A 57,671-nucleotide genomic window follows, 5' to 3' on the forward strand; every position below is an offset into this window, starting at 1 on the left:
CACCGAGCAGATCCGCCTCCCGGCGAAGATCGAAGGCCTGTACCGCATCGAGGTCATCACCAACAGCAACCTGGGCAAGGACAGCGCCGCACAGGTTTATGAGTACGGCAGCGCGCGCGACAACAATCTGACCATCGCTTCCACGGCGTCGCAGGTGGTGTTGCAGGCACGTCCGGATCTGCAGGTGGATACGGTCGCGATTCCCGAGACGGTGACCGCCGGTACGAAGGTCGGCATCCAGTACACCATCGTCAACCAGGGACCGTTGCCCGCCAGCGGCCACTGGCGTGACAAGGTCTATCTCTCGCTGGACGGCACGCTCAGCGGTGACGACGTGCTGGTCGGCGTGTTCGACAACGGCAGCGCACTGGCGCCGACCGAGCGCTACACGAATGCGTCGGGTTCCATCGATATCCCGATCACCTATCGTGGCGACGTCTATCTCATCGTGGTCGCCGACGGCGACTTCAACGTCGATGAATACCCCAACGAAGCCAACAACCAGAAGGCGGTGAAGTTCCACGTCGACCCGGTCCCGTTCGCCGATCTGGTCACCAGCAACGTCGTCGCACCCGACCAGGCCGTGCACGGAGCGACCATCCAGGTCGACTACAAGGTGACCAACAGCGGCAGCGCGACCACGCGAGGCGTGGATGCGGCGACCAACAGCTGGACCGACACCGTCTGGCTGGCCAAGGACCCGCGCCGACCGGGCGCGAACCGCGGCGACATCCTCCTCGGTCAGGTCACCCACACCGGCAACCTCGCCGTCGGTGCGGATTACCTCGGCAGCCTGCGCGTCACCATCCCGGACAGCACGCTCAGCGGCCAGTACTACATCACCGTGTGGAGCGACGCGTACGACAGCATCCTCGAGGACACGCTGGCGTCGAACATCAACCTCGATGACCCGACCCAGCTCGATAACAACAACTACAAGGCGCGCGCGATCTCCGTGCTCGGCATCACGCCGCCCGACCTCACGGTCACCCAGGTCACCACGCCCGCGAACGTGGATGCGGGCGGCAACCTGAGCTTCAGCTACACGGTGCAGAACACGGGCGATGTCTTCACTGGTGGCTGGACCGACTACGTGTACGTAGCCGACAACGCGGACCTGTCCAAGGCCACGAAGATCTGGCAGATCGGCACCTATGCGCAGAGCCGCACGCTCAACAACGGCGAGAAGTACACGATCAACCAGACCGTGCAGCTGGCGCCGTCGATCACCGGTCTGTACGTCATCGTCCAGACCGATGCGCTCAATGGCGTACGCGAGACCAGCGAGACGAATAACCTCAAGGCCGTCGCCAGCAACGTGGTGGCGCATCCGGCCGACCTGCAGGTGACCTCGGTGGTCATCCCGACGCAGAACTACTCCGGCGAGCCGACGCCGATCACCTGGACGGTGACGAACAAGGGTGAGGCCGTGTGGCCCGGCACCATGGCGTGGGTGGACTCGGTGTACATCAGCACCGATCCCACGTTCATTCCGTCGCGTGCCACCGCGCTGGGGGCATTCACGCACTACAACACGGCGGGACTGGCGGCGGGCGCGAGCTACACCGTCACGGCGAACATCACGCTGCCGGCGGGTACGGACGGGCGTTACTACATCTACGTCATCACCGACACGGGCACGTCCGCCGACCGCCTGGCCACGCCGACGCCGGTCAACAAGGCCCTCGACGAAGTCACCAACGGCGGTACCAACCAGTACGCGCTCGATGTCTATACGCGCTCTGTCTACGAAGGCGCCAACGGCCAGAACAACATCGGCAACGCGGGTATCGACATCACCTACCGTGAAGCCGACCTGCAGATCGACACCATCTCGATCTCGAACCCGACACCGCAATCGGGCGACCTGGTTACCGTGACCTGGACCGTGACCAACCGGGGCGACCGCGACACGCGCGTCTCGTCGTGGCCCGACGGTGTCTACCTTTCCGTCGACGACACGCTGGACGCCAGCGATACGCCACTGCCCGAGGGCGACCGTTACACCAACCCAGCCCGCGTGGCGGGCATTTCCCTGGTCGACGCCAATGGCCAGCCGCGCTATCTGAAGCCCGGCGAGTCCTACACGGCCAGCGTCACGTTCCACCTGCCGCAGTCCATCAGCGGCAACTTCCACGTCATCGTCAAGGCCGATACGTCGACCACGAAGGACTGGGATTACTCCAGCCCCAGCACCATCCGCGATGGCCTCGACGTCCTCCGTGGCAGCGGCCCGGGCAGAGTTCTCGAGTTCCGTGACGAAGGCAACAACGTCGCCTCGCTGGCCCTGCCGATCACCCTGGCGACGCCGCCCGACCTCACCGTCTCGGTGGTCACGGCGCCCGAGCACGTGGTGGCGGGACAACCGTTCGTCGTCGACTACACCGTGCTCAACGCCGGTGGCGCTACGCCGAGCGATCAGGGCAGCTGGAACGATCTGGTCTACCTGTCGCGCGACCGCTTCCTCGACGTCAGCCAGGATCGCTACCTCGGCTACCTCGGGCACAGCGGCGGTCTCGCCGCCGGTGGCAGCTACGACGGTCGTTTCACCATCACGGCACCGTCCGATCTGGACGGCCCGTGGTATGTCTTCGTCGTCACCGATCCCGCCCGTGCCTTCGGCTCCGGTCCCAGCGGCGCGGTGCTCGAGTTCGGCAAGGATCAGAACAACGCTACCGCGGCAACGCAACCGGTGCTGATCGAGATCCCGCCGCCGGCCGACCTCAAGGTCGACAGCGTGACCGTGCCGGCGACCGCCCAGGTCGGCCAGCCGGTGACCGTGACGTACACGATCACGAACGACTCCGATAACGCGGCGCACGGTACGTGGACCGATGCGATCTATCTGTCGATCGACAACACCTGGGGCCTGACCGACATCCTGCTCGGCAAGGTGGTCCATAGCGGCGACCTCGCCGGGCACGCCAGCTACACCGGCACCCTGACCGCGAACCTGCCGCCGCTGAAGGACGGCAGCTGGCGGATCATCGTGCGGCCGGACCTGTACAACGAGGTGTACGAAGGCGCGATCAGCTATGGCGCGAATGGACTGGTGATGGCTCCGGGTGAGGCGAACAACCTCACCGCTTCGGCCGCCACCATTCAGACGGCCGTGCCTTCCCTGCAGGTCGCCAGCCCGAAGGCGATTACGCTCGACGACGGCGTGTCACAGCTGTTCAAGGTCAGCGTGGCCTCGGGGCAGACGCTGCGCGTGCTGCTCGATTCGCTGGCCGCCACGGGCGACAACGAGCTCTACATCCGTTACGGCGATATCCCGACCACCTATGCCTATGACGCGTCGTACTCCAACGCGTCCGCAGCCGATCAGCAGGCGGTGATCGCCAGCACGCTGGCCGGTGACTATTACATCCTTGTGCGCAGTCGCGGCGGTCATGCCGTGGCGGCCACGCTGCGCGCCGATCTGCTGCCGCTGTCGATCACGGCGGTAACGCCCGACCATGGCGGTGTCAGCGACGACGACCATCGCTGGGTCACGCTGGACATCTACGGCTCCAGCTTCCAGGCCGGCGCCATCGTCAAGCTCACCCGCCCGGGCGTGTACGAAGCCGAGCCGGATCGCTGGCAGGTGCTCGATGCCACGCATATCCGCGCCATCTTCGATACGCGTGCCTTCCCGTACGGCCTGTACGACGTCACGGTGATCAACCCGAACGGCCAGAGCGTGACCGAGGCCGATCGCTACCTCGTCGAGCGCGGCATCGAAGACGACGTGACCATCGGCGTCGGCGGCCCGCGCAATCTCGAGCCGGGTGACAGTGCGACGTACACGGTCTCGCTGCAGAGCCTGACCAACGTCGACACGCCGTACGTGCGCTTCGACGTGGGCGCCGTGGAGATGGGCTACAACAAGTACCTGATCGACGGGCTCAACCTGCCCTTCCTGGTGTTCGGCTCCAACGTGGCGGGGTCGCCGTACGGCAGCGTCGCCAACTCGGCCGCCAACACGCAGGCCTATGGCCAGACACCGTCGTCCTCGTCGCGCACGGATATTCCGTGGGCGTCGCTCGACGGCACGCTGAACACCGCGGGCTACAACCTGGCACCGGGCTATGCGTTCGATGTGACCGCTGGCGGTTTCGTCGGCATGACCCTCCGCCTGCAGACCTACCCGGGCCTTACCGCGTGGATCAACCGTGACTTCTCCGGCCTGCGCGACGCGCTGTACGCGTTGCATCCGGACTGGAAGGCCGCCGGCCTGCTCGACGAGGGCATCAACGGCCTCGACAAGATCCCGGGCGGCGAAGGCCTTGCGGCACGCTTCCGCTCCACGGAGCCGGAAGACATCCTGACCAAGCTCGAGCTGATGTCGGAATCGTTCGAGTTCAACATCGTGGCTTCGGCTACGGCGCTGACGCGTGCGGAGTTCGTCGCGGAACAGACCGCGTATGCGCTCAAGCTGCGTACGGCGATCCTCGCCGATACCAGCGCACCGACCAACCTCGCCGTACTGGCCGCCGACCCGTCGACCTGGGTCAACGGCTGGCTGGCTGCGCTGGAAACCGGGGGCCTGCTGCGCCCGGCCGATCAGGCCGCGCCGATCACCAGCAATCCGCAGGTGGTCAGCCTCAATGCCACGCTGGCGGCCGGTATCCTGCTGTCGAAGGCGGGTGACACCTATCGCACCCAGGCCGACCTGCTTGGCTTCTTCGCCAAGGTGCAGCAGTGGTACGGCGATACGGCCGCTTACGCGGGCGATCCCAAGGCAACCACGGGTCCGATCGACCACTTCGAGCACCGCGAAGACGACGAAGGCAACGAAGTCGACATCCCGGTGCCGTCGCTGGCGAACGCCGCCGACTACGACCTGCATACGGGCCGTACCCTGCAGTTCGAGAACTTCACCGTGTTCGTCGGCGGCCAGTCCGAGCTGGAGTACCTGCGCGCGCAGGGCTACCTGGACGAGAAGTTCAATCCGCTGCCGGGCAAGCCGCTCAACCTCGCCCAGTACCTCACGCTGATGGCGGCGCGCAGCGGTGCGGACGACAGCGCCATCACCGTGCAGGGGCCGCAAGGTGTCTCCACGGCGGCGGACGGCAGCGCGTACGTGCCTGCGTCCACGGCGCTGCCCTACGCCTTCAACTTCAGCAACACGACGAGTCAGGGCGTCGGCCAGATCCGCATCGTCTCGCAGCTCGATCCGAACCTGGACGCGCGGTCGCTGCGTCTGGGCGATCTCAAGCTGGGCGACATCAACATCCATGTGCCGACCGATCGTGCCAACTTCCAGGCCGATTTCGACTTCACGGCGACGAAGGGATATATGCTGCGCGTGAGCGCGGGCATCGATATCGAATCGCGTATCGCCACCTGGCTGATCCAGGCGATCGATCCGTCCACCGGCGAGGTCATGAAAGACCTCACGCGTGCCCTGCTCGTTCCGACGGCAGGTGCCCTGCTCAACGGCTTCGTCAGCTACACCGTGGCCGCATCGGCCACCGCAGTGACGGGAGCGAAGGTCGGTGCCGCGGCGCGGATCTTCTTCGACGATACGCCGCCGGTCGACAGCGGCACGCTCAACGTCACCCTCGACGCCGGCGTACCGAAAACCACGGTCACCGTCACCAGCCTCGGCGCCAACGGCGCCGGCGCACCGCAGTACAACGTCAAGTGGACGGCACAGGACGATGCCAGTGGCATCCGCTTCGTCACCGTCTATGTCGCCACCGACGGCGGTGACTTCCGCATCTGGCAGCGTCAGGTCGGACCGGATCGCACCGAGGCCGTGTTCACCGGTGAACAGAGCCACACGTACGAGTTCCTCGCCGTGGCGACCGACAACGCCGGCAACCGCGAAGCGGCGAGCGTGACCAACGCCGTGCTGCCGGACGACGGCGGCAGACAGAGCGTGCTGGATGGTCTGGGCGTCACACCCGGACTGGAACAGACACCCAGTACCCCGGCGGCGGCCCCCGATCGCGACTATCCCGAAAACACCCTCTTCCAGCAGGCTTCGCAGCTTCTGCCGGGTGTTGTCGCGACGTCGAACGCGGGTGACTACAGCAACGTGCTCTCGCCGTTTACGGCACGCGGTTTCGCGGACGGCTTCGCCGCCGGTTCCGCGGATATCGGCGCCATGGCGATGGTCGAACTCGCGGACCACAGCGTGTTGTTCAGCGCCGGTGCGCAGCGCAACGAAGTGTTCAAGGTCGGCAAGGACGGCGGTCACTCGGTCACGCCGTTGTTCGTCCTCGACAGCCCGGTCCTCGACATGGCCGTCGATGCGTACGGGCAGCTATGGGTGATGACGGGCAACGAGCTGATCCAGGTCGATGCCGGCAGCGGCGCGATCCTGCGTCGCATGCAGCGCCCGAGTGGCCAGCCGCTGACGCATGCGCTCGCCATTGCATCCAACGGCGACATCTACGTGTCGTCGGGCGGTGGCATCGAGGTGTTCCACCCGAATGAGACGAATGCCGCCGCGGTCTGGCAGCACTTCAGCAATACGCGCGTTGGCGACCTGGCGTTCGGCCCGGACGGCCGTCTGTGGGGTGTGCGCTGGAGCGGCAGCTCCATCACATCCGCCGATCCGAATGGCAGCACGGAGATCGTCAGCTTCCCGATGAGCGGGAAGACCGTCGGTCGCGCGGAGCTCGAGTACCGTCTCACCGGGGTGGTCAGTTCCATCGCGTTCGGCAAGGCGGGTACGCCGCTGGCCGGGCTGTTGTTTGCGTCCGGTTCGCTGGCGCAGCACGTCACCGTTGCAGGTGTGACCGATACCACGCATGGCTCGACCACGTGGATGATCGAGCTGGAGTCGCGTCGGGTGTTGCAGCTTGCCGGTGGCGGTACGCAGGCTGAGGCGATCATTGCGACGAGCGATGGACGGATTCTCGTTGCGCAGACGAGCCATGTGGATGAGATTGCGCCGGCGCATGCGCCGAAGGTGGTTGCGACGAGCGTGCCGGATGGGGCGTTGGTGCCGTTGCCGCTGAGTGAGATTGCGGTGGTGTTTGATCAGGATATGTGGGTTGGTTCGGGTGGTGGCAGTGTGCTGGATGTCACCCGCTACGCGTTCGTCGCTCCTGAAAATGGTGGCAACCGCTTGTATCCCACGGCTATTCGTTGGGATGCTTCGACACACACGGCCTACCTGAGCGTCTCCGGTCTTGCCGCGGGCAGCTATACCATGACCGTGGACGCGGGCCTGCGCTCCTCCACCGGGCTCGTCATGGGCCAGCAGGCGGTGACGCATTTCGTTGCGCTGCTCGACATGAGTGCCAGCATCTCCATCGCTTTCAGCAACACGCGTGCCGACCGGGCCACCGGAGCGATCAGCTATGACGTCACGCTGACCAACGTCGGCAGCCAGGATATCCATGGGCCGTTGATGCTACTCGTCGACCCGGGTCAATGGTTCCCGGGACTGGTGGCCGACGGGTCGCATGCCGATGGCAGCCTCTGGACCATCAACCTGAGCGATGCACTTGTCGGGCTCGGAGGCAAATTGCCTCCAGGCGGAAAGATCGTCGACCAGACCGTGACGATTCTCCCCGCATCGCAAGCTCAAGCGGGTGGCACGCTCGCCGATATCGTGAAGGTTCAGCTCGGTCATGGCGTGTATGCCGTTCCCGAGGTAAACGAGCCGCCCGTCATCAGGCCCGCCAGTGACGTGGCCGCGACGCCGTTTACGTTCGATGCGGTGGCGGTCAAGGGCAGTGAGTGGACAGCCACCGTCAACGGCCTGGATCGTGACGGCAACCTGGTGTACTGGCAGCTGGTCTCCGGCCCGGCTGGCCTCTCACTCACACCACCCGATGAAACATCGCTCGATGTCGACGGTTACTATCACTCCGTCGCAACGCTACGTTGGACGCCAGATGCCGACGCGATGGCCGACACCGAGGTTGTGCTTCGACTGGTCGACGCCCGTGGCGGGAGCTATCTGCAGACCTTCCACATCCAGGTCGACAAGGGCAATCATCCGCCGGTCATCGACGTTATCGATGCGGTCGCTCTGGCAGAGGGGCAGTCTCTCGCCCTCCCGTTGCACGCTGCCGACCCGGACGGTGACACCCTTACCGTCACGATGTCCAATCTCCCGCCGGGTGCTACTTTTGACGCCCGTACCGGTCGTCTGAACTGGACGCCGTCTTACGACCAGGCCGGCATCTACCGGAATGTTACGATTTCCGTGACGGATGGCAGGTCGACGACAACGCGCAGCTTCGATATCACGGTGCGGCAGGCTTATGCCGCTCCCGTCCTGGCGCCTGTTCCCGCTCAGATTCTGCGGGAAGGCGATGCTTACGGAGTACAGCTGTCGGGGTCCGTCCCGGGCGGTCTGATCCGAGCTGACGGAAGCACGGTTTCGCTGCGCTACACTTCCACTTCGCTTCCTGCCGGTATGACGCTCAACGCCGATACCGGTTGGCTGGCTTGGCAGCCCGGCTTCAACCAGCACGGTTCGTTCCACGTGACTGTGGTCCTGATGGCCACGACGACATCGCCCACTGGAACCGCGGTCAACACGCGCGCACAAGCGACGATCGATTTTACCGTACTGAACGCCAATGGCGCGCCGGCCTTCGATGCCAACCTTGGCGACAGCTGGAACCTGCTCGAAGGCCAGGCGTTGGAGATCAGTGTTTTTGCGTTCGATCCCGACAACCCGACGTTCACGCCCAAGGTACGCCCTACGGTTGACAGCGCAGCCGTCTCTCCAGATGGAAGTACTACCGCTCCCAGTGTGAGCTATGAGGTGCATGGCTTGCCTGCGGGTGCCATTTTCGACCCAGACACCCTCAGGATTCGTTGGACGCCCGGTTACGACCAGGCCGGCACTTACTACGTCACGGTTATCGCTACGGATGATGGCGATGGCACAGGAGCGCCTGCTCGCAGCTCGGTGACGATTCCAATCATCGTTGCCGACAGCAACCGTGCGCCGGTTATCGCGCCGATCGCCAATGCGACGGTCGACGCGGGCGCGGTGATCGAAATTCCCGTCGATGTCTCGGACGTCGACGGCAGCTCCCTGGCGATTTCCCTCGGTGGTCTACCTCAGTTCGCCGTTTGGATCCAAGACCCCGCCAGCGCGCCGGGCCATATCACCGGGAAGATCCGTTTCAGCCCCCAGGCAAATGACCGGGGCGACTACACCGTGACCATCACTGTCACTGACGATGGCAACGGCGATGCGAGCCGTATCCTCAGTCAAACGATCGGCTTCGTTCTCACGGCAAAATCGCTTACGGCCCCGCCGATAATCGACTTTCCGGCGCAGGTTGTCGCCGTAGCCGGAGCAGCGCTCAGTGTCCCTCTCCACATCAGCGACGCAGACCAGGACGACCTCTCGATCACCACGAGTGGCCTTCCGGATGGCGCGACGCTTGAACTGACAGGCTCGTACGGCGAAGCCGTTCTTCATTGGACCCCTACCGCCAACGATATCGGGGTTTACGACATCACAGTAATGGTCACCGACAGCGGTCTGCCACCTCGCGATCAGGGATACGTCGATCCCGAGTTCCCTGTACCGAACGTGGTGACGCGCAGCCTTCGTATAGTGGTTCGCGCCGCGAATGCCGCCCCGGAGCTCCTTGGGGTTCAGGTGAATGGAACAGCCCTTTCAGCCACGGACGCATCGAGCCCGATCAGCCTTACTACTAACGAGAGCGTGCCCTTGTCGGTCGATCTTTTTGTGAACGACGCTGACGCGGATGTGCTCACCTGGACGACCCAAGGCATGCCTACCGGCATGGTCCTTTCGATGGCCGACGGCCATGCTGTACTGCGCTGGACGCCAGAATATTTCGCGGCACAAGGCGGAGACAAAGGCATCTACCGCTTCACCATCACCGCCAGCGATGGCTCGGCGACCTTCAGTCGCACCTTTGTCCTAAAGGTTAACGACGTAAACCAAGCTCCCGTGATTCTGCCGATGCCGTTGCAATTGGTCGATGAAGGAAGCGTGCTGAGCTTCGATCTGCGCACGGCCGATGCCGATGGAAACCTCGTTCGCACCAGCCTCGTGTACGACGAGAGCACGCCGCCGGGTGTCAGCTTCGATGCGGCCACCGGTCATTTCGAATGGACGCCCGGCTATGGCGTCGTCGATAACGCAATCGAAAGAAGTCGGGACTTCGCGTTCAAGTTTGTAGTGACTGATGGCACCCTGAGCTCGACCCAGATGGTGCATGTACGCGTTTTCGACGTCGACCGCACGCCGACGATCACCGTTGCCAGCCATGCGGTTGTCGTTGGTCAGAGCATCAGCCTTCCGGTCACCAGGGGTGACACGGAAAACCAGATGGGCGTCCACGTCGACGATCCCGATGGAGCACCTCAGGTCCAGACTCTGACGGTCGCTTTCAGTGGGCTGCCTGAGGGTGCCGTTTATGACAGCGCCTCAGGTCACCTCAACTGGGTTCCAGGCCCTGGCCAGACCGGTGACTTTGTGGTCACCGCCACGGTCAGTGACGGAATGCGGAGTACCCAAAAGACGTTCACCTTGCGCGTCGTCGCCGATGCGGAGGCAAACGCTCCGGCGGTGCTGGTCGATGCAGTGCCATCCGCGCCCAGCCTCCCAGGACAGGTCGTCCTGGTCACCGTTCGTACGAGCGCTTTCTCATCGGTCACCTCCGTTGTCGTCGAAATTCGCGGAGCCGGCATCGGCAGCGATACCTGGCAAACCGTCGCGATGGACGCCAGCGGCCGTTTCCGGTTTCAGAGCACGGCTCCAGGCCTGGTCGACATTCGAGTGACCGCAACGGACGCCGACGGGTTCCGTACCCAGACCACGAAACAGCTTGGCGTCCGCGATCCATCCGACACGTCGGCACCGACACTCAGCTGGACGGGCACACTCGCCGGTGCGACACCCGTCGGCAAGCCGGTCGACATCATCGGTGTGACCTCGCTCGCAGCTGCCATCCAAGAAGCCCAGGCGATGGGTTCCCGTCTTGAGATCGCGCGCGAAGGCAGCGATGTCTGGCAGCTTTTGGGTGAGAAATCGTGGGCAGATGCCCGCATCGATCAGATCCTGGGCCTCGCGACAATCGACCCAGCCTCTTTCGAGAACGGCGTCTATCGACTGAGGCTGACAGCGTGGGATCTGCTCTCGCGCACAACCCAGATCGAAGCACGCATCGTCATCGATTCGAGCACAAAGAATCAGCCTCTCGCGGAAGCCTCTGACGGCGCGCTCTCCCTCGGTGGCCATTCGGTTGGTTTGGGTCGTGTGGTCGTCGGCGACGCCGGTGCGAACCTGGGTAACTGGGCACTCGACGGATTCGATACCCATCTGACGACCGATCAGCTCGCCAATACGTCCACTGGCGCGGTTGCAGGCTGGAGCGAGGGCGCCAGAGTCTGGCTCAGCCTGCCCAAAGACCCGTCTTCGCCCCTGGACAAAGTCAATCTTCGATTCGAGCTGTCGACTTCCGCAACGCGCCTGTCGAGTGACGTGTCGGCCCCCGTCGTTTATCGACCCGTATTCGGCGTCGACCAAGGTTGGACGCTGAGCGCACTGGGTACGACGGCCCTGCAACGAATGGGCGACCGGCTCTACGACGGTATCACCGGCTTGCCATATGTACCGGGTGGATTCCTCCTTACTTCGCCCGATGGAACGTCATATACGATCACGGCCGAAGGAAAGATTGTCCGGGCCACTTTCGCTGACGGCGCTGCCTGGGTTATCTCTGATGCGGGCATCGCGCTTGTCGGAGGGACAGCATCTGAGCGCATCGGTTTCGAGCGTGACGCCGCCGGTCGCATCACACGCATTACTGGACCGGCCGCAAACGGCGCGCCGCGTGCTATCGCGTATCGTTACGATACGGCGGGTCGCCTTATCCTGGCCCGCTGGCTCGACGGCGCCGATACAGGTACGCCTTATGGCTACGACGGCGCGTCGACGCCTTTCTCGGAAACGCTCACTGCCAGTCTCGGTACGGCCGCGTCCTGGATTGGGAACGACAGTGCGAACCGTTGGACCGGTGTTCTCTCGAGCGGCACCACCACGTTGGGATTCGAGGTCCGCGAATCGGAACTCGCTTCTACCGTCAAGGCCCCGGGCGCTCAGGGCAGTGTTATCTATGCGGTCAGCGCGCGAATGGCCGACGCAGCAGCGCAGCTGTCCGTCATAGGAGGCACAATCATCGGCAGCACGCTGCACGATGGCGTGCAGACCTGGCTCATCCGTGTGGACTCTGCTGGCCTCAAGCTCCTGCGCTTCTCCGGTACCGGAAGTGCGACGGTCGCGCTCAGCATCGCCGGAGATATCAACAACGACGGCAAGGTCGACGGGGTGGACAGTGCGGCCTGGGACATGGCCCCGACGGCAGGCGCCTCCGATCTGAACGGCGACGGGATAGTCGACGCCCTTGATCGCCAGGTCCTGTACGCCAACTACGGCTGGCGCGCGAACCTGCCTCCGGTCGCGGGAACGCCGGTCGACATGCTGACTCACACGGATCTGGCGACCACAACGCTCCTCGATGGCGTCGCGAGCGACCCGGACGGAGACGCCATTTTCTGGCGGATACTCGGGAGCACACACGGTACGGCCATGCTTACGCCGGACGGAAAAGGCATTATCTTCCGTCCCGACGCTGGCTATACCGGCCCTGCGGACATCGCGATGCAGGCCGACGACGGATTTGCCTCCAGCGCACCTATTCATGTCGTGGTCAACGTCAGCGGCGCGCAGCTGCTCCAGATCGATATCACGCGACTGGCCGCGATGGTTAACGGCGACAGCCGCGAACTCGTCATCACCGGTACATTCGCAGATCAGGCGGGCGTGCGCCTTGATGCCGACTATGTCGACATTCATTCGTCCAAAACGACGGTTGTGGATGTACTGCCCGACGGCACCCTCCATGCCGTCAGCACGGGTACGGCAACTATTGAGGTCAGCTCTCACGGCATACGTGCCGTCGACGCGATCGAGGTGGGTGTAACGCTTCCTGTCGTACCGGTCGATGCAAACGGCTTCGAGGTGGACGTCTATCCTCGTGCAATCGACCTGCCCGAGTACGTCGGTGAGCGGCAGCTCAAGGTCACCGCTGCCGACGGCACGGCGATTTCGTCGGCGACCAGCGGCGTGCGCTACTACATCAGTAACGATGCGATCGCCAGCATCACACCTGACGGACTCATTATTGCGAAAGCATCCGGGTACGCCACGGTTTCTGTGATTTACGGCGGTCGCCAGCACGACATCCTTCTCTACGTGCAAGCCCCGTCCACAGGCCCTGCTCTCGTCGATCCCGCAATGGGGGCTTCGGTCCAGGACGGAGCAGGCAATCTGGTGATGGTGCCACCTGGAGCGCTTGCGACGGTTTCTACAGTGTCCATATCGGCCGTCGACGCTGCCTCGCTTGGCATGCCCATGCCTGCACCGGACGTACTCGATGTGGTCGGGGCATTCCGCGTCGATGTGGGCGGCGATGCCAGCTCCTTGCCACTGCAGCTGGCCCTGCACGTGGCAGCATCAGACGGCGCGCTACCAGCGACGGGCACGCAGGTCTTCTTCTGGCGCAAGGGCACCGTGCTCGGAGCTGACGGTGTGATGCACGACACATGGTTCCTCGTAGACAACGGTGTCATCGGCACCGACGGGATGGCGCACACGTCGAGCCCGCCTTATGGCGGTTTCACCGCAGGCGGCGATATTCTCGTCACGACCAGCAGCAAGAATCTGCGCACAGGCGAGACCACCGCCACCGCTGCCGCGCTCGACTGGAACCTGATGTGGTCGCAGTCGGCCAACATTGCCATGGGCATGTCGCCAGGTATGGCCAACAGCGCTATTGACATTTTCAGCTTCGGCCCATTGTCGGTCGTCAGGTACACGCTGGCCGGGTCTTATCAAAAAGACGTGCCTGTCATCCGCGACGGTGCGGGAACCGTGACAGTCAACTTCCCTTTCGCGCTCCCTACATCGTGGGACCAGCCGCAGGTGAGCGGCTACGAATTCGATACATCGACACGGGATCTGACCATTTACGGTTCCGGCTTTGCTCCTCTAGCAGGACCGGCCAGCACCGTCGTGGTCAAGGTATGGGTCAGTCCTCGCAACAAGGCCCTCAGCGCACCCACGAGTGTGCCGGATCACGGACTCGTCTGGATGGCGATCGAGGCGACAATCGACGCACAGGGCAGACTGCATGTAACCCTGCCGGACGGAATTCTGCTGTCCCAGCACCAGCTTATGATCGAGCGGATCAACAAGACCGTCGATGACCAGGGCAATGTGGTTATACCGAAGACGGGAATCCTGAGCGATGCGGTCAATCCGTACGATCCGACTCAGGTCATCGATGCGACGATGGTCACCAATGCCACGACCATCAATTACTTCGCGAATGGTGATCAACTTGCGCTCGTGAAGCAGACAAAGGTCGACGAGCAAGGCCGTGCGTTGGCACTGCTCGGGAGCATGACGACGCAGATCGCCTACAACACCGACCAGTCGCTGGCCTTCGTCGCCGGCGGCAATGGCCGCATTTACGTGGTGGACACGACGTCCCTGACGATCGGATACACCCTCCAGGTCGAGAATACGAGTGACCCCATCAGCAGCGTCGTGGTTTCAGGAGGCTGGCTCTATGTGGCCGAGGGCAGCCGTTATGGCGGAACAGGACGCCTGATTCGCATCGATATCTCGGCCGCATCGTCTGGCTTCCTGCGGACTCAGCAGGTGCTGAACCTCCCTGGTGTCGTAACGACAGACGGTTTCCTGGGTATGGCTGTCAGCAGCGGTCGTTATCTTGCGATCACCGCCCCGATCACAACCATCGGCGTGACGAACAACACACGTGCAGGTTCGGGGAACGTCTACCTGCTTGACCTTTCGCTGATTGGTGCTGACGGCAAGCTCGCCGCCGGCGCCTTCAAGACACTGCCCCTGAGCGCCCTGCCATCGTCGTTCGCGCTGAAGGGTCCCCAGTACGTCACCGCAGGCGATAAGCCAGGCCAGTTCATCGTGTCCGACGCTCTCGATCACAGCAAGGGCATCGCGATCATCAGCTGGCCGGTCGACGCGACAGGTAAGCTCGGCGACACTCCGACGATAACGCAACCAAGCCTGACCCCAACCGCGGACTCCAGCTGGCTGACGTCGAAATATCAGCAGAACATTCAGCGCGCCGACGGTGTGGTTATCGTTGACTACCAGGGAGTTACCTACGCGCTCGTCGCCGATTACAATTTCATCTTCAACGACGCGCACTACGGAAACGACGACATTCTTGGAAAGCAGATCGGCGGAAAGATCGGCATCATCCAGGACCCATTCGGCGCGCAAGGCGGCCCGCTTTATCTCGGGGCGACAACGCCGTTCGTCGGCGGTGCTATCGATCACCTTGTGCTGGGCGACGATGGTCGCCTGTTCGCGGATGTCTTTGTCGATGAACTGAGCGATGAGCCGGGTATCTACTCCCGCGACTTCAAGGCGCTATTGGTCTGGAACGATATTGGGACGTTGATCGAGGCGGCTCGCACGGCCTATCAGGCAGGCACGCCGAGAACGCAGCCGATCGACCTGAACAACCCGTCGCTGCAGCCCACTCGCTATGACGGAGCCACAGCAGGCACCTACTTCGGATGGATCTATGGCATCGCGAGCGGGCCTTCTACCCAGAAGGAGATGGCAACCGTCGAAGTCGACAATCAACTCTACGGCGACATCGCAAAGGTCGACCTCAGGATGTTGCTTGCGTCGCAAGGCGTGGAGGTGACCGGCGATTTCGCGATGCAGCAGCAACAGGGACCGGTCGGGGGTGCGTACTCGGACGGTGCGATGAAATTTGGCTGGTTCAACGATGGTCATGTACTTTCGTACGAATACAAGGACGGCTGGGAAGTCGTACAGCGTGATTCCACAACGTTGTCGGTCGGCCCGACCTCATTCGGCGATTCAGGCATTTTCTACTTCGCTCCTGACTTCGACGTACAGTCTCTTCAGGACGGAAACCCGTTGGCAGCCGGCTCATCGGTCGGTTATGTCAATGTCAAAGTCCACAGCATCAACGGCGAGGTGGTGGACGAGTACCGCACATTCCGTGTAGTCATCAAATTCAGGTCGAACACCTTGAAGGACCCGACCGATCCGGGCTACTCAACGCTTACTTTGCAAGGCTCTGTGGGCGACAACGAGATCAATCGACCGCTCGATGTCGCAGGCGTGCAACAGCGGCTCAAGTTCCTCGGCTACACCTCGGTCAGCTCCAACGGCACGAGCGACGCTTTCAATAATGCAGAGGAGATTCGCGTCGACGGAAAGTGGAATGATCCTATTGCGACGGCTGGTGGTACGGTGGGCCGCACGGAAGGCGCGCTCGACCGGTTTCAGGTGATTACGGCATCGGCGGTAACGCCGACGCCCACATACGAAACACGTACCCTGCCCGAGGACGTACTGACAGCACCCCTGACGAAGGATCAGCTCCTCCCTGTGACAGAAGCGATCCTGGATCGCGTCGAAGCAATGCTGAAGGTCGGTAACCGAGCGGGTGCTTATATGGTGCTCTACCGGTCCGTAGGTGCCTCAATCCTTCTTATTCAGGCGCAGATCACCACCTACTCCGGGTTCTTTGGAGCAGGCGGACTGATCGGAAATTCGCTTGCAAAAGCCGATAACGGCGCCGGTGTGTACTCGGTGAATCTCGACCAGTTCTCGATGGACATCGATGCGGGCAACATCCGCGCAATCCGTGACAACCTTCGAAAGGGCGGCGACGGCCGCCTGAGTGACGGCGAGCTACTCGACGCGGATCGCGGCGTATGGGAGGCCAAGGGCCTTGCTCAGTACTTCCCCGGCAATGCGCTGTTCATTCCGGGCGCGAGCGGCATTCCGACGTTGCATTTTTGGGATATCCCGGGTGCGATCGATATCCTCACGGCCGTCATCTCGGGGGGCACGGCCAATTCCACCTGGGTCGGAATGAATCAGAGCTACATTTTGCTCGGGCATCGTCCCGCCGAATTCCGCAATGACTCCCGATATACGATCTATGAGCGTGTGGTTGCAGGAAATGGAACGAAGAATGCGAGCAGCCGCTTCATCACTGTCGTGGAAAATAGCTCAGGGAGGATCGTGCTGTTCTTCGACACTAACCCTGACCTCCCATTTCTGGTGCCGACGGTCGATGGCGTGGTAAGCAAACCTCACCAGCTGCCAGACGAGCTGACCGACGATGTGACCGAGAACAAGAGCTATCTCGCCCAGTCCACATCGGCCGATGGCAAGCCTGTGTTTGTCACTCGCACCTATATGGACGACATCAAGCTGCTGGTACTTACCGTCACTAAGATCAGCTTCGAATCAGACTACCCCGCTTGGGCAGCCAAGTGGAATGCGACCCACACACAGCCGGCGAACACTATCCTTTGGGCTCGCGCCAAGCTCGACGATTTCGTGGGGGCCGACGGCTCCTTCGCTGGTGGGCGGACGCCTGGGATCGAGCCGTTGTATACAACAAAGATTGAGGACACGCTCGATGTAGCCGATCCCGATGACCGTAACGGAACTGTTTCCGCTGCGCCGGGCGATAAGACGCTTGACTGGCTAAATAGCGCTACCGCGCCTCGCTGGTCGCGCCTCGTGAGCGACGACTATGTGAATGTCAGCTCCGCTGCAACGTCTAATGACCACGGCAGCAGCTGGGAAATAGACATCATCAAGAAGGCCGCAGAAGCCGCCGCCGGTTACTTGGCAGGCGTTAAAATGGACGTAGTCAAGATGACTTCGGACGGTTGGATTCCGATGAAGGTGGAGCAGGATGCCGCCACCCGTCCTGATGTCGTGCATGAATACACTGATGGACTTTCATTTGACGTGAAGTTCGATTCCGAACTGATGCTTTCCACGCTGCCGATTCGCGCCTTGCTTGATCTGAACACGATGGGTAACGATCTAGCTGCGATGAACGGCGACCTCACGGCGGAGTTGAACTATGTGATGGCGCAGAGCCACCTCGCCCTCACGGACGCGGAGAAGGCCGCGATCGTGCAGACGGCGCTTCTGCGCCAGGCTGCCGGAAAGTATTGGAACGGCGCGTATCTGGGCGGAGAGGAGTACCTCAAGCGAAACAGTATCGTCGTCGCCGTGCTGGGCATGATTCGCATCGACATTAAGGACGTCAGCGATACCGACGTGCATAGCGCTCGTTACGGCATTCACGACATCCAGGTGATGTCTGGCTATCAGGGCATGGTGCATGTCAAGCTGAAACCGCAGGTGCTGCCCGAGCACCAGGAGTCCAGCGGACGTTACGATGACCCCGCCCACGCTCCGGCGAGCGAAGCCGAGGCAACTCAGAAGGCTGTCGACGCAATTATCGCAAACGTACTCGTCGGATGGGGCCTCAGCACGTCCGACCTCACGGCCGCGGGTATATCTTTGCCCGGCTCTGCGTCGGTGGTTGCCCTGAGCAATTCACTTCTTGGTGTGACCGAAGGTTCGACGATCCGCATCGATGACGACGCCAACGGCGTTGGCTGGTATGTCGGGAACGATGTATCGGGTAACGATGACTACCTGCCCACGTCTGACCCAGGGGTTTGGGTAGCACGTGCAGGGACTGCAGCGGAAGCGCACATCGACCTACTTACGGTGGTCATGCACGAGTTCGGGCATGTGCTCGGCCTTGCGGATACAGGGGACTCGTCCGACGTCATGGCGCTTCGACTCGGTCCTGGTGTGCGCCGTCTTCCGTCGCCAGCGCTGATCGCCCAGGTCCGCGCACTTCTGGCCACGCGCGCTGCGACTCTTGTACACGCTGTCGCAACGGGAAGTGAGGGTGTATCTATCCCGGTGTCGCCCACGGCCACTCAAGGGACGGCAGCCCAGCCGAATATGTCTTCGGGCATCCTGCCATCCGTCACACCCGACCACGGGATCACTGATAACGCGTGGTCAACAACGGGGCTGGTGGTCCAATCGGGAGAAGGGGCAAGGCTGGTTGAAGTGAACGGAGTCCACACTCGACTGAGCCAATCCTTTGTCGTAGGGGCGAACGATCGATTCCTGCGTTTCACGGTGGATGGCATTTCGCTGCACGGCACCTCTGGCCTGCCCGAGGACGCGTTTGAAGTCGCGTTGCTGAATATGGCGACCGGTGCGTCATTGGGCGGAGCGATGGGCCTTTCGCATACCGACGCGTCACTCAACATGCAGGCAGACGGACGAAGCTACACGGCGAATGGCATCACGTGGATTGCGAATGCCGATGGAAGCCGTACGTATCTTCTCGATCTGGGCCACGTTGCTACCGGAACGGCTGTGACGCTGTCGTTCGACCTCCTTGGCTTCGGTACTGCGGATAGCTCGGTTAACATCCGTGACGTGCGTACGATTGGGCTGCCGAGAGCTATCGATGATGCTCAGTCCGGCGATCAGGGCGGGACCTTCGAAGGTAGCGTGACGGCAAACGATATGAACGCAACCGGTTTCGGTGCGGTTCTGATCGACAGTCCATCGCACGGCACGCTGACACTCGTGGCCGATGGTCATTTCATTTACGTGCCCGATGACCAGTGGTTCGGCACAGACGTCTTCAGCTACGTGTTGGACAACGGGAAGGGTCATTCCAACATGGCGACGGTGGTGCTCACCGTGAACAAGGCGAACCATGCACCCGTGGCGCACGATGCGACGGTGGACTCCCTTGAAGAAGAAATCGTCGAAGGAAACCTGCTCGGGTGGGCTTCGGACAGCGACGGCGACGCCCTGACGGTTCAGCTGGTTGAAGGCCCAACGCATGGCGTTCTCACGTTCAACACCGATGGCAGCTTCAGCTATCGTCCGGACGATCTCTACCGCGGCGAGGACAGCTTCAGCTACCGCGTGAGCGATGGTTCGCTGACTTCCGCCGTAGCCACGGTCACCATCGTGATGGCGCCCGTCAATCACTTACCTACGGCGGTGGACTTCGCGGGTACGGTGGCGGAGGACGGATCGTTGATCCTCGACCCGCTCGCCCACGCGACCGACGTCGATGGGGACACGCTTACGCCAGCGATCATGGATGGCCCGGCCCATGGTTCCCTGACCAGAGCAGAGGACGGCAAGTACGTCTATCGTCCAGATGCGCTCTACGCTGGTCTCGACACCTTCACGTTCACCGTGAACGATGGCCTGGGCGGTTCCAATGTCGCCACCGTCACCCTTACCGTGACACCAGTAAATCATGCTTCCGTCGCCATCAACGACACGGCAAGCACCGACCAGGACAAGGCCGTCGTCATCTCCGTGCTCGCCAATGACAGCGACATCGACAACACCACCGGCCTGAATGCCGATATGCCGAAGGCAGTCAATGCAGGCTTGACCGCGCGCATCGTCGGTCAGCCGGCCAACGGCACGGTGACGGTCAATGCCGATGGCACGATCACGTACGTACCCAGGAATGGCTTCTACGGCACCGACAGCTTTACCTACGTCGCGAATGACGGTGAACTCGACTCCGCCATCGCCTCGGTAACGATCACGGTCCGTCAGACCAACCACGTACCGGTCGCTGTCGATGACAGCTACGCCGCTGTTCAGGGCAAGGCGTTGGTGATCAATCCGCTGTCCAATGACAACGACGCCGACGGTGACGCGCTCACCACAGTGCTGGTTGCCGGTCCGCAGCACGGCAAGCTCACCCGCAATGCCGATGGCTCGCTGACCTACGTGGCCGACAGCGGCTTCACCGGCACGGATACCCTCACCTATCAGGCAAGCGACGGTAAGTCGCTGTCCAACATAGCCACGGTGCGCTTGACCGTATCCGCAGCCAACCAGGCTCCGGTGGCGGCCAACGACAGTGTCCGCATTCACAACAACCAGACCGCCATCATCGACGTTCTGGCGAACGATCGTGATGCGGATGGCGACGCGCTGAAGGCTATGGTGGTCAACGGCCCGAAGCACGGCACACTGACGAAGAATGCGGACGGCACCTTCAGCTATTGCGCTGACCTGTTCTTTACCGGTACCGACACGTTCACGTACGTCGCCAACGACGGCAAGGCCAATTCCAACACCGCAACGGTCACGATCACGGTACTTGGCCCCAACCTACCGCCTCTCGCCTTCGACGATGTCGTCGACGTCAGGGAGAACGGCTCCATCCGTATCGACCCGACCGCCAACGACTGGGACATCAACGGCGACGACCTCAAGGCTTTGCTGATCTGCGGCCCGAGCCATGGCACGCTGTCGCTCAATACGGACGGAACGTATACCTACACGCCGGACGCCAACTGGTATGGACTGGATGGCTTCACCTATCAGGCCTACGACGGTCAGTTCCGTTCCAATCCGGCCATGGTCTGGATCCGTGTGGCCAAGGTGAACCAGGCTCCGGTCGCCACGGCGGATGCCTTCACGGTCCGCGCCGGTCAGGCCACTCGGCTGGATGTGCTCGCCAACGACAACGATGCCGATGGCGACGACATCACCTCGAAGCTGACCGGTTCGCCGAAGAACGGTAGTCTCTCCCGCAACCGCGACGGCAGCTTCAGCTACACGGCAAAATCCGGTTTCGTGGGTACGGATAGCTTCACCTACGCCGCGACCGACGGCTCGCTGGATTCGAAGCCCGTCACGGTCACCATCACCGTTCTCGCCCCGAACCACGCACCGGTTGCCAAAGACGACAAAGCGACAACGACGGCGGGTACGGCCGTCCGCATCGATGTGCTCGCCAACGACACGGACAGCGATGGCGACCGGCTTGCCGCCCTGCTCGTCTGCGCACCGTGCCACGGCAAGCTGACGATCAATGCCGATGGCAGCTACACCTACACGCCGGACAAGGGCTGGTATGGGACCGACAGCTTCAGCTACCGGGCAACCGACGGCCAAGCCCAATCCGGCGTAGCCATGGTCAGCATCACAGTACAAAAGGCGAATCGCGCCCCAACCGCCCAAAACGCATCGTTCCAGGTGCAGAAGGACGGTAGCGTGCAAATCGACTTCGACTACCTTGTCAATGATCCGGACGGCGACGCGCTGACGCTAAGCCTGACCAATCCGTCCAAGGGCACACTGACCCGCAATCGCGATGGCAGCTACACCTATAAGCCGAAGTCAGGCTTCACGGGAACGGACGCCCTCACGTATTCGGTGAGCGACGGGAAGCTAAGTGCCAGCGCGACGATCACGCTTGTCGTGTCGAAGAATCCGCCATGCGGTAACGCCATGTCGATTATCTTTAATGCGTCGGAAGGCATCGGCCATGCAAGAGACGGCGGCTACATCGTCGTGAATTCTGACTCGAATGACCGGCCGGTGATCGATTGGTCGACGCACGCGGCTTTGAGTGGCAGCGCAGCTCCGACGGATTGGACCCACGCACTCTTAGGCGGACTCATGTCTGGTGTTGATCTTCTGGCGATCCAGACGGGGCTCGCGGTAAGGAGGGAGTAATCTGGGACGCCGTTGTTCTTCGGGACGGCGGCGCGGCGCAAGCTTAGCCCGGATACTGCCAGGTGAGCACATCTCGGGCACTCGAAAACGAACGATGAAGGGGCGCCTCCTGTGTCATTAAATGCAAAATTGCGCTGGAGCGTATTCACTCTGGTTATCATCACGGGCTTAGGGCTGTATGCAGCAGGGCCGTGGCCGAACACGAAGGACGTTCAACGCGCGCCCCTGCCGCAACAAATCTCGGTTGCTTCATGTCCGCGCGAACGCACCGAGCCTTGGAAAGTTCCTGCCCTCGAGCACATCGTGTCGATCGCCTACCAGGGTGGCTGGCTGGTCGCCATCGACAGTGAAGGTCGTACCTGGTCGTATCTCGCGCAGCCCTCCGAGGGCTGCGCGGGCGCACCGCAGCGTGTCTATATGGGACGTCACGCCGGCGACGAGGACCCATCGTCCACCCGGATGCACAAGATCGCCTCGTCGGCTTCAGAAGCCATCGGGCTATCTAATGACGGCCGCGTTGTCCGCTGGTACAACGACCGCGTCAACGATGCGTGCCCACATGGCAGTCGGCAGCCCGGAACCTGCCAGGATCGAATTGCTGACGTTCGACGGGACATGACGGATGTGTCGCGAAGTCACGAGCATCTGCTCGCCGTCGATCGAGAGGGCGCTGTCTGGAGCGAGGGAATGAACGATTGCGGCCAGTTGGGCCGCTTCGACGGCCAGGGGCAGTTCTCTCCCGAATCGCGGGGTTATGGCCGTGTGCCTGGCTTGCCGAAGATCACCGCTGTGGCGACCGGAAGTCGCTACAGTGCGGCGCTAGATGAAGAGGGACGCGTGTGGGGCTGGGGCAACCTCTCGACATCGTGGGCTCTTGCAGGCGGAATCTACCACGCCGAGCCGATGGCCCCGCTATGCCGACCCGCAGGAAGGAGTGCCATGGGCCTGGACGAAACCCCGCATGTGCTACCCATGCAGGTCACGGGGCTTCCGCCTGTTCGTTTGATCGATATGTTCCAGAATTTCGTGCTCGCGATCGATCGCGACGGCCACCCGTGGGCTTGGGGTTACGACGAATGTGGCGTCACCGGGCGTGATCCGAAGGCCCTCGCGGCGCAGGTGACGTTTCAGAGGCAGCCACAACGCATCGAGGGCATGCCGTCTCTGCTCGCAGTCAGCGCGGGCGTCCGACATGCGCTATTTCTCGACAAGAACGGCGTGGTCTGGGCGACGGGTAATGACGGCGCGGGGCAATTGGGAGCAATGGTTCCCCGACATACGGATCCACGACAGTGTGCGTCGAGCGAAGAACTCGGTGCCGACGAGAACTATTCAGAAGTGCCGGTGAAGGTACCCTCTCTGCCCCCTATCGTGGGTATCGCGGCGGGACGTGACCGCAGCGCCGCACTCGATCGCGACGGGCATGTATGGATCTGGGGGCGCAATCGATAGAACAGCCTGAGGTACAGGACCTGTTGTCACATTCGAGTCGTTCAGCTGCTCACATCTCTGGTGCCTGAGGAGCTCCCCTGAGACAAGAGAAATATGAAGCTCGGAAGCAGACAACTAGTATTTCGACAACGCCTTCTTATGCTCAGTTCTCTCCTAAGCAGTGCCGGATGGGCTACCGACCGGAGGTCAGAGGGGAGTGCGCACCCCGTGCTCGCAGATGCCGCACATACACACAGGTACGTCGGATCTCTGGGCAGACAGTGGCGTACACCACTCGAGGCAGAGGTTCCAGAAGAAAAGGGCCTCATCTGGGCGTCAGGCGACGCCAGCCTCTACACTCTGCCACATGGCTTCGTCATGGCCCTCACGGAATGGCTTCGCCAGCCAGTGTCGATCGCTGGCTTCAGCGCCATCCGCATGGTCGGTCCAGGCGCGAGGGGCGTCGACGTTGCTCCCGGAAGGCTTTTGCTATGAAACATCCTTTCTTCGTCGCTGGCCTTTCCCTCGCGCTCGCGATTTTCTTCATCCCGTTCCCGGCGGTAGCAGACGAACCGTGTTGCGATAACGCTCACGGCTACCACCGTTCCGGCCCCTTTACCTAGGCGTGCCCGTGGCCTTCGATGATGGCGAGAACACACCCGGACGCTACGGGGTTCTCGTGCCAATGGACGGTTCCGATGCGCTGTTCGCTGCTTGCTCGAGTCACGGTGGTGTATGGGTAGCTGGCAAAACGTCCTCAAACGCGGCGCGCTGCTCAAAGTACGCCTTGGATGCAGCTTTTTACGCGCCATAGCTTGCACTCTGGTCGGCCGTAAGTCTGCCTTCCCATTCCACCAGAAGATCAGGCGGGGCGCGACTGACCAGGGGAAAGCCGTGCGCCACGAATGAAAGCACTAGTGCAAGAGTGAAGGCGATGGCGCCCATCCTGATTCTCAAGCTATGCATCTCCTATGCGTTTAATCGATTTAGGTTCGGTGAAATGCGACATCGAATGATTAAAGGCGTGAGTAGCCCGGTGCAGAAAACGATCCATACGTCGCTCCGTCATACTTGAGCCGCTGACGATCGATCGTCGCCGCCTTACAGGATTTTCCCGGAACACCCGATTCAACACTGTCATGTGTGACCACGAGAAGATCCTTAAAGCCACGACCGCCGGTCGGCGCGATCGTGATCGCCGAGCGGACCGCACGCGTAGCGTCATCGCACCCAGGTGAACTACCGCCATCTGTTAAAAGCTCAACCTGGGTCGAAAAGATCCTGTCAATCGCCTCGCCGCGCCGAACGAACATCGTCAGGCGCGTCTCACTCCATTTCGAATGCGTGTTGTAGGGGTAGTGGACGTCGCGAACACCAAACGCACGAACGTCCGCGGCAAGTTGATAGCGCGCCGTATCAACTTCCGTCGCCCGCAAGGAGGAAGCATCCGAGACGAGATAGGCTGGATCTCGTCGCTTTGCCACAACTTTCCGGGCACGCACATCCCAGATAGCCACGTCCAGATTAAAATGCTCGTCGTCAGCAGGACTAACGATGGCGACAATAGAGGTGCCAGACGTGACCGGATCACGACGGCATGAGGACAAGGCCGGGTCGAAGGTAGGCAAGCGCAGCTCTCCGGCAACCGCTTCGATGATTTCGGCACCACAAACGCGCGCAGCGACATCGGGCACCCGTTCATTCGCGATGCTGCTGAACACCGTCATGACCGTGATAGCTAAAGCAGCCCGCCTGAAAAGCCGGCAAAAAACACGTATCGGCATTCGTTGCTCCTCCAGTATCCCGGACATAACCGTCAGCCCGCCTCATACCGGCGCCCAGGCGAACTAAAAACAAACAACAACGCCGCATTCCCTGCAGCAAACAGCCACGGAAAACCCGACCCATTCGGCAATCGATTATTCGGCGACAGCAAGGAAAGCGACCAAGGCAACCCCACCACCATCTGAGCCATTAAAGAAAGCACCCTTTCATCGGCGCTCCCGTGCTTTCATCAAGGCCCGCAACGCAGAGGGCCACGACCACCAGTATCACGTAGCCGACGAACAGCCCACGAGGCAGGATGGCGCGATGGGCGGAGTTGTAATGTGCCGCACCTCCGGTCGCCAGTAAGGCCGCTGTAACGACCAGTACGGCCCAGGCTGTCGTCGGTACCGGGCTCCTGGCCGCTTCGATGGCGCGAACTCGATTCGCGATCTCCACGCCTGCGAGCTCCCGGACGCCCAACGCCGTTTCCCATGACGGGGCGTAGTCAGCACCAGAGTCTGCCATGACATGCCGGGTCGGGGTCCCGGTCGCGAGATCGACTCGCTTTACGATGCCATCAAAATGCTTGAGCGCCTCCACGATGTAGGCGACTTGTCCAGCTACCGTGCCGCCAGGGCCAGAAGACCTGCACCACGTTCCGGCCTCTCCCCCCGCGCTGATCTGGACCGGAGCGCACGACAAAGACGCGTCGTCGACTTGAACACGAGCACCTAGCTCTGCATCCAACGATCCGCGATTCGTCACGACAGCCGCAACAAACACGTGGTCGCCAGTGCGGCTGATGTAGATTCCCTCCCCTGAACGAACGGTCTCAGGCGGGATTCCAGCGACACCGTCAACAGCCAGGCGGATGCTGAACCGTTCGGCCACGTAAGCCATCGCAGCCTCGCGGTATGCACCACTGTCGGCGAGCGGGGAGTCGATCGCTTGCTCCACCGTCATATACGGCGGCGTGCCACCTTCCAGACGAGTGAGGTCGCGTCGCCACAGCCACGTCCGCAGTGAAGGCGTCCATAGGTCTCCGTTTGCGTCGTACATCTGCCAAAGGAGCTTGTACGCGCCAACGTCATCATCCGGCACATTCTACTGCAGGATGGAGTGAAGCGGCTCCTGCTGTTTCAACGGGTCGCCGGCCTGCCCCACCGCCGGCAACAAGCACAGCAATACGAAAACCCAGACGAATCGCTTCACTTCATCGAACTCCCGAATCAATCACCACCGACCGCAACTTATCCCGCCTCACCTGCCGCAGCCCAAGCCGACTCATCGGCCCTCGGTGAAAAGTCAAGCCGACTGGCTACTTCGCTTTATACCGACGTCCAGGCGCGCTCAAGACAAACAGTAGAGCCGCGTTCCCAGCGACGAAGAGCCAAGGAAAACCCGACCCATTTGGCAGATGATTAGCCGCCGTCAGCAAAGAGATCGACCAGGGAAGCCCGACGACTATCTCGACCAGCACGGACAATACGCCACTCATCGAGGCGCCCGTACTCTGATCGAGTCCTCGCAGGGCAACGGCCGCTGCGGCTAGCATCATGTACCCGACGAACCATCCACGCGAGACGACGGGGCCGTTTGCCGAACGGTAGTGTGCCGTGCCGCCGGTCGTAAGAAGGATCGCGATCACGACCAACATGGCCCAAGCCGCTCGGGGCGCACCACTCTCCGTGGTGATCTGACTTGGCGGCGTGGGAGGATGATAGACCGAGAACGCAGGATCACCCTCTCTCAGGGTCGTTTCCCAGTCGGTGGCGAGGGTGGGGTCATTCGCCAGCGTCACGTGGCGATTGGGTGAACCGATGTCAATCTCGGCCTCGGGAACGACGCCATCTGGTGAGTTCAGCAATGCATCGATCCCGGCAAGTTGCCGATCTACGCTGCCGTGCCCGAGCGCAGTGGCACACCAAACGGGAATCGTCATGCCCGCCTTCACCTGTGAGAGATTGCACCTCAGATCCACGTCTCCATGAGCGACTCGCATGCGAATGCGGGCCTCTATTGGACCTTTATTCTGCACCGTCGCCTTCACGAACACTTCCTTTGAAGATCGCCTGGTGAAAATGCCCGGTGCCTCACGGGTAGTACCCGATGGCCGACCGGTTGCATAGTCAACGCCGAATCGAATGGAAAACGTCTTGGTCAGATAGGCCTGTGCCGCGTTGCGGTACGCTGCCTGATCGGCCATGGGTGATTCAATGGCTTCTTTCACCGTCGTAGGCGGTCGCGGTGAGCCATCGATGGCGGTCAGGCTGCGTCGCCAGATCCATGTACGCAATGCAGGCGCATAGGCCTGGCCACTCGCGGCCTCAAGCGCCCAAAGCCTTTCATAGGCGCCAAGGTCATCGTCTGGAACCTCCCTTTGCAGAACGGAGCAAAGGCCCTCCGGTTCATTCAGGGGATTTGCGGCCTGCACCACGACCGGCAACAAGCACAGCAGCACGAAAACCCAGACGAAACGCGTCACTTCAGCGAGCGCCGGAATCAATCACCACCGACCGCAACCCATCCCGCCTCACCTGCCCCGGCCCGAACTGACTCACCTTCCCATCCAGCAGCACCACCGCATAGTCGGTGTGGCCCATCGACACCCGCGTGCGATGCCGGTCCAGGTAGTTCAGGACTTCGAAATCGCCGATGGTCCGCACCGAATCCGGCCGACCAAGCGTGGCCACCACCTGATCCCGGCTCGCGCCGATATCGATCTGCGTGATTTTGTGACCGGTCGTCTGGCAGCCGGTGACCGCGATCGCCAGGGCGACCGCACAAAGCATCCGTTTCATTGTTTTCCCCTGTTTCCGGTCGGCGCCGTCGGCGGACCGTAGGGCATTGTAGCGTCGTGAAGGCGCACTTGGCACGCCACCTTAGGGGTGCGAAAATGCCGGCCGTACAGGGGGAAATTCACAAAACGTCCGATCCGCGTCCGTCCTTGCCGGACACGCGGCGTCGCGTCGTCAGGCTCAAGACGGGCCGCCTCCCCCTGCGCCTGGCGAAGGGATTTGAGGTGCGGGTTCAACGGTTGTCCAAGCACGGTCTGGTGGCCGCTCCGGTCGGGGCGCGGGTTGGCTTGGCGCGCGGTTGGCTGCGTTACGGCTTACCCATCCTCGGCCTGCTGCTTCTGACAGCTTCCGTTGCCCGTGCCACGACGCCGGCACAGGTGGTGTCGCTGGGTGAACTCTTCGCCCTCGCCCACGACAACGAACCCGGCTATGACGCGGCCCGCGCCAGCCTCGTCGCAGCGCGCGCCAGACAGCGTCAGGCGCTGGGCGCCATGCTGCCGCAGATCTCGATCACGGCCAGTACCAACGGCAACAACCGGCGTTACAACACGATGGACGATCGCACGCCGACGCTGCATGACACGTACCACGCGCACACCGGCCAGCTCAGCCTGAACCAGCCGCTCTGGCGAAAAGCCAACAGCGTCGCGCTGGACCAGGCGAGCCACGCGAGCGATCAGGCCAACTGGCAGATGGCCGACACGGAGCAACAGCTCTACGCCAAGCTGGCTACGAGCTGGTTCGACCTGATGGAAGCGCGCGACGTCGTCGACTTCAGCGACGCGCAGCGCGATGCCCTCAAGGCACAGTGGGACATCGCCCGGCGGGGCGCGGAGCTGGGCGCCAAGTCGATACCCGAAGCCGAGGACGCGCAGGCCAAGTACGAACAGGCCGATGCGGACGCGGTCTCCGCCGTCATGGACCGCGACACCAAGCTCGCCGCCCTCGAACCGTGGATTGGTAGCGCCGAGGGCCTGGAGCAGCCGTGGCTGCGTGAAGACGCGCGGATACCCGATCTGGTCGGCGACAGCATGGACCGCTGGGTTGAACAGATCGACGAACACTGCCCGTCGCTACGTGCGGCGGCGGCCGCACTGGCCGCCGCCGAGGCCGAGATTTCGAAACAGCGCGCCGGTCACCAGCCCACGCTCGACATCGTGGCCACTTACGGCAACAACGACCAGAACGTCGGCAACTTTCCCGGGCAGCAGGGCTATCGCATTCGCACGTTCACCTTCGGTCTCCAGCTCAACATCCCGCTGTACGCCGGTGGCGCCCAGAACGCCAAGGTCGCCGAAGCCATCGCACTACGCGACAAGGCACGCGACGATCTGGAATCCGCGCGACGGCAGGCCGTGATGAACGTGAAGACCGCCTACCTTGGCTGGAAGTCCGGCCGTGCGCACGTCACGGCGGCCGATGTCGCGCTGCGCTCGGCAAGAAAGGCCCTGGCGCTGGCGACGCGCGGCAGCGAACACGGTGTGCGAACGGAGGCCGACGTGCTCACGGCCCGCCAGCAGATGGCGGCTGCACGCCGGGACCGCCGTAAAGGCAGCTACCAGCAGCTCGTGTCCTTCATCAAGTTGCGCGCCGCCATGGGCGATCTCACCGGTACGGATGCCGACGAGCTCGATGCGCTGTTTGTCCCGACACGCAACGATCTGGATACCGTCCCCACCGTCGCGTCGGAGGCGCAACCATGAACGCGCTACCCGAACCGCTGAACGATGCCGTGGCCAACGAGCCCGTGCTCCCTGCGTGGGACCGCTTTATCACCGCGCGATCGTCCGACGTCTTCTGCGACGCATGGCTCGCGTTGATCTGCGAGCGATTCGTCAGCCTGCGTCATGCGGCGGTGCTCGTCGAAGCCGCCGACGGCAAGACCTACGTGCCCGTCGCAGTCTGGCCGGCCGCCGATGCGGACATGTCGCGCATGAGCGAGGCTGCCGGCAAGGCGCTCGCGGAGCGCCGAGTGGTGGTTGCGCCGGCGACGGAGCCCGTCGGCCACAGTCACGTCGCCATCCCCGTGCAGGCCAACGATCGCGTGGCCGGCACGGTCGTCTTCGAGATGACCAACGATGCCGCCACCCTGCCCGCGCTGTTGCGCGAGGTGCACTGGGGCAGCGCGTGGCTGACTAACCTGCTGGCCCGGCGCGACCAGGACATGGCGACGGAAGCCGGTGAGCGTGCCACGGGCATCGTCCACACGCTGACTGTCGCGTTGCGCCACACGAAGTTTCAGCAGGCGTTGTTTGACCTCACGAACGAATTGCGCCGCCGTTTCGCCGCGACGCGCGTGGCCGTCGGGCTGGTGCGCGATGCGGATGTGCGACTGGTCGCGTTGTCCGAGGCGGCGACGTTCGAGAAGTCGTCGCCGCTGGTTCAGGCGTATCGGGATGCGATGGCGGAGGCGTTTGATCTGGCGCAGATTGTGGAGGCTTCGGGGGATGCGGGTGGGTTTCGCGCGCATGGCGCGCTCCTACGGCGCACCGGTAGCTTGCACGTGATTACATTGCCGGTGGTGCATCAGCAGCGGATCGTGGGGCTTATCGCGCTGGAGCGGGAGGCACCGTTTACTGAGGCCGAGCGCCGATGGCTGGAGACGTTTGCCGACCTCGTCGCACCCGTCACCGAGCAGCGCATGCTGGCCGAACGCGGGTCGGTGGCGCGCATGCGTGACGAGGCAAGGCGCGTATGGGCGGCCGTCGCGGGCCCGCGCTTCCTCGTCTGGAAGGCGATCGCGGCGCTGGTCGTCGTGCTCGGCCTCATCCTCGCGCTGGTGCCCGTCGATTACCGGATCTCGGCGAAGACGGTCACCGAAGGTGAAGTGCAGCGCGTCGCGGCGGCGCCCTTCGAAGGCTTCCTCGCCGAAGGCCTGGTCCGCGCCGGCGATACCGTCCGCGAAGGCCAGCCGGTCGCGCAACTCGACGATCATGAGCTGCGTGTCGAACGTATCCGCTGGGCCAGCGAGCGCGACCAGTACGACAACAAGCTGCGCGAGGCGATGGCCCAGCACGACCTCAGCGCGATCCACGTTACCGGTGCGCAGCTCGCGGAAGCGCAGGCGCAGCAGGACCTGCTCGACGACAAGATCGCACGTGCCACGGTACGCGCGCCCTACGACGGCGTGGTGGTTTCCGGTGATTTGTCCCAGCAGGCCGGCACGCCGGTCGAAGCCGGCAAGAAGCTGTTCGAGATCGCCCCGCTCCACAGCTACCGGATCATCCTCGAGGTGGACGAGCGTGACATCGGGCCCATTCGCGACGCGCAGCGCGGCGAACTCATGCTCAACGGCATGGCCGGTGGTGCGGTGGCGATTCACGTGGTGAAGGTGATGCCAGTGGCAACCGCTAAGGACGGCAAGAATCTCTATCGCGTCGAAGCCACGCTCGATGCGCCGGACAAGCGCCTGCTGCCCGGTATGGAGGGCGTCGCCAAGGTCGAAGTGGGCAGGCACAAGCTCGGTTGGGTGCTGCTGCACAACGCGGTCGACTGGCTGCGGTTGCAGGCGTGGACCTGGGGTCTCTGACGCATGGCCCGCACCCCGTTCAGTGCCAGCTGGCACAGCGTCGCGGAGCTGAAACCGCGGCTGATGCCGTATGCCGGCGTGCAGCGCATGCTGTTTCGAGGTCGCCCGTGGTACGTCGTGCAGGACCAGACCGGTGGCAGGGTCTACCGGCTCACGGCGTCCGCCTATGCGTTTCTCGCCGGCATGGACGGTCGCACCACCGTCCAGACACTGTGGGAGCGCGCCAACGCGTCCGACGTGCGTGATGCCTGCACACAGCCGGAGATCGTTGACCTCCTGACCCAGCTGCACGCCGCGGACCTGTTACAAGCCGATGCCATGCCGGACTCGGCCTCGCTGCTGGAACGCCAGCGGAAGAAACGCAGCGACACGATCCGCCAGTGGCTGCTCAATCCCATGAGCCTGAAGATTCCGCTGGTCAATCCGGACCGGTTCCTCACCCGCTTCGTCCGCTACGTGCGCTGGTGCTTCGGCCCCTGGGGCGCCGCGCTCTGGGCTCTTGTGGTGCTGCCTGCCCTTTTCCTCGCTGGCGAGCACTGGAACGACCTCACCGAGAACCTCTCCGACCGCGTGCTCTCCGGCAGCAATCTGCTGGTTATGGCTGCAGTCTATCCGGTAGTGAAACTTGCTCACGAGCTCGGGCACGGATTCGCCACCAAACGCTGGGGTGGCTCGGTACGCGAGCTCGGCCTGATGTTCCTTATCTTTGCGCCGGTGCCGTACGTCGAGGCGTCATCGTCCTCCGCCTTTCCATCGAAGTACCGGCGGGCCATCGTCGCCGCGGCGGGGATGCTGGTCGAGCTGTTTCTCGCCGCGCTCGCCCTGCACGTCTGGCTGGCTGCTGAGCCGGGCATCCTGCGCGGCGTCGCTTTCAACGTGATGGTGATCTGCGGTGTCTCGACCCTGGTGGTCAACGGCAATCCGCTGCTGCGATACGACGGTTACTACATCCTCTCCGACCTGATCGAGATTCCCAACCTTGCCCAGCGCGGGCAGACCTGGTGGACCTACCTGCTCGATCGCCACGCCTTCGGTTCCAGCGACGCCGTGCGTCCGGATGAGACGCCGTCGGAGCAACGCTGGCTCTTTTTCTACACCCCGCTGGCCTGGTGCTATCGCACCTTCGTCACCGTTTCGGTGATCTTTGCGGTCGCCAACAAGTATTTCTTCGTCGGCGTACTCATGGCGCTGTGGAGTGCCTGGGGGCTGATCGGCTCACCGCTGCGCAAGGGCTGGAAGCACGTGACGTCCGCCGGCTCGCTGCAGCGCGTGCGCCAGCGCGCGTTGCGCCGGATGATCGGTGCGATCGGCTTTGTCGCGCTGCTTGCGCTCTGCCTGCCACTGCCTATGTACAGCCGTTCGCTGGGCGTGGTCTGGCTACCCGATCAAGCGATGCTGCATGCCGGCGGCAATGGCTTCTTCGTGCGCTGGCTCGTGGCGCCCGGCAGCACCGTGCATCGCGGCCAGCCCGTTTATACGCTGGAGAACCCGCAGCTCCGCGCCGAGGTGGAGGTCGATCGGGCCAAGCGCGATGAAGCCCAGGCACGCTATGACGCGGAGCATTTCACCGATCCTGCCAAGGCCGCTATCTCGGGCCGCCAGCTGGATGAGGCGAAAGAAACGCTGGCCCGCAGCGAAACCAAGGTGGCCCGGCTGGTGGGCTTCGCCGGGGACGACGGCACGCTCATCGTAAGCACGGCACAAGACATGCCGGGCCACTACTACAAGCAAGGCGAACTGCTCGGCTACGTCCTGCAGGAGCGTGAGCTGATCGTGCGCACGGTCGTACAGCAGGACGATATCGACCTGGTCCACAGCCGCTTGTCCGGCGTGGGTCTGCGTCTGGCCGGCTCACTGGGCGACGCATGGGCCACGAAAGTGACGCGTGCCTTCCCCGGTGGTGTCGATGAACTCCCCACCGCGGCACTGGGGCTCAACGCGGGCGGCACGGTGGCGACCAATCCGAACGACACCAACGGCGTGAAGACCCTGCAGCGCGTCTTCGTGGTCGATCTGGCCCTGCCCTCGGGTGCCCGGCCACGCTTTGGCGAGCGCGCCCACGTGCGCTTCGAACACGGCAGCGAACCACTGGCCTGGCAGGGGCTGCGCCGTCTTCGGCAGCTGTTCCTGAGTCATTTCGATGTCTGATGTACGGGCCTTGCTCGCCGGCCGGGATATCGAGCTTGGCGACGGTCCGTATCTCGAACGCGTCGACCCGAAACGCTCCGTTTGGGAGGGTCGTCTGCGAGCGTGGCTCGCCCGCTTGCCGCGCCTGGAAGGCCGCTCCGTCCGACGATTCATCGATGCGACCAATGCACGCGAAGATGCCGCGCGGGCACTCGACGACGATGCGCTGCGACGTCAGTTGGCGGAAGAAGCACAGCGTATGCGCGGCCAGGGGTTTACCGACGAACGACTTGCCGCCGCTTTCGCGCTGATTCGCGAGGCCTCCCGGCGCACCCTCGGCATGCGCCACCACGACGTCCAGCTGATGGCGGGTCGAACGTTGCTGCAGGGGCGCCTGGCGGAGATGTCCACGGGCGAAGGCAAGACGCTGGCGGCGACGCTGGCCGCCTGCTCCGCGGCGATCACCGGTGCGGCGACCCATGTGGTCACTGTCAACGACTACCTCGCCGAACGCGACGCGGAGCACAACCGCTCCCTCTTCGACTTTCTCGGGTTGACCGTCGGCGTCGTACTGCAGGATATGTCGATTCCCGACCGCCGCAGCGCGTATGCCTGCCACATCACCTACGTGTCGAACAAGGAACTCACCTTCGACTACCTCAAGGATGTGATCGCACTCGGTGACATGTCGCGTACACAGCAGCGTCTGCGCGAATTCGCGGGCGGACGTGCCGCCGAACCGCCGATCCTCCGTGGACTGCATATCGCGATCATCGACGAGGCGGACAGCGTGCTGATCGATGAGGCGAGCACGCCGTTGATCATCTCCGAGACACTGCCGGACGATCTCGACCCGACCGTCTACACGCGTGCGATCGAACTCGCCGGCTCGCTCGATGAAGGCATCCACTATCGCCGATCCCAGCATCGCGACATCTGGCTGACCGCGGCCGGGAAGCTGGCAGCGACCCAGCGTGCCGCCGAATGGGACGGGCTCTGGCGCTCACGGATGTGGCGCGAGGAGTTCGTCCAGAAAGCGTTATCCGCCATCCACGGCTTTCAGCGCGACCAGCACTACATCCTCGCGGAAGGCAAGGTGCAGATCGTCGATGAGTCGACGGGCCGCGTCATGCCCGACCGCACCTGGGAGCGCGGCCTGCACCAGATGATCGAGTGCAAGGAAGGCTGCGAGATCACTGGGCAGCGGCGTACGCTGTCGCAGATCACCTACCAGCGATTCTTCGGCCGTTATCTTCTGCTCGGCGGCATGACCGGCACGGCACAAGAGGTCGCCGGCGAAGTGAAGAGCAGCTACGACCTGACCGTGACGCGCATTCCCACGCATAAGCCCACACGGCGACGCCGGTTACGCGATACCGTTTGCGCCAACGCCGAGCTCCGCTGGCAAGCCGTCGCGCGCCGCGCCATCGAGATGGCGTCGCAGGGACGCCCGGTACTGGTAGGCACGCGTTCGGTGGAAGCGTCCGAGAAACTCGCAGCGATCTTTGCCGAACAGGGTGTCGACCACGCGGTGCTCAATGCGCGGCAGGACAAGGACGAGGCCGAGGCGGTAGGACGCGCTGGCGCCCCCGGTAAAATCACGGTGGCCACCAACATGGCCGGTCGCGGCACCGACATCAAGCTCGACCCCGAGGCGGAAGCGGCCGGCGGATTGCACGTCATCCTGACCGAGTTTCATGAGTCCGCCCGCGTCGATCGTCAGCTGTTCGGGCGTAGCGCACGGCAAGGCAATCCGGGATCCACGGAGGCCGTGGTCAGCGTCGACGACGAACTGTTCGTGCGCTTCGCGCCCGCCGCTGTCCGGCGACTGGTGGCGGCAACCGTACGCCGTGAACGCAGCGGTGGTCGGGCCCTGCGCCGCTACGTCACGTGGTTACAGGATCGGGCCGAAAAACACTACCGTCGGCAACGCATCGACACGCAGCGAAGGGATGCCGAATGGGTGCGCGCGCTGGGCTTTGTCGGCAAGAGCCGGCGATAGACCTTCCGTCTCGTTGCATCGGTACCGGCCGGCAGCGACGGAAGTCAGATCCGGAACGCCACCGGCCTGCCACCCAGCACGGTGTATCCGTCGTCGAAGAAGTACCACGCTTCGTAGCGGCCAGGCGGCAGCGCATCGCCCGACGCGTCGGCCAGCATGACCGAGCCGACACCACGCGGCGCATACACCCAGCGGAGCAGGTGTTTTTTCGTGGGCTCCGAACCCGCGGCGAACACGCCGATCCAGTTCTTCGGACGGTGGTGCCACGGTGGCACCGCGTAGTCGAAGCGACGGCCCGCATAGCCCTCGCCCTGGATCGACACCAGCGCGTGGAACATCCGGTCGTTGCCAATGGCCGGGTCGGTGACCGGAGCCCGGAGCTTCTGCGGTACATAGCCAGCCATGCGTCGCAGGTAACCCGCCTGCCCCGCGACGCGCACCGCGACGTCGTACCAGCCACGGCTCACCTGCCACTCGATCGTCCGCTCGCAACCGGCCTCGACGCGCACCTGCATCGGTCCATTCTCGTAATACGCGTTATCGCCCAGCTGAAACACGCACGCTTTGTCGCTGGCCCGGTTGTCGAGACGAATGGAGAGACTGCCCTTCCACTCCTGATGCCAAGCACTGACTTCCGCCGCGAGTCCTGCGGACCCCATGGCCCGCTGATCGCCTCGCCACTCGAGCAGAAAGCCGTTGGGACCATGGATCGCGACGTCATAACGGCCGTCGTCGGCAACGGGCCGTACCGCTGAAAGCGACTTTCCGGCCTCGATCGTAAAGTGTTCGGAGGTCTGCGCCGCGGACATCGGCTGATGAAACGCGATGAGGGCGACGCCGATCGCCCCGGTATTGGCGAAGCGCAGCGCCAGCTGACCTCCGTCGACCCGCATGTCCGCCGCAAAGGCGTAGTCCGTACGACAGGCTGCCCGCGTGGCGGGTGCCTGGACCGGGAAGACCTGTGGCGCGGGCACGGCCGCGCTTTCGGTACCGTTCCGGAAATGCGTCGCCGTATCGATACGGCGTGGTAGCGACGGCCGGAAATCGAAAGCTTCCGTGAGATCGCCGCAGACCGCACGTCGCCACGGCGAAATGGCATCGCAACGCACCGCATCCTTTTCGCGACCCTGATTCGACAGACCCTTCGCCGCCGACCACGCTTCGAGCAGGCGGATCACGGAGGTATGGTCGCTCAGCTGCGAATGCACCTTGCCACCGGCGGTCCACGGCGACACGATCACCATGGGCACGCGCGGGCCGAGTCCTACCGGAATCGCATCCATGGTTTCCGCGGCTCCGGCATCCTCCAGGGTCATCTCGCCATAGGCATCGCTGGTCGCCGGAACCGGTGGCGGCACGTGGTCGAAGTAGCCGTCGTTCTCGTCGTACATCAACAGGAACACCGTCTTGCGGAAGACCTCCGGATGGTCGTTGACCAGTACGTCCAGCAACCTGGCGGTGAACGACTCGCCGTCGCCCGGCGATGAGCTGGGATGCTCGCAAAACGCCGACGGCGCCACGATCCACGAGACGCGCGGCAGGCCCGCTTTCACCTCACCGGGTGCGGGATCGTCCGGCTCCATGCCGGCGGCGACGTCCTTCGCGAACTGCGCGACCAGCGCGTCGCCGGTCTTGCCACTGGGCTGCGCAAAGACGCGCCCACGGCGATACAAGGTCTGGAACATCGGATCGTCCGAGGTATCGATCGGCTTGCCGGTGTTATCGACCCGGAAATTCTTGTAGTACTGGAGGTAGTTATCGCCGTAGTTGTCGTACTCCTGGTAGATCTTCCAGGTGATGCCGTTCTCGGTAAGCGTCTCCGGATAGGTCTTCCAGTCCGCGATACCGGCGGCTACCGCCGCGTTCCTCGCCTCAGGCGACTGGCCGAGCATCGCCGGGGTGATGTCCTTGTTGATGTCGCAGGCGATGTCCGCGACGTAGCCGCAGCTGCCGTAGTTGTCCGGAAAATTCATCGGCGGCGGCACGGTGCCCGACCACAGGCAGAACCGGTTCGGATCGGTCGCCGCGAAGATCGAGCAATGATAGGCGTCGCATACGGTGAACGCGTTGGCCAGCTGGTAGTAGAAAGGCAGGTCGTCTGCGTTGAGAAAGCCCATCGCCTGCCGGCTCTTCAGCGGCACCCAAGTGTCCCAGTTGGACCAGGTCTGCTGTGAAGCCTTCCAGCTGTGATCCAGATCGGCCATGTACTGGTACTGCACGTTGCCTGGCGCGTTCAGGCGAAACGGCAGCACGTAATTCGTCGACTGCGCGGCGCGATCGGTGTCGTACCAGCCCTTCGGTTGCGTCCACGCCGCATGGGCCACGTGATCGCTGAAACCGCGGCTTGCCGCGTCGAGGCCTTCTGGCTGGTACCAGGCGTAGTTGCCACTAGGCAGCGGAACGGGTCGCGGATCGCCGTAGCCGCGCACACCCGGCAGCATGCCGAAGTAATGGTCGAACGACCGGTTCTCCTGCATGAACACGATGATGTGCTCGATATCCGCCAGACCCGGCGTACCGGTGGGATTGTGCGGTTCGAGCGCCAGCGCTTTCTCGATCAGACCGGGCCAGCTTGAAAGCGCTGCGACGCCCGCGGTGCCCGCACCCATCTTGAGGAAGCGGCGTCGCTTGATATCGTCGATAGCGGGCATGCCCTGGCCTCACGTCAACCGGCCGGTGTTGGCCGGTACCCGATTGTCACTATCCATGTTGCAGTAGCGCGTCAGCCCCGTGTGACCACCCCGGAATGCGACGCGGCGCACAGCCAGGCCCGCTCAACGCGCATGGCCCGGCCCGTCTTGTATCGCCCCGACCGTTTCTTCAGCGTGCCGCGTCCGTCACACGCCAGACCGTGTCACCGACATCATCGGCGATCAGCAACGCACCGTCCTTGTCCTGCACGACGCCCACGGGCGCGCCATACAGCTGCTTCTCGTCGCTGGAGTGGAAGCCACTCACCACGGTCTCCGGCTTACCTTCCGGTTTGCCATCCCTGAACGCGACGAAGACCACTTCGTATCCGCTCAACGGCGAACGATCCCAGCTGCCGTGCTCGCTGATGAAAGCGCCGTTGTGATACTTCGCAGGCAGACCGTTGCTCTGCGTCAGAAGCAACCCGAGCGGCGCCACATGCGAGCCGATGGCGTAGTCCGGCCTGATCGCCTTGGCCACGAGATCGGGCCGTTGCGGTTTGACCCGCGTATCGATGTGCTGGCCGTAATAGCTATAGGGCCAGCCGTAGAAACCGCCTTCCTTCACCGAGGTGAGATAGTCGGGCACGAGGTCGGCGCCGATTTCATCGCGCTCGTTGACGATGGCCCAGAGCGAGTTGCTCACGGGGTCCCACTGCAAACCGGTGGGATTGCGCAGGCCCGCCGCATAGATGCGACTCGCCCCGGTGGCGACATCGACCTCGAGCACATCGGCACGCCGGTATTCGATATCGAGGCCGTTCTCGGTGATGTTGCTGTTGGAGCCGACACCGACATACAGCTTTGTTCCGTCCGGGTTGGCCTGCAGCGCCTTGGTCCAGTGATGGTTGATCGTGTTCGGCAGATCGGTGAAGTTCGTCGCCGGCACGGTGATCCGCGTCTGCCCTTCCTGGTAGGGATAGCTAACGATGCCATCGGTGTTGGCGACGTAAAGCGTGCTGCCGATCAGCTGCACGCCGAAGGGCGAATTCAGCCCTTCGAGAAATACATGCTTCTCCCACGGTCCCGACGCGCTCTTGCGCAACAATGTGATGCGATTGCCACCCATCCCGCCTTTGCCCGACTGGTTCTTCACCATGCTGGCGATCAGCTGCTTGGGTGTGGTCACGGGCTCGCTGCCGGGACCGTTGGACTCCACGACCAGCACATCGCCGTTCGGAAGCGTGTACAGCTGCCGCGGGTGCATGAGGCCGTCGGCGATGCGTTCGATCTTCAGGCCGGCCGCTACCCTCGGCGCCTGCCCCTGCTTCCAGCCCGCTTTGTCCGGTACCTGCATGGGTGGCACGAGAAAGTTTTGTGCCTTGGGCAAGGTCGGGTCGGTGCCCGACTGCTGGGGTGGCTCGAAGGAAGCCTTCTCGCTGCACGCGCCGAGGGCGACGACACAGGCCAGCGCCAGCGCGTTGCGACAGATGTGCTTAATCATGGACCAGCACTCCCCGGTCGGACGCCCGCACCGCGACCACGATGTGCCCGATAGCGAGCAGCAGAACGGTGACGGCGGAGAGCCATACCCCTTCCGGGATGACCGCATACGCGTCACGGCTGTGAACGAAGGCGTTGAAGATCGCGGCGACGATGGCCACGAGGTTGAGCCAGAAGTCGAGTCGCTCACCGCGCACGGCGGCATGACGGGAGGTGATCCAGACCTGGGTCAGGTTGACCAGCCGCGGCATGATCGCGAACAGCAGGCCGAATACGATCAGCCAGGCGGCCCCCTTCATCCAGAGGATCACGCCGGTGCGGGCGTAGACGATATCGAAAATCAGTGCCGCCACGAAGCATCCGAACGGTATCGGATTGAGCAGGCCGTAAATGGCATTGGCCACCACGTTGCGACGTGGCAGGACATGAGAATGCATGGTGACGATCTCCCTGGACTGGTGGAACGGACAAAGCCTCCGTTCCGCATGCTGATCCGGGCGATGTCTAAGCCGCGTCTGCTCCTGGGCACCCCCTTCCCCTGAAGACCCGTGGCGGGCGATCATCCGCAAGAAATCACAGGGGGAGTTCGGCATGTCGGAGCACGGCCAGGATCAGCAGCTCGAGCGGCTGACCTTTTTTTCGGACGCGGTGTTCGCCATCGCCATCACCTTGCTGATCATCGAGGTCCACGTGCCTCATCCCGAGTCGCGTACGGACCAGGCCTGGCTGCAGGCTCTGGTCGACCTGATTCCGCAGCTGGCGGGTTTCTTCCTCAGCTTCATCGTCGTCGGCGCGTTGTGGGCCGCGCATCACCGGGTGTTCGGGCTGCTTCGCCGTTACGATCCCGCGATCGTGTGGCCCAACCTTTTCCTGCTGATGGCGATCGCCTTTACACCGTTTTCAACGGCATTGATGAGCGCCCATCCGGTGGAGCGCGTGCCGGAGATCTTCTACGCCACGAGCCTGCTCGTCGCCGGTCTGTTGCAGTACCGGTTGATCCGCAAGGCACTGCGTGCGCCTTATCTGGACCCGTCGGTGGACGCGGAAACCGTGGCCATGCTGCGCCGACGCAGTCTGGCCATGCCGTGCATGGCTGTGCTGGCCGGCGTTCTCGCCTTCTGGTGGCCGGGGCGCAGCAACCTCCCGCTGCTGCTTACGCCTTTGGCGGTAATGTTGTTTGCCCGGATGCGTTCCCGGAGGCCGACGGCGGCGCCTTGACCGGCACGCAAGCGCCGGACGCATCCACGCGGCGCACGACGCAGGCCTCGGGATGCGTGGCGGCGGCCACGTTATAGGCGGCTATCCGGTCTTCCCGCAGCTGGGGCGCGGGCGACGGATCGTTCGATTCCTGAGACATGAGCGTGATCTCCCGATCCGCCGGTACGCCCGGCTGCACTGACGTTGCGCGTAGCCGCGTTACGCCACCGTTACCCTCCCGCATAGATCACCTGCACCCGATGCTCGGCTCCGTCATCCTTCAGGGCCAGGGTTGCGCCACAGGCCACCCCGTCCAGCAAGAGGCTCGCCGGTTCACCCTCGTGTGCACGACGCAGGTCGATGACGTAGGTCGCTCGTCCGTGGCGGTAGCGCACGGTATAGCCCGGCCAGGCCGCCGGAACACGAGGCACGATCCGCAGCCGGCCACCGTCGAGATGGATACCCAGTAACGACTCGACGATCAGCCGGTACATCCAGCCCGCCGATCCGGTGTACCAGCTCCACCCGCCCCGTCCCGTGTGCGGCGCGACGGAATAGACGTCCGCCGCGATGACGTACGGTTCGATCTTGTAGCGCCCGATCGCGGCGGCGTCCCCGGTGTGACTGGCAGGATGGATCATCCTCGTCAGTTCCCACGCCCGCTCATGGTTGCCCATGTGCGCGAACGCCATGGCGGCCCAGACCGCGGCGTGGGTGTACTGGCCGCCGTTTTCCCGCACGCCGGGCACGTAGCCCTTGATGTAACCGGGATCCATGGCCGACGTGTCGAACGGCGGATCGAGCAGGCGGATCATGCCCGGATCGTCGAGCACCAGATGCCGGTCCAGCGACGCCATCGCACGTGTTCGCCGGTCGTCGCCGCCCACGTCCGAAAGGACCGACCAGCTCTGTGCGATAGCATCGATCCGGCATTCGTCGTTGCCTGCGGAGCCCAGCGGGGTGCCATCGTCGAACCAGGCGCGCCGGTACCAGTCGCCGTCCCAGGCGCTCGCTTCGAGGGATGCGGCCAGCGTGTCGGCGCCCGCGACGCATTGCCCGGCGAACGACACGTCACCGCGCTGACGAGCCACCTGTGCGAACTCGCGCAGCACATGGACGAGGAAGAAGCCGAGCCAGACGCTTTCGCCCCGCCCGGCCTCGCCTACCTTGTTCATACCGTCGTTCCAGTCGCCGCTGCCCATCAGCGGCAGGCCGTGGACGCCACGCGGCGCGGCGTGTTCAAGCGCCCGGACGCAGTGGTCATATAGCAACGCCCGCTGGCCCGAAGGCCGGGGCTGATCGTAATAGGACTCTTCCCCGAGGCGCAGCGGACGGCCTTCGATGTACTCGACGGACTCGTCGAGTACCCCGGTATCGCCGCTGGCCTGCACGTAGCGGCTGGTGGCCAGGGGGAGCCAGAGGTAATCGTCCGAACATCCCGTACGCACGCCGCGACCGCCGGGCGGATGCCACCAGTGCATCACGTCACCCTCGACGAACTGATGCGCAGCGCACATCAGCAACTGCGCCCGGGCCATGGCCGGCGCCGCGTGCTGCGTCGCCATCGAGTCCTGCAACTGGTCGCGGAAACCGATGGCCCCGCCGGACTGGTAGTAACCGCTGCGGGCCCAGAGGCGACTGGCGATGGTCTGGTAGAGCAGCCAGCCATTGGCGAAGACGTCGATCGACGCATCGGGCGTAGCGACCTGGACCGCGCCAAGGGTGTCGCTCCAGTGGCGCCGTACGGCGGCAAGGGCGGCGGTCGCCGAACCGGTCTGCCTGAAGCGCTGGACCAGCGCACGCGCCTCGGGTTCGCTGGCGCCCATGCCGAGCCGGAAGATCACGTCGCGCGATTCGCCCGGCGCCAGGACGACGAAACTGCGCAATACGCCGCAGGGGTCCAGTCCCGCTCCGACGCGGTTATGCCAGCCCGGACGGCGCATGCCCAGCGGCGCGCCCGCGTGGCCATTGCGCCCGAGAAAGGCGGTCCTGTCGCCACCGACGTCGCGGTCGGGGTCTTCGACATCGAAGAAGGCGACGCGTCCCGGGAAGTCGCTGTTGTAGGCATTCCGTGCGAACAGCGCGCCGGTCATCGAATCGATCTCGGTGACCACGTGCATCGCGCTGCTCTCGCGCACGTCGCCCAGCAGCCATTCGACGTAACCTGTGATCGACAGGCGCCGTGACTCGTCACCGTCGTTGGTGAGAGTCAGGACCTGGAATTTCACCGACGCGTCGATGGCGACGAACACCGCCAGGCTTGACGAAACCGTGTCCTCCGCGTGGTCGAACACGGTGTAACCGAAGCCGTGCCGCGTGGTGTATTCACCCGCCCCACGCATGGGTAGCGGCGTCGGCGACCACGTATGACCGGTGGCTTCATCGCGCAGGTACATCGCCTCGCCGCAGGCGTCCTCGACCGGGTCGTTCTGCCACGGCGTCAGTCGGCAACCGTGCGCGTTCTCTGCCCAGGTATACGCGCTGCCGCTTTCGGAGATCACCGTGCCGAAGTCCGGATTGGCAAGCACATTGCACCAGGGCGCGGGCGTGACCGCACCGGGAGCAAGCGATATCACGTACTCGGTACCGTCGGTCGAGAAAGCGCCCTTCGGCGCCGAAGCGGGGACCGGCTCGATGACCGGACGACGCGGCCAGCTGGCCGGCTCCGCGGCGACCGGGTGAGCGCCCAGTCGGTGACGCTCCATCTGCTCCTGCAGGGAACCCAGGCTGTCCACCACCACGATGGAGGCGCTGGCTTCCATCACCAGTCGATCCTCGAAGGACAAGGGCTGTGCGGCGCGGATGTAGACGCCGCCGGGGCGGTCGAGCAGATTGGCTTCGGCGCCCGAGGCCAGCAGGCCGGTCAGCGCGTCGTGCAACGTCTGTCGGTACCCCGTGCTGTCCTCGTTCCAGATCACCAGGTCGACCATGAGACCGCGGAGGCGCCAGTAGGCGGCCGCGCGGATCAGATCGCGGGCGATATCCAGACGCGCGATGTCCGCGATGCGCAGCAGGACGATCGGCAGGTCGCCCGACACGGCTTGCCCCCACAGCCCCGACTGGCCGCGCCGGTTTGCCGCGATCAGGCCCGGCTCGGCGCGCAGGGCAAGGTTCGGATAGAGGATCGATGTCGCCATGTGCTCGTACAACTGGGCGTCGGCAAGCGTCGAGTTGGCCTGACGCAGCAACACCTGGCTGCGTGTCCATGCGAGGTCGAAGACGCGGTCGGACAGGTGCCGGTCGCGATACTTCTCGATCAGACGTACGCAGCCCTCGCGCGCATCCGCGACGCCGGTGACGAAGTCGAGCGTCGCCGTCTGGTCGGGATCGAGCGTCACCCGTACCCGGATGGCGACGATCGGGTCGAGCACCGCGCCGTGACTTCCCGACAACGTGTCGCAGACGGCATCAAGCGCGGCCGGTTGAGCTGTGGTCCGGCCTCGCCCGATGAAACGGGAGCGGTCGGTCTCATACGAGATCGCATCGACATCCGCATCGTGTACCGCGACCAGATGGCACATCCATGGCGGGACTTCATCCGCCGAGCGCGGACGCCGTGTGCAGATGAGCGCCTGCAGGCTGGGCACGATCTCGGTCGTGACGAAGAGTTTGCTGAAGGCCGGATGGGCCGCGTCACCGCGTGGATCGGCCAGCACGACTTCGGCATAGCTGGTCAGTTCGATCGTACGACGCGTGCGGCCGCGATTGGTCACGCGGGTACGCCGCAGTTCCATATCGTCCTCGGGCGAGACGACGATCTCCGTATGCGTCTCGAAGCCGCGTTGCCGTACGCGGAACTCCGCGCGCGACTCCGCCAGAATGGCCTCGAAGTGGTCGGTCTGTCGTGCCACCGGCTGGTAGGCCGTCGACCACACGTCACCCGAGGCGGGATCGCGCACGTAACAGAACATGCCATGACGGTCGCGGGTGATGTCCTCGCGCCAACGGGTCAGCGCCATGCTGTCGCGTCGACTGTACCCACCACCGGCGCTGCTGACCATGACGTGATAACGGCCATTGGACAGCAGTTGCACCGCCGGCCGCGGACGGTCCGGATCGGTAAACAGGCGCAGCCGGGCTTCCGATGTCGCGGGTGCGGGCGCGCCCTCGCCCAGCCCGACGGCGTGCAGGTACTCCGATGCCGAGCGCGGCACACGTTCCTGCAACAGGAGGCTCGTCGCCATGACGCGCGGATCGGCTTCGAAGCGCTTGCGCATGGGCTGTCCGAGCAGCACATGCGCGATCGACAGCAACGACATGCCCTGATGATGGGCCATGAACTCCCGCACGATCGCCGAGTGCTGTCCCGGCGGCAGGCGCGACGGCGTGTAATCGACGGCTTCGTAGAGGCCGAACCGACCGGCCACGCCATCCGCGGTCAGCCGCTGCAGATTGCCGGTGGCTGCCGCCGGCGCGACCATCAGGGCCAGCACGGACGCATAGGGGGCCACGACGAGGTCGTCACCCAGTCCACGTTTGAGACCCAGACCCGGCACGCCGAAGGCCCGGTACTGGTAGGTCAGCTGCGCGTCGACGGCGTTGTATCCGGATTCGGACACCCCCCACGGAAGGTTGCGCTGCTTGCCGTATTCGATCTGGCGCGCGACCGCGGCACGACAGGTCTGCTCGAGCAGGCTGCCTTCGTAGGTCGGCATGACCAGCATGGGCATCAGGTACTCGAACATCGAGCCCGTCCAGGACAACAGCACCGGCAGACCGCCGGCATTCGTCAGCAGGCGGCCCAGCGAGAACCAGCTCTCCTGCGGTATCTGCTCCTGCGCGATGGCGACGAACGTCGTAAGTCGAGCCTCGGAGGCCAGCAGATCGTAGAACGAGTTGTCCAGCACGCGACGTTCGACATCGAAGCCGATCGACAGCAGGCGGCGGTTGTCGTCATAGAGGAAGGCGTGATCCATGACGGCCAGGTCGCCGGCCAGCGCCGCCGCCGAGGTAATCGCGTCCAGGCGTGTGGCTGCGCGCGCGCCACGCGCCCGGTCGTTCGCGTCGGCCGCGATCTCCGCCAGCGACGCGATGCGGTCACCGACGATGTCGGTATGCCATGCCTGGGCTTCGTCCAGGAGATCGTCGCACTGCGCGGCGATCCGGGACAGCCAGAAACGCGTCTCTTCCGTGCCCTCGTTCGCATGGCGACCCACGAGCCCGTCCAGCCGCTGTCGCTGCGCGGTGGCGAAGACGAGCACATCGGTCGGCGTCATGGGGGGGCTGCCCATCGCCTGCACGAGCTGACCCGACCAGTCGTCAAGGTCGGCTCGCCACGCGCCGCCGGCCTCTTCCGCGAGGATTCCGACGCTATCGGCCAGGCCGGCGATCGACGCCACCGAAAAAACCGGTGCGTCCGCGATCGCCAGCAGCCCCCGCTGCAACGTGAGCAGGTGGCCGGCGAGGTTTCCGCTGTCGACGCTCGACACGTAGAGCGGATGCATCGGCGTACCGTGCTCCGTGTCGTACCAGTTGTAGAAATGGCCGCGATATCGCTCGAGATCGCGCATCGTGCCAAGCGTATGGCCAAGACGTTCGACCAGCGCCCCCGCCCCGAGATAACCGAAATCGTATGCGGACAGGGCGGAAAGCAGCCCCAGGCCCATATTGGTCGGCGACGTGCGCCTCGCGACGCGGGGCGCCGGCATCATCTGCACGTTATCCGGCGGCAGCCAGCGATCGTCGGGCCCCATGTACGTTTCAAAGAAAGCCCAGGTGCGGCGGGCGAGATGACGCAGGAACGTCCGGTCCGCGTCCGTAGGCGCATAGACTTGCGCGCTCTGCGCGCGGCTGACCCACCAGGCGAACGGTGGCGAGGCCATCCAGAGCAGGAGCAACGGGAACGCGACGGGCAACGCGGCCGGTCGTACGGCCACGAGCGCCGCCGTCACGCCGAACGCCACGGCCGGACCGGCCCACAGTGCGCGCCACGGAATCGTATGCGTGCCGCGACCCTGTCGCTCCACTTCGCCGGACGATCGCCATTCGAGCAGATGCGTCCGACTCACCAGCACACGCCAGAGCGATCTCGCGATCGCATCCACGCTCAGGCGAGCTTCGTGCGGCAGCCATGCGACGGCCAGGCCCAGACGTGCCACATGCTGTCCCGCCGCGTCCAGGGCGACGCGGCCGTGCACCGGCCAGGTCACATCGTGTGGCTTGCGAATCACGTCCATCAGCACGTGGAGCAGAACCGGTACGAACAGCATCGACAGGACCGCGATAGTCCACGTCGCGACGGGGCCGATCCACAGCCAACCGCCTACCAGCAAGGCCAGGGCGGCCGGCGACACGAGACTGCGGCGCAGGTTGTCGAAGATCTTCCAGCGCGACAGGCTGCTCAGATCGTTGCGAACCCATCCATGAACGCTGGGCACCGTCGGCATCAACCAGGGCAAGAGCTGCCAGTCGCCACGGGTCCAGCGGTGCCTTCGCACGCTGTCATCCGCGTAGCGCCCCGGAATCTCCTCGAAGACCAGGACGTCGCTGAGCAGCCCCGAGCGCGCGAAACAGCCCTCGATCAGATCGTGACTGAGTACGCGTTCGTCCTTGAGGCGCCCGGCCAGTGCACGCTCGAAGGCATCGATGTCGTAGATGCCCTTGCCCGTGAACGAGCCTTCGTGGAAGACGTCCTGGTAGACATCGGACACGGCACGCGTATACGGATCGACACCGGCATCCGCGCCGTACAGGCGTGCATAGACCGAGCGCGCCTGCGCCGGCAGTGCGATACCCACGCGCGGCTGCAGGATGCCGTAACCCGACACCACGGTGTTCGACGCGTCGTCGAACACCGGGCGGTTCAGCGGATGATCCATCGCCGCCACCATCAGATGAGCGGCGTCGCGCGGGAGCTGCGTATCGGAGTCCAGCGTGATGACGTAACGGACGGGGGGAAGATCCGCGATTCGTCCGACGATGAGCGCGAAGCGTTCCGCGCCTTCGCCGCGCAACAGCCGGTTCAGTGCGGCGAGCTTGCCGCGTTTGCGGTCGGCGCCCATCCAGCGTCGTTCCGTCGCGCTCCATTCCCGGGGGCGATGAAACAGATAGAAACGATCCGCTGCCACCGATGGATACCGGGCATTCAGTGCCGAAACGCGACGTCCTGCGTACGCGAGGATCGCCTCATCGTCCGGGAGGGCGGGCCGATCGGCATCCAGAAAGTCGGTGAGCAAGGCGAAATGCAGCGCATCGTCGCGATTGGCGAGGAAACGCACCTCGAGTGCATCGACGACCTCGTCGACGTCCTCCACACTGCCGAGCAGGGTCGGCACGGTGACCATGGTTCGCGCTGCCGCGGGCATGCCGGACGCATAGTCCATACGAGGCAGGTAATCGGGCGATGCGATCAGCGACGCGCCGAGGTTCAGAAGGCTCAGGCTGAGCTGGCTTGCAACGAGCAGACACCCTGCGCCGAGCAGCATCCACACCCAGGCTGACGCCGAAACGACCGCCGCCGTCGCCACCAGGCCAACGGTGAGCGCGGCAGTGAGCAGGAGAAACACGGTGAACGACACCGCGAACGGTGCGCGTGTGAAGGCGCGAGCGCACCGTGTTTTCCAGCCCCGGCTTGCGCCGAGCGCACGCTCGAACTCCGTTGCCCCCGCGCCGACCAGATAGAAACCGACGTGCCGCCGGGTCGTATCGTGGACACCAGCCGCCTGCGCGAGACATGCGGCGTGCACCGCACGGGCGGTATCCACTTCGCTGCGACGTGTCGCACGCGCCAGGCGCTCCACCGCATGGCGATAGCGATCCCGGCTGGTGAAATCCATCGCGGGATAAACGCCGGAGGGATCGTCGCGAAGCGATGCCTCGACCAGACTCGCGTGTTCGACGAAGTCGCGCCAGTCCACCGTCGCCAGCGAACGGAGGCTGCCGATGCTGTTGCCGACCGACACCTGGTGCATCGCCTGCTGCTGCGATTCGGCCTGCACGAGGTAGTCGATGCTGCGGCCCGATTCCGCGAGCCTCTGCTCGACCCAGCCCAGCGGCATGGCCAGTGCCGGCCCCTGCCCCTGTAACCGGCGCACCAGCTCGGCCACGAACGGTGCACTCATCACCGGGGCGGAGCGCGCCATGTCGGCGACCACCAGCACCACATTCTTCGGATCGTCGGCCGCCATGCGCGTCATGGCATCCGCCCAGCGCGTGGCACGTCGACGACGCGAGCGGTCCTGAGTCACGCGCACGGCGATGCGACGCAGATTTTCGATCAGCGCGAGCCGCAGCATGATGGGCACCGCCCAGAGTTCGCCCAGACTGAGCGGCGCGACGGTCTGGTAGGCATCGAGGAAACGCGCCAGGCCAGCGGCGTCGACGCGTCCATCGCCGTGGGAAATGACTTCCAGTGCGATGTCGTAGACGCGGGGAAGACCATGGGATGCGCCGCCATCGAGCTGGACGAGTTCGCGACTGTACCCTTTGGGAAAATCCTTGTTCGCGCTGCGGATGTGCTCTTCGATCAGGTAGAGGTTGTCCAGCAGCCACTCGCCGGCGGGCGTCGCGCTCTCCCCGCGACGTGCGGCCACCATGAGGCCGCGACACGCCCCAAGGATCACCCGTTCGTTGTCGGCAAGACGGGGAAGCAGCCATTCGGGTAGCCGGCGCGCAGCCAGACGATGCCTGGCGGCGAGTTGCGCGCCGTAAGCCTCGAGTTGTTCGGCATTGAAGAGTTCGGCTCGTAAGGCCGGCTCGCGTTCCGCGCCCGCGGTTTCCCGGACGCGCTTACGCCGGAAAAGGTCTATAGACCCGCCGTTAACATCGCGACGACATGCATGAGCTGCTCCCGATGCGGCCGGTGGACCGCCCTTAGCCGCCGAGTGTGCGCCGCTGACGGGCCGAGCGCCATCACCAGGGCGGAGATCGCCGTGTGTGCGTTGCTGCGATGCGGAAGCCACCTTGCCGAATAAGCGCGTATACGCGGCGCATACATCGGAGTGGTGACCATGCAGTGCAGCAATTAGTGACTGCGGAATGAACCATTCATTAGTGGTGCGTGTAGATACACCGAGACGCATATAACGAATTACTAACGTATTTGCGTTCTAGCGTCTCCGTAAGCGATGGTTCCTTGACGCAGGTCGCAAAACTGGCGGTTTTCACTTTGAGGCCTACGCGACCCCGTCTAAGCTGAAAGTCCTTCGGCGCGGATCAGTGGTACGCGATTGGCATCGAAGAAGGCGAAGGACATCGTTCTTTCAACGAATGGCGTCGACATCGGCATCCCCAACGGCCGCCCGTCGACGCCCGCCTGAGGTTTCATCCTACGCATCCAAGGGGGTGTGTCATGCGCCAGCTGTGTGCCGGTGCATGGAGATGTGTGCGTAAAACGCTGGAAATACAGGACGTTGGCTGGCCCTCTGCTTTTCGGCCCATTCATTCTCGCTCCGGTATAAACGCTTAGACGTCCAATTCATCTCCAGGAAACACGCGGCCGCATGACGACGAAGATTGAGCAGGCACATGATGACGACACCATCGATCTCAACGCGTTGTTCGGTACGCTGCTCGATCACAAGTGGCTGATCGTTGCAATCACGGGGGTCTTCTTCGTGATCGGTGTGCTGTATACGCTGCTGGCGACGCCTATCTATCAGGCCACCGCCGTGGTGCAGGTCGAGCAGAAGACGCCGAGCCTTCCGGGGCTGAGCGACCTTTCGCAATCGCTCGGCACGACCGCATCGCAGGCCGTCACCGAGATCGCGCTGATTACGTCGCGCCTGGTCGTCGGACAGACGGTCGACGACATGCGACTAAACGTGCAGGCGTTGCCGCAGCGCATGCCGGTGATCGGTGACTACCTCTCCCGCGGGCATAAACCCGGCCAGCTGGGCAAGCCTCGCTTCGGACTCAGTCGCTATGGCTGGGGCGGCGAGGTCGTCGACATCTTCAAGCTCGATCTGCCCGATCCGACCATGGGCGGCAAGTTCGAGCTCCGCGCCGAAGACAATCACCAGTTCAGCCTGTACGACGACGATGGCAAGCGTGTGGCGCAGGGCGCCGTCGGTCAGCTGATCAACGGCAAGGGCGTGACGGTGCAGATCCGCCAGCTGGTAGCCAACCCGGGGACGCGCTTCGACGTCGTCGTGCAGCCCGCGCTGACCACCACGACCAAGCTGCAGACCGATGTCGTCGCCCTCGAACAGGGCAACGACTCCGGGATCATCGGGCTGACCTATAACAACGCCGATCCGGAGCTGGCGCGGAAGGTGCTGGAACACGTCACCACCGCGTATGTGCGGCAGAACGTCGAGCGGAACTCCGCCGAAGCCGCCAGCCAGCTGCAGTTCGTCAAGGACCAGCTGCCCAAGGTGCGGCAGGACCTGGACAAGGCCCAGGCCGCGATGAACGCCTTCCAGACACAGTCCCACTCCGTCGATCTGAGCATGCAGACCAAAGGCCTGCTCGATCAGATCGTCGGTGTCGAGAACAACATCCAGCAGTTGCACATGCAGGAAGCGGACATCGATCGCCGCTTTACTCATGACCACCCTGCCTACAAGGCGTTGCAGCAGCAGATGGGCCAGCTGCAGGCACAAAAGGACAAGATGCAGAAGGAAGTCGGCGCCCTGCCCGACACCCAGCAGCAACTGCTCAAGCTCAACCGGGACGTCCAGGTCAGCAGCAATACGTACACCAGCCTGCTCAATCAGGCTCAGCAGCTCGACATCGCCCGCGCGGGCACCGTCGGCAACGTGCGTATCGTCGACAAGGCGGCGGTGGACCCCAACGTTCCCGTGCAGCCGCGCAAGGCGCTGATCGTCATCATCGCGACCTTCCTCGGTGCCTTCCTCGCGCTGGCCTTTGTCTTCCTCAAGCAGATCCTCAATCGCGGCATCGAAGACCCTGCGCTGATCGAAGACCTTGGCCTGCCCGTCTATGCGTCGGTGCCGCTCAGCTCCGGCCAGAGCGCGCGTTCCATCCGCACCCGTCACAAGCACGGCGCGCGTGGCCCCCTGCTCGCCATCAGCGACCCGGCCGATCTGGCGATCGAATCCATCCGCAGCCTGCGCACCAGCCTGCACTTCGCCCGGCTGGAAGCGAAGAACAACATCCTGATGATCACCGGCTCCAGCCCGTTCGCCGGTAAGACCTTCGTCTCGGCCAACCTCGCGGCCGTCATTGCCCAGGCGGGGCAGCGCGTGCTGCTGGTCGACGGTGACATGCGCCGCGGCACGCTGCACCAGTTGCTCGGCGTCAAGACGGGACGCGGGCTGTCCGATCTGCTGGTCGGCAAGGCCGAACTCGCGGACGTGGTGCAGAAGGGGCCGACCGAAAACGTCGATTTCATCAGCCGCGGCCAGGTGCCGCCGAATCCGTCCGAACTGCTGATGCATCAGCACTTCACGCGCTTCATCGAGGCCGTGGTGCCCGCCTACGACCTCATCATCATCGATACGCCGCCCATCCTGGCGGTGACCGATGCGGCGGTGATTGGCCATCACGTCGGGACCAGCCTGCTCGTGGCGCGTTTCGGTCTCAACAAGCAGCGCGAGCTGGCACTGGCCAAGCAACGTTTCGAACAGAACGGTGTCGAGCTGAAGGGCGCCATCTTCAACGCGGTGGAAAAGCGCACGGCGGGCTACTCCGAGTACGCGTACTACAAATACAAGGCCGATCCGGCTTGAACCGCCCCGCTACCACGGGGCCCAGCATGAAAAGAGCACTATGTCGCGCATCCTGATCGTCGGAAATCACACGTGCGGCAACCGGGGCGACGGCGCCATTCTGCGCGGCCTTCTGGAATGTCTGGCGGAGGCGCTGCCGGGGAGCAAGGTCGATGTGACCAGCCGCTTCCCGACCAGCTCCGAATACCTTATCGGGCGTCGGTTGTTGCCCGACACGTTGAATGCCTACTACAACGAAGCCGCGAAAAAGCGCTTCGGTGGCCTGCGGCCGAAGGTGCTGCGCCGCCTTGTTCCGCGCATCCTGCACGGGCATCTCATGGGACGCTGGTGGGCACGCTGGGTAAAGCTGCCGCAGCGCCATCGCGAGACCATCGAGTGGATGAAAGGGTACGACCTGGTCATTCAGGTCGGCGGTTCGTTCTTCGTGGACCTGTATGGCCCCACGCAGTACGACCAGTCCATCTGCGCCCTGCTGGCGGGCCGTCCGGTCTACATGATCGGCCACAGCGTCGGGCCCTTCCAGCAGCCGTTCTTCCGGCAGATCTCCGAAGACGTCATGACCCGGGTCAACGCGGTCGCTCTGCGTGAGGAAGTCAGCGCGCGCTATATGACCGAGGGGCGCATCCCGCAGGACAAGGTGCGCTGGACGTCGGATACCGCGTGGCTGGTCAATCCGGGGGTCAACGAGCCCGTCAATACCGCGCAGCCGACGGTGGCCGTGACCTTCCGTGAGCTGGCCCCGTTCGACAAGCGTCTGGGCGTGACGCAGGCCGAGTACGAAACGGCGTTCGCCGAGCTGCTGGATGCCGTGATCGAAGCGGGCTACCGCGTCGTCGCCTACTCCACCTGCACGGCCATCGACGGCTACCCCAAGGACGACCGCATGGTCGCTCTCAAGGTGCGCGCGCGCCTGCGCCATCCGGAGTCCTTCCATGTCGAGATGAACGAGCTCAACGATGTCGAGATCGGCCGCCGCCTCGCCACCTGCGTGCTCACCATCGGCACGCGGCTGCACAGCGCGATCATGTCGATGAACTTCGGTACGCCATCCGTGGCGCTCAATTACGAGCACAAGTCCGAAGGCATCATGAAGCGTCTCGGTGTGGACGACCTGGCCATTCCCGTCAAAGCCCTGCTCGACGGCAGCCTGCGCACGAAGGTGCTCGCGTTGCTCCAGGACGAGACCTTGCGGCCACGCGTCGCCACGGCGGTCGCCCGCGAGAAGGCGTTCGCCCGTGAGTCGGTACTGGCGACGCTGGGGATCGGAGCCTGACCATGCCGATCCTGTTCGTCCTCCCGGAGTTTCCCAAGTATTCGGAAACCTTCGTCATCGACCAGATCGTCGGCCTGCTCGACCGCGGCTTCGACGTGCGCATCCTGGCGATCAGCCGGGGACCGCAGCCCGCACCCGGTGACATCGTCGCCACGCGGGGGTTGATGGAACGGACGACGTTCATCTTCGATCACTCCGCCAGCGCGTCGAAGCACTGGCAGATCCTGCTGCGCCGCTTGCGTCAGGTGCTTCCCGGACTGCCGAGCGCGCGCGTGCGCAAGGCGCTTTCCGTACGACTCTATGGCCACGCGGCGAAGAGCCTCGTCCTGGCCGGTGCCGTGCGCCGGATCAGGGAGCCGCTGAAGGCAAAGGCGATCATCGCCCACTTCGGTCCCACCGGCGTCCTGGCAGCCAACCTGCGCGCCCTCGGTCTGATCGAGGGTCCGATCCACACGGTGTTTCACGGCTTCGACCTTTCGCAGCACAGCGTGCTTGCCCGCCATGCCGACGATTACCGTCGCCTGTTCGCGCAGGGCGAGCGGATGTTGCCGATCAGCACGCGCTGGAGTCGCAAGCTTCAGGCGATGGGCTGCGCGCCGGAAAAGATTCAGGTGCACCGGATGGGCGTGGATCTGGAGAGCTTTCGTTACGTGTCCCCGGGCGATGTGTCGTCGGCCGGAACCCGCCCGCTGCGCGTGGTCAGCGTCGCCCGTCTCGTCGAGAAAAAGGGCGTGCTCTACCTGTGCCAGGCCGTAGCCGAACTGGCCAGGCGCGGCGTACCCGTCGAACTGAACGTGATCGGCGACGGCCCCCTTCAGCCGACCCTGGAGCGTTTCGTCGCCGATGAAGGCATGGGCGAGCACATCCATATCCTGGGCCGGCGCGACAAGAGCTTCGTACAGACCGCCTTGCGCGATGCCGACATCTTCGCCCTGCCCAGCGTCACCGCGACCGACGGCGATCAGGAGGGCATCCCGGTCTCGCTGATGGAAGCCATGGCCAGTGGCGTGCCTTGTCTGTCCACGGTGCACAGCGGCATTCCCGAACTGATCGAAGACGGCTATTCCGGGTGGCTGGTTCCCGAGCGCGACGCCGGAGCGCTGGCGGACAAGCTGGCGCGCATTCAGAACGGCGACTACGACCTCCCGGCCATCGCGCGCCACGCACGTGAAACGGTGGAAGCCCGGTTCAACCAGAGCCGTCTGCACGACCAGCTCGCCGCGCAGCTGGCCCTGGAGGACTGACGATGGCCTCCGCCAAACGCGACGCCATCTGGACCGCCGGGTCCACCGTCATCAGCGCAGCCAGCCAGCTGTTGCAGATCGCGGTGCTGGCTCATCACGTCGATGCACGCATGCTCGGTGCGCTGGCGATCGTCAACGTGGTCAATGCGATCGCCACGTTGCTGCAGGACATGGGCCTGAGCAGCTACCTCATCCACCGCCAGAACATCAACCGTGAAGAGCGCACCTCGCTTTTCATGATCAGCGTGGGTCTCGGTCTCGTCTCGGCCGCCGTGCTCTTCTTCGTGTCCTACGCCGTGGCGTACTTCTATCAGTCGGCGGTCCTCGGCCAGCTGATGCGTCTGTCGACGATCAACTTCGTGCTGCTGGGGGTGGCCGCGCAGTATCAGGCCAGCCTGATCAAGGCTTTCCAGCTGCCGAGACTGGCCCGCATCGAAGTGGTCGGACGCCTCTCGGGTCTGGCCACGCTGCTGGTCATGGTGCTGGTCTTCCATGCGTCCATCGAAGCCGCCGTGTACGCCATGATCGTCAACAGCCTCGTCCGGCTGGGCTGCTTCCTGGCCGTGTCGGAGCCCGACTGGCACCCGGGCCGCGGATTCGACCGGGGCATCATGCGGGAGGCGTTCCGCTATGGCGCCTTCCAGCTCGGGTCGCAGGTGATCAACCAGCTGCGCAGTCAGGCCGACCAGATCATCCTGGGCAAGTTTCTCGGCCTGGCGTCGCTCGGCGTGTACTCGCTGGCAAAGGAACTGGTCCTCCAGCCGACCAAGCTGATCATGCCGGTGGCGGGCCGTCTGGCGTTGCCGCGACTGGCGACCTTGCAGCACGATCCCGAAGCGCTGCGTCGCATCTACCTCGTCGGCCTGCGCGGTGTGGCGATCTTCAGCGCGGTGGTCTTCATCATGCTTGCCGTGTTCGCGCCACCGGCGGTGTCGATCCTGTACGGCCATCGCTACGACGGCGTGGCCCAGCTCATTCCGCTGATGCTGCTGTTCGGCATGCTGCGCCCGCTGGGCTCCCTGATCGGCGCCCTGAGCCAGAGCCAGGGCCGGTCGGACATCGAGTTCGGCTGGAACCTGAAGATCTGCGGCATCACGCTGGCGGTGAGCCTCGCCGGCGCGGCGTCCCGGTCGCTGGAAATCATGGCGGTGGCGCTGGCCATCAGCCAGATCCTGGCCACCGTGTTTTCGTATTACTTCTTCTCGTCGAAGCTCATCCGGATCACCGCACGCGAGTTCTTCAATGCGTGGACGATCGAGAGCTTCGTTCCCTACGCGTTCCTCATGCTCGCCGTCTTCGTTTACCCGGGCGACGGCTGGATGGCCAGCGCGGTGCGCTTCGCCATCGCCACGCCGCCGCTGGTGTGGGTGATCTGGCGTAGCCGACACACCTTGCTGGACAAACAGATCCAGGCGGTGAGCGCATGAGTACGACGACCGACGCAATGCAGACGAGGAGCGATGACGCCATGGCGCTGGTGAGCGTTTACATTCCTACCCGCAATCGTTCGGCGCTGCTTCGCCGGGCCGTCGACTCGGTGCTGGCCCAGAGCTACCCCGAGATCGAGATTCTGATTTGTGACGAGGCCTCGACCGACGATACGGCCGAGGTCGTCGCCGACTACATTCAGCGCTACCCCGGCAAGTTCACCTATCTTCGCAACGAGACACCGCAGGGCGCCTGCCGCGCGCGTAACCGGTGCATGGAGCAGGCTTCCGGCACCTATGTCACCGGACTGGACGACGACGACCTGTTTCATCCGCAGCGGATCGAATGCCTGGTCGACCTGTACCGGCGCAACAAGGTGTCGTTCGTCTGCAGCCGGTTCCGCTATTTCCAGAGCGACGCCCAGATCGCGGCGCTGCGCGATCGTCAGTACGGCAAGGCGGAACTGGAGAAGGTCGAGCCGATCACGCTGTCCGCCCTGCTCTACGCCAATCTCGCCGGCAACCAGGTTCTGACCGAGTTGTCGCGCATGCGCGAACTCGGCGGTTTCGACGAAGCGATGCCCTCATGGCAGGACTACGACATGTGGATCCGCCTGGCCGAGCGTTTCGGTCCCGCGCTGCGCACACGTCAGCTGCTGTCGTTCGTCGACGATGACCGGTCGCGCGCCCGAATTCGCAACTCGACCAAGCGCGCCGAGGGCAGCG

Annotated in this window: 20 protein-coding genes (2 of these 20 only partly in view); 12 read left to right on the forward strand and 8 right to left on the reverse strand. The window is 63.9% G+C overall.

All coding sequences use genetic code 11. The annotated features are described in order from the left end of the window. Both J2X57_RS01930 and J2X57_RS01935 read left to right on the forward strand, forming a co-directional pair. On the forward strand, positions 1-22,387 hold the 3' portion of the coding sequence (locus tag J2X57_RS01930) for an Ig-like domain-containing protein (protein WP_309863156.1). The gene continues 14,402 nt to the left of window position 1, outside the view; the window shows 22,387 of its 36,789 coding nt (coding positions 14,403-36,789); its start codon lies off the left edge, out of view; the stop codon is at positions 22,385-22,387. A 111-nt stretch (positions 22,388-22,498) separates the two neighbouring features. Next, positions 22,499-23,839, forward strand: coding sequence for a hypothetical protein (locus J2X57_RS01935; protein WP_309863159.1), 1,341 nt, complete (start codon positions 22,499-22,501; stop codon positions 23,837-23,839). 995 nt (positions 23,840-24,834) lie between these two features. On the opposite strand, the gene J2X57_RS01940 is transcribed toward J2X57_RS01935, so the two are convergent. The 4 genes from J2X57_RS01940 to bamE form a co-directional block, all read right to left on the reverse strand. Further along, on the reverse strand, positions 24,835-25,602 hold the full coding sequence (locus J2X57_RS01940; protein ID WP_309863161.1) for a hypothetical protein: 768 nt from the start codon (positions 25,600-25,602) through the stop codon (positions 24,835-24,837). Between the two features lie 190 nt (positions 25,603-25,792). Further along, a complete protein-coding gene (locus tag J2X57_RS01945; RefSeq protein WP_309863163.1) occupies positions 25,793-26,548 on the reverse strand; it encodes a hypothetical protein in 756 nt (251 codons plus the stop codon). A 355-nt stretch (positions 26,549-26,903) separates the two neighbouring features. Then, positions 26,904-28,070 (reverse strand): hypothetical protein, encoded by a 1,167-nt coding sequence (locus tag J2X57_RS01950; RefSeq protein ID WP_309863166.1) that lies wholly within the window; start codon positions 28,068-28,070, stop codon positions 26,904-26,906. Between the two features lies 1 nt (position 28,071). Then, positions 28,072-28,386 (reverse strand): outer membrane protein assembly factor BamE, encoded by a 315-nt coding sequence (gene bamE, locus J2X57_RS01955; protein ID WP_143025845.1) that lies wholly within the window; start codon positions 28,384-28,386, stop codon positions 28,072-28,074. A gap of 236 nt (positions 28,387-28,622) precedes the next feature. Between bamE and J2X57_RS01960 the strand changes: the two genes are divergently transcribed. Genes J2X57_RS01960 through J2X57_RS01975 form a run of 4 tightly spaced genes read left to right on the forward strand, consistent with a single transcriptional unit; the run spans position 28,623 to position 36,041 of the window. Beyond that, positions 28,623-30,086, forward strand: a complete 1,464-nt coding sequence (locus tag J2X57_RS01960) for a TolC family outer membrane protein (RefSeq protein WP_309863172.1) — start codon at positions 28,623-28,625, stop codon at positions 30,084-30,086. Next, positions 30,083-31,912, forward strand: coding sequence for an HlyD family efflux transporter periplasmic adaptor subunit (locus J2X57_RS01965; protein ID WP_309863175.1), 1,830 nt, complete (start codon positions 30,083-30,085; stop codon positions 31,910-31,912). Before J2X57_RS01960 ends, J2X57_RS01965 begins: the two co-directional genes overlap by 4 nt. Positions 31,913-31,915: 3 nt before the next feature. Next, a complete protein-coding gene (locus tag J2X57_RS01970; RefSeq protein WP_309863177.1) occupies positions 31,916-34,060 on the forward strand; it encodes a hypothetical protein in 2,145 nt (714 codons plus the stop codon). Beyond that, entirely contained in the window at positions 34,053-36,041 is a 1,989-nt protein-coding gene (locus tag J2X57_RS01975; protein ID WP_309863180.1) for a DEAD/DEAH box helicase, read from the forward strand. Before J2X57_RS01970 ends, J2X57_RS01975 begins: the two co-directional genes overlap by 8 nt. Positions 36,042-36,085: 44 nt before the next feature. Here the strand turns inward: J2X57_RS01975 and J2X57_RS01980 are convergent, their stop codons facing one another. The 3 genes from J2X57_RS01980 to J2X57_RS01990 all read right to left on the reverse strand — a co-directional run bounded on the left by J2X57_RS01980 (position 36,086) and on the right by J2X57_RS01990 (position 40,611). Then, positions 36,086-38,692, reverse strand: coding sequence for a phospholipase C, phosphocholine-specific (locus tag J2X57_RS01980; RefSeq protein WP_309863183.1), 2,607 nt, complete (start codon positions 38,690-38,692; stop codon positions 36,086-36,088). 169 nt (positions 38,693-38,861) lie between these two features. Continuing rightward, on the reverse strand, positions 38,862-40,175 hold the full coding sequence (locus J2X57_RS01985; RefSeq protein WP_309863186.1) for a sorbosone dehydrogenase family protein: 1,314 nt from the start codon (positions 40,173-40,175) through the stop codon (positions 38,862-38,864). After that, positions 40,168-40,611 carry a DUF2231 domain-containing protein gene (locus J2X57_RS01990; RefSeq protein WP_309863189.1) on the reverse strand — a complete coding sequence of 148 codons (444 nt, stop codon included), beginning with the start codon at positions 40,609-40,611 and terminating at the stop codon, positions 40,168-40,170. Before J2X57_RS01990 ends, J2X57_RS01985 begins: the two co-directional genes overlap by 8 nt. Before the next feature lie 154 nt (positions 40,612-40,765). Here J2X57_RS01990 and J2X57_RS01995 point away from each other — a divergent pair, with 154 nt between their 5' ends. After that, the gene (locus J2X57_RS01995) at positions 40,766-41,392 is read left to right on the forward strand and encodes a TMEM175 family protein (protein ID WP_309863192.1); all 627 of its coding nucleotides are present in this window, start codon (positions 40,766-40,768) and stop codon (positions 41,390-41,392) included. Between the two features lie 209 nt (positions 41,393-41,601). On the opposite strand, the gene J2X57_RS02000 is transcribed toward J2X57_RS01995, so the two are convergent. Next, positions 41,602-49,905: a glucoamylase family protein gene (locus tag J2X57_RS02000; RefSeq protein WP_309863194.1), complete on the reverse strand. Its 8,304-nt coding sequence runs from the start codon at positions 49,903-49,905 to the stop codon at positions 41,602-41,604. A gap of 906 nt (positions 49,906-50,811) precedes the next feature. Between J2X57_RS02000 and J2X57_RS02005 the strand changes: the two genes are divergently transcribed. The 5 genes in view from J2X57_RS02005 to J2X57_RS02025 are tightly spaced (at most 40 nt apart) and all read left to right on the forward strand, a layout consistent with a single transcriptional unit that may run on beyond the window. After that, positions 50,812-53,001 (forward strand): polysaccharide biosynthesis tyrosine autokinase, encoded by a 2,190-nt coding sequence (locus J2X57_RS02005; RefSeq protein ID WP_036113381.1) that lies wholly within the window; start codon positions 50,812-50,814, stop codon positions 52,999-53,001. A gap of 40 nt (positions 53,002-53,041) precedes the next feature. Then, complete coding sequence (gene wcaK, locus J2X57_RS02010) at positions 53,042-54,274, forward strand: colanic acid biosynthesis pyruvyl transferase WcaK (RefSeq protein ID WP_043693909.1); 1,233 nt, start codon at positions 53,042-53,044, stop codon at positions 54,272-54,274. A gap of 2 nt (positions 54,275-54,276) precedes the next feature. Next, positions 54,277-55,518: a glycosyltransferase gene (locus J2X57_RS02015; protein WP_036113387.1), complete on the forward strand. Its 1,242-nt coding sequence runs from the start codon at positions 54,277-54,279 to the stop codon at positions 55,516-55,518. Positions 55,519-55,520: 2 nt separating this feature from the next. Then, positions 55,521-56,945, forward strand: a complete 1,425-nt coding sequence (locus J2X57_RS02020; protein WP_308845823.1) for a lipopolysaccharide biosynthesis protein — start codon at positions 55,521-55,523, stop codon at positions 56,943-56,945. Further along, positions 56,942-57,671: the 5' portion of a glycosyltransferase family 2 protein gene (locus J2X57_RS02025; RefSeq protein ID WP_052191234.1), read on the forward strand. The gene runs 188 nt beyond the window's last position; only the first 730 of its 918 coding nucleotides appear in the window; its start codon is at positions 56,942-56,944; its stop codon lies off the right edge, out of view. The genes J2X57_RS02020 and J2X57_RS02025 overlap by 4 nt, the downstream gene beginning before the upstream one ends.

Source organism: Luteibacter sp. 1214, from assembly GCF_031455395.1.
Classification (GTDB): Bacteria; Pseudomonadota; Gammaproteobacteria; order Xanthomonadales; family Rhodanobacteraceae; genus Luteibacter; species Luteibacter mycovicinus.

Excerpts from the sequence above, each read along its gene's own strand:
- J2X57_RS02020 (WP_308845823.1), top strand. The coding sequence starts at position 55,521 with ATGGCCTCCGCCAAACGCGACGCCATCTGGACCGCCGGGTCCACCGTC.
- J2X57_RS01975 (WP_309863180.1), top strand. The coding sequence starts at position 34,053 with ATGTCTGATGTACGGGCCTTGCTCGCCGGCCGGGATATCGAGCTTGGC.
- J2X57_RS01985 (WP_309863186.1), bottom strand. The coding sequence starts at position 40,175 with ATGATTAAGCACATCTGTCGCAACGCGCTGGCGCTGGCCTGTGTCGTC.
- J2X57_RS01965 (WP_309863175.1), top strand. The coding sequence starts at position 30,083 with ATGAACGCGCTACCCGAACCGCTGAACGATGCCGTGGCCAACGAGCCC.
- J2X57_RS01940 (WP_309863161.1), bottom strand. The coding sequence starts at position 25,602 with ATGCCGATACGTGTTTTTTGCCGGCTTTTCAGGCGGGCTGCTTTAGCT.
- bamE (WP_143025845.1), bottom strand. The coding sequence starts at position 28,386 with ATGAAACGGATGCTTTGTGCGGTCGCCCTGGCGATCGCGGTCACCGGC.
- wcaK (WP_043693909.1), top strand. The coding sequence starts at position 53,042 with ATGTCGCGCATCCTGATCGTCGGAAATCACACGTGCGGCAACCGGGGC.
- J2X57_RS01995 (WP_309863192.1), top strand. The coding sequence starts at position 40,766 with ATGTCGGAGCACGGCCAGGATCAGCAGCTCGAGCGGCTGACCTTTTTT.
- J2X57_RS02000 (WP_309863194.1), bottom strand. The coding sequence starts at position 49,905 with ATGGTGGCCGCACGTCGCGGGGAGAGCGCGACGCCCGCCGGCGAGTGG.
- J2X57_RS02015 (WP_036113387.1), top strand. The coding sequence starts at position 54,277 with ATGCCGATCCTGTTCGTCCTCCCGGAGTTTCCCAAGTATTCGGAAACC.
- J2X57_RS02005 (WP_036113381.1), top strand. The coding sequence starts at position 50,812 with ATGACGACGAAGATTGAGCAGGCACATGATGACGACACCATCGATCTC.
- J2X57_RS01945 (WP_309863163.1), bottom strand. The coding sequence starts at position 26,548 with ATGACGGTGGAGCAAGCGATCGACTCCCCGCTCGCCGACAGTGGTGCA.
- J2X57_RS01980 (WP_309863183.1), bottom strand. The coding sequence starts at position 38,692 with ATGCCCGCTATCGACGATATCAAGCGACGCCGCTTCCTCAAGATGGGT.
- J2X57_RS01990 (WP_309863189.1), bottom strand. The coding sequence starts at position 40,611 with ATGCATTCTCATGTCCTGCCACGTCGCAACGTGGTGGCCAATGCCATT.
- J2X57_RS01970 (WP_309863177.1), top strand. The coding sequence starts at position 31,916 with ATGGCCCGCACCCCGTTCAGTGCCAGCTGGCACAGCGTCGCGGAGCTG.